The sequence below is a fragment of the Novosphingobium mangrovisedimenti genome (assembly GCF_025153475.1).
GTDB lineage: Bacteria > Pseudomonadota > Alphaproteobacteria > Sphingomonadales > Sphingomonadaceae > Novosphingobium > Novosphingobium mangrovi_A.
In genome coordinates this window covers 1-56115 of record NZ_JANZXA010000001.1, presented here as the reverse complement: position 1 = coordinate 56115, position 56115 = coordinate 1, and the positions used below count along the sequence as shown (strand labels likewise).

Sequence of the window (56115 nt, the reverse complement as noted above, 5' to 3'; positions counted from 1 at the left end):
TGCTCAACCGCTACGGCGTGACCGGCATCGATTCCATCGCGCAGTTCACGCCGGGCCTGCTCACGGGTGAATCCTCGGGTTCGATGGGCGGCTCGATTTCGTTGCGCGGCATCGGCTCGGGCGAGTCCATGGCCTTCATCGACCAGGCGGTTTCGGTCAACGTCGATGGCGTGCCGATTTCCAGTGCGCAGATCATGCGCGCGGCGCAGATGGACCTGCAGCAGATCGAAGTGCTGCGCGGGCCGCAGTCGCTGTTCTTCGGCAAGAACAGCCCGGGCGGCATCATCTCGGTGATCACGGCCGACCCCGGTGATACGCAGGAACTGATGGTCCGCACCGGCTACGAGTTCAAGTCGCGCCAGAAATACGTCGACATGACGGGTTCGGCACCGATCGCGGAAGGCATCGGCCTGCGGCTGGCGACCCACTGGTCCAAGGAAAAGGGCTACGTCCGGCTTGTCACGCCGAATGCGCCGGGCACGGACGCCCCGCCGCCGGGCGTGATCCCCACTGACCTGCACCGCTTTCCCAAGCGCGACGAGATCTTCGTGCGCGGCACGCTGGTGCTCCAGCCCACGGACAGGCTCAAGGTCCGCCTCAAGGGGACTTATACCGACACCGAAATCATCGGTGGCTCATCGTATTTCTCGGACATCGTCGCGTGCCCCTATGGCGTGGGCCAGCGTCCGTTCGAGGATGCCAGCAACTGCAAGAACGACGGCGTGGAATATACCGCGCAGTTCGATCCCTCGTTTCTCGCGCTCAGTCCCTATCTTTCCGGTGTCAACGGCGGCCGGATCAACAAGCAGTATCTGGTGACCAGCCAGATCGACTGGGAAATGACCGATGCGCTGAAGCTGACGAGCGTTTCCGGCTACTACGGTGTGCGCGAGGCCCTGACGTCGAACGGCGGCTACGGTCCCACCAGCAACAACGGCTTCGGGGTGCGCTTCACCAACGACCAGTATTCGCAGGAACTGCGGCTAGCGTCCGACTTCGGCGGCATGTTCGATTTCGTGGTGGGCGGCTTCTACGAGGACCGCAAGCTCTACACGCTGACGTTCATCGCGGTCCCGGTGATCAACTATCCGCTGCCGACCGAATCGACGCATCAGGACCAGAAATCGACTTCCGTGTTCGGGCAGTTGCTGTTCAACCCGACAGATCAGATCCAGATCACCGCGGGCGGACGCTATACCCATGAGGTCAAGGACCTGCTGGACTTCACGGTCACGCCTTACGGCGGCACGCCCTACGACGTGACGACGAACCCGCTCTATCCCTCGACGAAGCTGAAATTCAATGACTTCTCGCCAGAGGTGACGATCAAGTACAAGCCGGGCGAGGACGTCATGCTGTTCGCCTCCTACAAGGAGGGTTTCAAGTCCGGCGGCTTCGACGCGGGTTTCACCAACGGGGCCATCGTTCTCGATCCGGCCCGCGGGCAGGCTTTCGATCCCGAGGAAGTGAGTGGCTTCGAGGCCGGTCTCAAGTCGCGCTTCGCGGACCGGCAGGTGACCTTCAACCTGACCGGGTACTGGTACGACTACAAGGGGCTGCAGGTTTCCGTCTTCGACACCACCAGCCGTGCCTTCCGCCTGCAGAACGCGGCCAAGGCGCGGATCAGGGGGCTGGAGATGGAAACCAGCTTCAGTCCCCACGCGGTTCCGGGGTTCAGCCTGCATGCGGCGGCTGCGCTCAACGATTCGAAATTCCAGGACTATCTCGCCGACTGCTATGCCGGGCAGACGGTCTCGCTGGGCTGCAACAGGCAGTATGACGACGTGCTGATGCGCTTCACGGCGCAGGACCTTTCGGGTCGCCGCCTGCGCAAGGCGCCGGTCTTCACCGCACAGTTCGGCGGCTACTACGAATTCGGTCTGGGCGATGCGCTGATGATGAGCTTTTCGGCCGACGGCAGCTATTCGGGCAAGTACAACGTCGGCACCCAGTTGCAGCCGCTGGCGGTCCAGAAGTCCTTCGTGAAGCTGGATGCGACCTGGCGCATGTTCACTGCCGATCACAAGTGGGAACTGGCGGTGATCGGTCGCAACCTCACCAACAAGCGCAACCTGATCAACGGCATCGATCGCACCGGCACGGGCGGCGCCAAGGGGACCGACGGGGTCAGCTGCACCGCCATCGGTACGCCCACCGGGTGCGTGCCGCTGGCCGACATCATCGGTACTCCGGCATTGCCGCGCACGGTGGCGGTGCAGCTGACTTTCAGGTACTGACCGGAAACGAATTCCAGGCTTCGTCCTTCGGCGAAGCCCGGGCGCCTGCTCTCTTCTGGGGGGAAGAGAGCAGGCGTTTCCCTCTCCGGGCGAGCGTTTGCCGATGTCAGGCGTTCAGATCGACGTGGACCTTGGTTTCCGCATTCGGCCCGCGCAGCAGGTCCATCGTCGCCGGAAGTGCGCCGAGCGGGAGTGTCTGCGGAAGGGGGACTGCCACGGCTTCGGAAATCGCCACCAGTTCGAAGAAGCCGCCGAGCGCGGGTTAGACCGCCGTGCGCATGGCCGCCTATTCGGCAGGTCCGATGGCAAGGCGCACCGGTTCCAGCCCTTCGACCCTGCCTTCCAGCACGTCACCTTCCGCAACCGGCCCGACCCCTGCCGGCGTGCCGGTGTAGATCAGATCACCGGGGGCGAGGTGGTACATGCGGGAAAGGTCCGCGATCAGTTCGGGTACGGACCAGATCATCTCCGCGAGCGTCCCGTCCTGCTTGGTGGTTCCGTTCTGCGAAAGCGTGATGCGCTGGCCGCCGATCTCGCCGAATGCGGCAGCACGCGTGATCGGCGCGATCACGGCGGCGTTCTCGAAGTCCTTGCCGGTATCCCAGGGATAGCCCTTGTCGCGCGATGCGTTCTGCAGGTCGCGCCGGGTCATGTCGAAGCCACAGGCATAGCCCATGACGATGCCCATCGCCTCTTCGGCCGCGATCCTGAATGCCGGGGCGTCGATCGCGACAACGAATTCCATCTCGTAGTGGCAATTGGCCGTGCCCGGCGGATAGGGAATGGTGGCGCCCGACGGGCAGAGCGCCGTGGGCGTCTTGGTGAACCAGATCGGTGCCTCGCGGTTGGCGGCGAAGCCCATTTCGCGCGCGTGGGCCTCGTAGTTGCGGCCTACGCAGAACACGCGTCGCACCGGGAAGCGGGTCTCTTCGCCGATGATCGCGACGGAGGGTGTCTCGGGAAGTTCGAACAGCAGGCTCACAGGTGCTTTCTCCATGATTTGCGGTGTGCATAGGCCTGTGTGCCGCATTGGCAAAGCACTCTGTCCCGCGGGCGGGAAGTTCACCTTGCTCTCGCCTGCCGAGCGCCTACATTCACAAGGGTGACTGCCGAACAGTATCTTTCCGGAAGAATTCTGCTGGCCATGCCCGGCATGTTCGACCCGCGTTTCGAACGTTCCGTCAATGTCATGTGCGTGCATGACGAGCATGGCGCGCTGGGCATCGGCATAGGCGCAGTCCGCGAGGGTGTGCGTTTCCACGAGGTTCTCGAGGAACTGGGGATCGATCCGGGCGTTGCGCCCGATTGCGCGGTGCTCAACGGTGGCCCGGTCGAGCCTGGCCGCGGCTTCATCCTCCATTCCACCGACTGGGGCGGGGCGGACACCATCCAGGTCCAGCCGCTTTGCGCGCTTTCCGCCTCGATGGACATCCTGCGCGCGATTGCCGAAGGGCGTGGGCCGAAGGACTGGCTGATGGCGCTGGGCTATGCCGGCTGGGGCGCGGGTCAGCTCGAAGGTGAAATGCGCCACCACGGCTGGTACGCGGCCGAAGGGCACCCGGAAATTCTCTTCGATACCCCCGTCGATGCCCGCTGGATGGCCACCTGGCGGGCCGAGGGGATTGACCCGGCGCTGCTGTCCACCGAAACCGGGCGGGCCTGAATCTTCAGGCCACCATGTCGTGGATGCGGATGTCGAGATCCGCGATCATCGGCATGAGCCCCGCCAGCGAAGCCTGCAGGCTTTCGCTGGCGATGTGGCGGTCCATCGCTTCCTGATCGGCATAGGCTTCGACCACGCGGTAGGTGCCGGGTTCCTCGCGGCACTTGCCGGCGTGATAGAACACGATCGCCGGGTTCGCATCGCGCACCCGGGGCATGATCCCGGCAATCGCGGCTTCGTATTCGGCTTCCCGCCCGGCATGCAGGCGCACGGTGGCCACCACGAGGATCATGCGATCAGTACGTGCGTTCGAGAATCTTGTTATCGTTCGAGGCACCGCCTTCGAAGTAGCCCAGCCCGTAGTCGCCCTTGATCGTGGTGCGCTGCATGCGGCGCTTGTAGCGCGGGTCGTGGCCGCTCACGGCATGGAGCGCACGCCAGTTGTCCCAGATCAGCATATCGGTGGGCTTCCACGCGTGCCAGTAGGCCAGCTCCTTGCCCAGCGCGAAGATTTCGCGGCTGACGGCGTCGAGCAGGGCGCCGCCCTCGGGCGTTTCGTTGCCCTCTATGCCTTCGGCCATCCACGGCGAGACGTGCAGCACCTTCTCGCCCGTCTCGCGCGTCCAGACCGCCGGGTGGACCGAACGGGGCACGTCCTTGCTCGCTTCCATCACCGCATCGGCGCTCGGCCGCTCGGAATGAACGGTGTAGTCGGCGGGCCGGCCGAAGCGGAAGTTCTCCATGATCACGTTCATGCGATAGAGCACGTTGGCATGTTCGATCTTCTCGCGCAGTTCGGGCGAGAGCCGTTCGTAGAGCTCGATCCCGTCGAGGAAGCCGGTGAGGCCGCCTTCGGGCGGAATGTCGATCGCGCGCAGCACGCCGGCGCGGTTCAGCTCGTTGTTGTAGGCATGGTCGAAGTGCCAGGGCAGCCACGAGATCACGGTGCGCCCGTCCACGGTCATCGCGCCTTCCTCGTTCACCTGCGTGGCCATGTCGATCACGCCCGGCCAGGCATCGCCATCGACACGCGGGACGGCCTTGCTCGGGTGGTCCTTGAGCGGGCCGAAGATGTCGGACAGCGCGACGTGCATCTCGCCGCTGGGTTCGACGTCCTCGAACACGATCATGCCGTGGCGGGTGAACAGGTCGTTGACCTCGTCGCGGACGGCGGGGTCCCTGGTCTGTTCGAGCGTGATGCCGCGGATGCGGACACCGAAATCGCGGCCTTCGATCAGCGGCCGGACGTCGAGCTTGCCCATCGTTCCTCTCCTCGTTTCGTTGCCGCGACGCCCGTGTTCAGGTCGTCACCAGCCTTGCACCTTCCGGATTGGCATCTGGCGTGCCGTGCTGTGCGTGCCATGAGTCTGCCGCATCGTAGCAGGCCTCGACAATCCCCGAATAGGTACGCCGGAACGCGTCGCGCTGTTCGGGATGATCGAAGATGAAAGGACGATTGTTCCGGACGGCATCGAGCACCATCGGCGCCACGGCGTCGGGCGAAAAGAACGCCATCGACTTGGCGGTGGTCGAAGCCTCGCTGACGTGCAGTTCCGCAGTGCTCGGGCCGCCGAACTTCGCCGGGCGATAGCGGGCGTTGTTGTCCTTCATGCCGGTGGCGACACCGCCCGGGCAGTAGCTGGTGGTGAAGACGTTGTGCTCGCGAAGCTCCAGGGCGAGGTTCATCATCAGCCCGATGATCCCTGCCTTGGCGGCGGAGTAGGGCGCGTGGACGGGGATCCAGCCCGGCAGCAGCCCCGCCATGGATGCAGTGGCGCAGACGTGGCCTTCGCGGGCAGCGATCATGTCCGGCAGGAAGGCGCGGGTGGTGTTCATCACCCCGTGCAGGTTCACCTGCAGGATCCAGTCGACATCGTCGTCGCTCATGTCCATCAGCGGTTCGAACGAGGTCGCGCCGGCATTGGCGAACAGCAGGTGCACCGGGCCGAACGCGTCATGGACCGCATCGCGCATCGCCGCGATCGAAGGGCGTTCGCAGACATCGCATGCGACCGCCATCGCTTCGCCGCCCACGTCCCGGATGGCGCTGGCTACCCGTTCGGCGTTGTCCAGCATGATGTCGGTGACGGCCACTTTCGCGCCTTGCCGGGCCAGTTCCTTCGCCAGCCCCATGCCGATGCCACTGCCGCCCCCTGTGACGACGGCGGTGCGTCCTGCGATCTCGGTCATGCCTGCTCTTCTCCCGTATTGTTCTGTATCGTGAGCCTGTGGCGGCGGGGCCGGCCAACTTCCCTTTTTTCGATCTCTCTCCCGAAAGCCGGCCCCGCCGCCCCGCCGCTTTCGCGGCGGGTGGTCAGGTCATTATGCCATGACGGGCTCTTCTTCCTTGAGCTTCGGCATGACCTTGTCGGCAAAGAGCTTCATCTGGTTGTAGACTTCCTCGTAGGGCATGCCGCCGAAGCTGAAGTTGGCGATGATCTCGTAGTCACCGACCATGGCCTTGCGCTGCAGGTGCTTCTCGTAGAGCTCCTCGGGCGTGCCGATCAGATTGCCGCCGATGTAGTCCTTGTAGGCATTGTGCGCGCCGCCGCGTGCTTCGGCCGCCTCGCCCATGTAGGCGTAGGTCGCGTAGCTCGGCAGTTCCTTGAAGTGCGGGCTCATGAACTCGTAGTGGTTCGCGACCTGCAGGAACTGCGCCGAGAAGTACTTGTCGGTGTACTCGGTCACCTTGTCCTTGCCATCGAAGCAGACGATGAAGTCCGAAATGATGAAGGGCGGGGCGGCCTTGCCGTGCTTGGCCTTGAAGGTGTCGCGGTAGTTGTTGATCTCGGGTAGGGCCTTCGACCAGTCGCCCTGGCTGAAGCGCAGGGCCTTGAGGCCGTAATCGGCCGCCACTTCGGCGGAGGACGGCGACATCGAGACCATCACCGCGCGCTCACGGGTCCAGCCTTCGGGGCGAGGGCGGATTTCGGTCTCGGGGATCTGGAACCACTTGGTGTCCGCCTTGACCACCCCGGTTTCAAGGCCATCCAAGATGATCAGCGCGGCTTCGTCGAAGATCTCGCGGCTGTCGGCAAGGTCACGGCCGAACGACTTGAACTCGCGGCGAGCGGCGCCGCGGCCCATGCCCAGGACTGCGCGGCCCTCGCTCAGGCTGTCTAGCATGGCCATCTTCTCGACCACGCGCAGCGGGTCGTTCCACGGCAGGATGATCGCCGCCGGCATCAGCTTGATGGTCTTGGTCTTGGCTGCGACATAGCTCAGCGCCTGCAGCGGATCGGGGCAGGCGGCATAGTCGGTGAAGTGATGCTCGACGCAGGCCGCGAAGTCGAAGCCCATGGCCTCGGCTTCCACCATCAGCTGCGTTTCGCGGCGGAAGAATTCCATGTCGCTTTCGCCGCGAAGGTTCTGGTAGCCCAAATGTACGCCTACCTGCATTGATTCCTCTCCTCTTGAAGTCGTGTTATCGGGTTGAAACGGCTTCAGGCCGCCGCTTCGGCCATTCTTTCGGGCGCTGTCACGGGCTCTTCGCCATTCAGGGTGCAGCGATGGAATTCGCGCTTGCTGTTCGCTTCGAAGGGCATGGCGCGGTGCATGGCGCCGGTGTTGTCCCACATCGCCAGGTCGCCCAGTTGCCACTTGTGCCGATAGACGTACTTGTCCTGCGTCGCATGGATCATCAGCCGCTCCAGCAGGTCGTGGCTTTCGGCCGGGTGCATGCCCTCGACGTAGGCGGCGGACGTGCTGAGCACGAGCGACTTGCGGCCCGACTTGTGCTGCCACACGAGCGGATGCGAGCGCTGGGGATAGCTGTACCAGACCGCGAATTCCTCCGGCGTGCAGTCGCGCATGACGGGAAACAGGGCGGCCTGCATCGAGTGCACGACGCGCAGCGTTTCGAGCCGGGCCTGTTCGTCCGCCGGCAGGTCCTCGAAGGCGGCATACGTGCTGGCAAACATGGTGTCGCCGCCTTGCTCGGAGAGGCGATAGGGCGTGAACAGCGTCGCGAAGGGCGGGATTTCCTCGTAGGTGCCGTCCATGTGCCAGAGGTGGTTGCCGGGCAGGAAGCGGGCGTAGTCCGGGTTCACTTTCGGATCGAGGCTGACCTTGAGGACGCCTTCCTCGCCTTCGTTCAGCGTCTTGCCGTCGGTACCGCGCTTGGACGCGCCGATGCGCAAGTCGCCAAGGGTGCGTGCGACCGTGCGCAGTTCCTCGTCGCTGAGAAACAGGCCGCGCGCCACCAGCGCACCGCGTGCGACCAGCAGGGCGCGGATGTCATCCGCGTGCTCGCCGCTCAGCAGGGCGGCCTTGTCCAGCTTGAGTTCGGACCCGATCCTCGGCGTCAGGTCCACTGAAGGTATGGTCATCATTTCCACTCCCGGGAAGGCGCTGCGGTTGTTTCGTTGCCTGGGCCGCTTCCGCCTGAATGTCACCTGTATCGTTTTAATATCACTGATTCGCGCCTCCGTCACGCGAATATATGCCTGAAGATTATTTTTTAACACCTATATAGTTTTATATAGGTTTGCGGCCGGCCCGGTGACGCGATAGGGTGATCTTTCAGGGCAATGCGGAGCAATAAGGGAACGTCGCCGTGGCCGAACAAGAGCCGACTGAAATCGAGGAACCGGCACGGAGGAGACCGGGCCGGCCCTCGCTGAGCAACGAGGAGTTGCTCGACAAGGCGCTCGATCTGTTTCTGGAGAAGGGCTTCGCCGGTACCAGCATCGATGCGATCTGTGCCGCAGCCAGCATGGCCAAGCGCACGGTCTATGCGCGCTATGGCGACAAGGAAAGCCTGTTCAAGGCCGCGCTGACCCGCGCCATCGACGACTGGATCGTGCCGATCGAGCGCCTGCGCGAGCAGGAGAGCGAGGACTTGGAAACGAGCCTGATGCGAATCGGCGAGATCCTGGTGTCCAACGTGCTCGGCCCCGCCGGCCTGCGCCTGCTGCGCCTGACCAACTCGGAATCGGTGACCATGCCGGAGATCTCGCAGGAGAACGTGCGGCGCGGCACCGAGCCCACCTTGCGTTATCTGGCTGGCCTGTTCCGGCGCCGGCTGGGTGACGAGAACGGAGAATTTCCCGAAGCCGAAGAGGCCGCGCAGGCCTTTCTCAATATCGTGGTCGGTGGCCCCGCCAGCAATGCGGCGTGGGGCATGCAGATGGAGATGGAGTCGGTGAAGCGGCACACGCGCTATTGCGTGCGGCTGTTCCTGCATGGCGTGCTCGATGAAGCGGCGATGTCGGCCAGGAACGATACCGGGCAATTGCGTCGCCTGCTGCGCGATGCCGAGGACCGTCTGGGCGAAGCCCGGGCGCGGATCGACGAGGCGGTGCGGCTGGTGCGGGACTAGCCTACCGTGTCACATGCGCCATCAGGGCATCGTCGAGCGCCTTGGGGGTAAAGGGGCGGAGCCGGTCGAAGCGACCCGCCCGCACCAGCTTGGGCCAGTCGGGTTCGGCGATCATCGAGCGGCCGATGGCGACAAGGTCGAAGTCGCCGCGATCGAAGCGCCGCATCAGTTCGTCCAACCCCGCCAGGTCGAGCCCCGAGGTCTTTCCCTCGCCGAGGTTGACGAAGAAATCGCTGTCGAGGCCGACCGAGCCGATCGTGCAGGTGGGAACGCCGGTCACTTTCCTGACCCACCCGGCCAGATTGAGGTCGCAGCCGTCGTCGAAGGCCGGCTCCCAGAAACGGCGCTGCGAGCAGTCGATGAGGTCGACCCCGGCCTCGACCGCCGGGCCGAGCAGCTCTTCCAGTTCCTGCGGGGTCTCGGCAAGCCGGGCGTTGTAATCGACCATCTTCCATTGCGAGATGCGCAGGATCAGCGGCATGCCCGGCTCGAGTTCGGCGCGGCAGGCGCGGATCACGTCCGCCACGAACTGCCCCCGGGCACGCGGCGATCCGCCGTAGCCGTCGGTGCGGTGATTGAGCGCCTTCCACAGGAACTGGTCGATCAGGTAGCCGTGGCCGCCGTGCAGTTCGATGCCGTCGAAGCCCAGTTCCACCGCCTTGTGCGCGCCGCGGGCATAGGCGGCGATGACATCGTCGATCTCGGTCTGCGTCATCCCCTCGCAGACCTTGCTTGCCGGATCGATGTAGCCTGAGGGGCTGACCTGGCCGAGTTCGGGGCGGTAGGCGAGAGGGCCGCCGGTGAGCACGTCCGGGCCGGAATAGATCAGCCCCACGTGCCACAGTTCGGGTACGCAGATGCCACCACTGGCATGGACCCTGGCCGCGACGTTGCGCCATCCGGCGAAGGCGTCCTCGCCATGGAAGCGGCCGAGCAGGGGATTGTCGCCGGACGAGGGATGGTCGATGTAGACGCCTTCGGTGATCACGAGGCTGGCACCGCCCTCGGCGCGCCGGGCGTAGTATTGCGCCGCTTCCTCGCCGGGAACGCCGCCTTCGCAGACCTGCAGGCCCATCGGCGGGAAGACGATGCGGTTGGGCAGGGTGAACTTGCCGAGCCGGAACGGCGTGAACAGTGGGCTGAAATCGGTCAAGGACGCTCTCCCTCGTGCCGCGAGGTCCCTGGCGCGCGACACAGTCAGTTCTTTTCGGTCCGGCCCTTGCTCGCCAGCCACCCGAGATCTTCGGGGCGGTCCACGTCGAAATGTATGGCGGGATTTGTACACTCGTCAAATGCCACGTCGTCGCGGGCTTTCAGGAGGCGGCCCGCGCCTTCGTCGCCGGTGAGCGTCGCGATGTCGGCAAAGGCAGCGGCCGAAAGCAGGACCGGATGTCCTGGGCGGCCGTCCCGGCGAGGCAGCGCCGCGTAGGACGAACCGATCAGCCGGGCGAGGCGCGCGGCTTCTTCGTGCGGAACGGTGGGCATGTCGCCAAGGAAGACGAAGGCGCCATCGCTCCCCGCTGCCGCGGCGATCCCGGCCTTGAGCGATTCCGACAGCGCTGTGCTTTCCAGCCGGATCACGTCCACGGGCGGTGTGCCGGTCCAGGTGCCGGTGTCGAGACCGGGGCGGGTGACAACGATCACGCGATCGACCGGTGCGGCGCGCGCGGCGCGGATCGCATGGAAAAGCAGCGGCTCGCCTTCGAGGAAAGCGCCGAGCTTGTCGCTGCCGAAGCGCGTGGCGTGGCCCGCCGCGAGCACGATCGCGGCAAGCGTCATGCCCGCTCGCGTGCCGGATTGAGCGCCTGCATGATCTCGGCGATGATCCCGGTCGCCACTTCCCACGGGGACTTGCCGAGGCCGACGATGCCCGGGGACAGGTGCAGGCGGGACAATTCGTCCTTCGTCGCCCCCAGTGCTTCCAGTGCGGCCAGCCTGCCCCGGGCACGCGATTTGGCGCCGATCATGCCCACATAGCCGGCTCCGCCGCGCAGCGCCGCGAGGCAGCCGCCAAGGTCGTGCTCGTCCTCGTGCGTGGCGCCCAGATAGGCGGTCCAGCGGTCGACGCCGAGCCGGGCGATCGCGGCGGCGGGGGCTTCGCGCAGATACTGCGATACCGCGAAGGGCGCGGGTTGCTGCGGCCCCTGCGGGCGCACGAGAATTGTCTCGAATTGCCCCAGCGCGCCGAGCTGTGCCGCCGCCAAGGCGCCGGGATCGCCGCCCGAAACGATCAGGCGACGCGGCGGATCATAGCGTCTGGCGAGGTGGACGGGATCTTCGCGAACGCCGAGCAGCGGGCCAGCCCCTTCGCTGACCGCGCGTGTCAGGCCATCGCTGTTCCAGATGCAGGAGCGGCGTTCACGGGCATGGCGCAGCAGGTCGTGCACGGCCTCTTCATCGGGTTCGATGCGCTCGACCATTACAAACAGCGCACCGCCGCAGCGCAGGCGAATGTCGATCCACGGACTGCCGTTCCCGTAGTGCAGCGTGCGCGGCTGGCCATCATCGAGGACTTGTGCGGCGTGGCTGGCGACATCGCCTTCTATGCAGTCGCCGGAGAAATACCCGGTGGCCGCGATGTCGCCGTTCGGCTCGCGCGTGAACAGCATCTGGGCACCGGGGCCACGCGGCGCACTGCCTGCCACCTTGTAGAGCGTGGCGAGCGTTGCCTGTTTTCCGGCGGCTACCGCCTCGGCAAGCGCGGGACGAATGTCGTCCACCCAACCGAAAACCGGCCAGTCGCCATTCTCGATGGCCCCGGTCATAGGGTCGCGCTCGCGTTTGACGGCCGCATCACGGGAGTCCTGACTATCCAGTCTGAAAAATGCTGCATTGCCCGTTGCAGCTATGGTGTGGGGATGCGTTTTTCAATCTTGTCGCCGATGAGCGGCGCGATGACGAGGCGGTGGAGGATCGTGGCGACATCCTGCACCTTCAGGTCGTTCTTCTCGCCCAGCCACCAGGCGAGAATGTCGAACGTGGAACCGGTGCCGTGCACGACGCCGAGGTCGGACGGCAGCCAGTCGGGCGTGGTGCGCGCCTCCTCTACCAGGGCGCGGGCCTGGTCGATGAACTCGTTGCGCACGATCGCGGCGGCGCCGCCGGTGAGCAGGGCCGACCAGAGCCGTGCGTGCTCCGCGACGTAGCGGCACAGCGCGAGCGTCGATTCATAGCTGTTGGATTCGTAGAGAATCGGCGTGGTCATCGCGAGCAGGTGGGCGATCTCGTCGGTCGCGACGTCGCTCAGCAGCGCTTCCTTGTCTGGATAGTGTCGGAAGAACGTGGCATAGCCGGTGCCTGCGCGGGCCGTGATTTCGCGAATGGTGAGCTGGTCGAACGACCGTTCCTCCAGCAGCGCAAGAAGCGCGGAATTCAATGCCTTGCGTGAACGGATTTGCCGCGCGTCGGTCGGCATGGCGCGCTTTGTTGGTGTCAGGGGGCCCTCCATCCACGTTCCGTATCATCGTGTCGCATGAGTGTCGATTCCCGGACGCGAAAACGGGGTGTTCCGGGGAGAAGGATGGAGGGTATCAGCCCTCGCCGATGCGGTCGGCGAAAAGCAGGCGCCCGCCGGACAAGTGCAGCAGCGCTTCCCCGAAATTTTCCTCGCTCATGGCAAAGCAGCCTTCGCTGCGCCCGAGCTTGCCCCATTTGTCGATCATCGCCTTATCGACATACCAGGCCCGGTGCATGACGATTGCGCGGTCGAGCGCTGCTGAATTGTCGCTGTCGAGCCCGACGAGGCGGATCGAGGTGCCGTACTTGCCCTTGTACCACTCGCAGGTGAGATAGGCCCCGCGAGACGTTGCCTCCGAACCGGGCACGTTCGAGAAGTGCTGAAGCCAGCCGCTATGCCCCGGGTCGGAGCCCTTGCCGTGGGCCAGCAGGAAGGAGCGCACCGTTCCCGCCTCGAGATTGGCGAAATGGAGCCGCGGTTTCCACGACGGCTGGGCGAAGTCCGCAACGCCGACGATATCGGCCCGCCACAGCTTCCCATTGACCCGTTGCGCCTGACTGGCGGCGACATCGAGGATGCGCCGTTCATAAGGGGTGAGCGGTGAGGCGCTGGCCCCAGTGGCGATGGTTTCGCTCGCAAGCGCGCGAACGGGAAGGCTCACGCCAATGCCTGCGGCCAATCCGCCCTTCAGAACTGTCCTGCGTTCCAGCGACCACTTCATGACGGCGAAAATACCACATGGTTCCGCGCCAGACCAGCGGCCGCCGGCCAATGGTCTCAGGCCGGGGGCGGCTGGTCGCAGGAAGGTCCTGAACCCGGGGGGTCAGGACAGTGCCATGAAATCCAACGGAATCTCAGGCAACGATCTTGAGCGGCTTGCGCTGATGCTGGCGGATCCAGTCTTCCAGCACCGGCGCGATGCGGTTGCGCCACTTGCTGCCGTTGAAGATGCCGTAGTGGCCCGCGCCTTCGGCCATGTAGTACTTCTTGCGCTCGTCGGGCAGGTTGTGGGCGAGGTGCAAGGCAGCCTTGGTCTGGCCGAGACCTGAAATGTCGTCCTTTTCGCCTTCCACCGCGAGCAGGGCGGTGTCGTGGATTCCGGCAAGGTCGATCACTTCGCCACGATGGACGAATTCGCCCTTGGGCAGCGAGTGGCGCTGGAACACGTGCTCGACCGTCTGCAGGTAGAAGTCGGCGGTCATGTCGCACACGCTGCGGTATTCGTCGTAGAACGCCTTGGTCGCCGCCGCGTTTTCATCGGCGCCTTCGACGAGGTGCATGAACATGCCGTAGTGGCTCATCATGTGGCTGCCGAGGTTCATCGCCATGAAGCCGGCGAGCTGCAGGAACCCGGGATAGACCTTGCGGCCCGCGCCCGGGTAGGTCAGCGGCACGGTGGCGACGACGTTGTTCTCGAACCACGACAGCGGCTGGTTCATGGCGACGTCGTTGACGCTGGTGGGCGCCTCGCGCGTGTCGATCGGGCCGCCCATCATGGTCAGCGTGGCCGGGCGGCACGGGTCCTCGTGCTTGCCCATCACGGCGGCTGCCGCGAAGGCCGGGACAGAGGGCTGACACACCGCCAGCACGTGCGCGCCGGGGCCGATGTGATGGAGGAAATCGATCAGGTAGTCGATGTAGTCGTCGAGATCGAAGTGGCCGGCATCGGCCGGAACCATCTTCGCGTCGGCCCAGTCGGTGATGTAGACTTCGCAGGTCTGGAGCATGCGCGCCACGGTGCCGCGCAGCAGGGTGGCGTAGTGGCCGCTCATCGGCGCGACGACCAGCAACTTCGGCGCATCGGCGGGCAGGCCGGCATGATCGAAGCGCAACAGGTTGCCGAAAGGCCGGTGGAGCACGATCGACTCGGTCACGCCGTGGACCTTGCCGCCGACATTCACTTCCTCGATGTCGAATTCGGGCTTGCCGCGCGACATGGTGGCGTGCGCGAAGACGTCGAGGGCCGAGGCCATGATCGGTCCGAAGCCGAAATACCCCATGGGAAGTTTCGGATTTGTCAGAATTTCTGCACCGACCGAAGCCCAGGCAGCGGCACCGCTGAGCATGGTGCGCTGCAGTTCATATGCATTGTAAAGCACTACGAATCTCCTGGCCGCAGGGGCGGCCGTGTGAAATCTATGGTCCTACATTTGGGCCCTGGACGCCAATTGTGCAACGCGGCATTTCCAAATTGTCCTTGCGATTGGCCCGGAGAATCGCATCAAGCGCGCTGTGCCCGCCGATTGGAGGCTTGCCCTTTTCCTCGGCGTCCGGAGGTAGTAAGGGCGCCGGCATGGACGCCCAATCAGGCTCGGCCACACCGCCCGCGAATGCAAACGATGCCAGCGAGGCTCCCGCGGCGCGCCGCAAGAGCCTTGGGCCCTTGCGCATGGTCTGGCGCGAGCTGTTCAATTATCCGGGGCGGGCGATAACGGCAGGCTGCGCGCTCGTTACCACGGCGACGTCCACGCTCGCGATTCCTTATGGTTTCAGGCAGATCATCGATCAGGGCTTTGCCGAGGGGGCGGACCCGAGCGCGATCCGTTCGTGGTTCCTCATGCTGCTTGGCGTCGTCATCGTGCTGGCAGTGGCGACGGCTATCCGCTTCTACTCGGTGTCGTGGCTGGGCGAGCGCGTCGTTGCCGATATTCGCCTTCGGGTGCAGAGCCATCTGCTCTCGCTCGCGCCCAGTTTCTTCGAGGAAAACAGCCCCAAGGAAATCGCCTCGCGCATGACCGCGGATACCGCGATCATCGAGACGGTGGTGGGGACGACCGTTTCCGTCGCGTTGCGCAATGCGATCATGGCGGTGGGCGGGGTGATCTACCTCTTCGCGCTGGCGCCGATGCTGACGGCAGGATTGATTGTGGCTATTCCCGTGGTGATCTTGCCGATCGCCGCTTTCGGGCGCCGCCTGCGCGCGGTTTCGCGCACCAGCCAAGACCGCGTTGCCGACATCGGCGCGCTGACGGCGGAAGTGCTGGGCGGGCTCAGGGTGGTCCAGGCCTTCAATCAGGAAGACCGCGAACTTCAGCGCTTTTCCGAAGCCGTCGAGCGGACCTTCGCGACGGGCAAGCGCCGCATCACCATCCGCGCGATCATGACCGCGGTGATCATGTTCCTGATCTTCGGTTCGATCACCGTGATCATGTGGCGTGGCGCGATCGGCGTTGCCGAAGGGGCCATCACCGGTGGTACCATCGCGGCTTTCGTGGTGACTGCGGGCATTGTCGCGGGCGCGTTCGGCTCGCTGACCGAAGTCTATGGCGATCTCGTGCGCGGTGCGGGCGCGGCGAGCCGGCTGGCCGAACTGCTTGGCGAACGGCCGCAGATTGCGGCACCGGCGCGCCCGCAGGCGCTGCCCCGGCCCGCACGCGGCAAGATCGCCTTCGAGCGCGTGACCTTCCGCTATCCCGCACGCCCCGAGGTCGCCGCGCTTGCCGATTTCAGCCTGACGGTCGAGCCGGGCGAGACGGTGGCGATCGTTGGCCCGTCGGGCGCGGGCAAGTCGACGCTGTTCCAGCTTGCCGAGCGTTTCTACGATCCGCAGAGCGGGGTCATCAAGGTGGACGGGGTGCCGCTTACTTCGGCCGATCCCGCGGAAGTGCGCGAGCGCATCGCGCTGGTGCCGCAGGAAGGCGTGCTCTTTGCCGCCAGCGCCCGCGACAACCTGCGCTATGGCCGCTGGCAGGCGGATGATGCCGCGATCTGGGATGCGGCGCGCGCGGCCAATGCGGAGACCTTCCTGCGCGACCTGCCCGAGGGGCTTGATACGTTCCTGGGCGAGGACGGCGCGCGCCTGTCGGGTGGCCAGCGCCAGCGCATCGCGATTGCGCGCGCATTGCTGCGCGATGCACCGATCCTGCTGCTCGACGAGGCGACCAGCGCGCTCGATGCCGAAAGCGAGCGGCTGGTGCAGGATGCGCTCGAAACGCTGATGGCGAACCGCACGACGCTGGTCATCGCCCATCGCCTTGCGACCGTGCGCAAGGCCGACCGCATCGTCGTGATGGAAAGCGGACGCATCGTCGAGCAGGGCACGCACGAAAGCCTGTCCAGCGCCGGGGGGCTCTATGCGCGGTTGGCGTCGCTACAGTTCGACGAACGGCTGATGTCGCTCGGCTAACGACATTTCCGCGCTGGCATTGCTTTGTCGGGCAATTATGTTGCGCTGTTATGACCGGCCATTCCGGGGCCGGTTGTTTGGTGTTCCCAATCACGGGGTCGTACATGCGCAAATTCCTGGGGCGTGCTCTCGCTGTTTCGTCGAGCGTTTCCGCCATTGTCTTCTCGCTTTCCGCCAATCCCGCTGCCGCCGATGACGGCGCGCTGGCTCCGTCGAGCGACTGGGGTGCCTTCGGCGTCCAGACGCAGTGGATGGATACCGGCACCAAGCCCGGCGACGATTTCGACGAATACGTCAACGGCAAGTGGCTTGCCTCGGTGGAGCTTCCCGCCGATCGCACGTCCTGGGGCTCGTTCATCGAACTGCGCGAACTGTCGGAGCAGCGCCTCCATGCGATCATGGACGGCCTGCTGGCTTCCAGCCCGGCTCCGGGCACCGACGCGGCACGCGTTGCGGCGGCCTACAAGGCCTTCATGGATACCGATGCGATCGACAAGGCCGGACTTGCCCCGGTCCGGCCCTACCTCGACAAGATTTTCGCGGCCAGGGCGCCGGTCGACATCGTTCGCCTGTTCGGCGAACCAGGTTTCGCCTCGCCGGTCGTGCTGTGGGTCGATGCCGATTCGAAGCGGAGCGATACCTATGCCCTGCACGCCAACATCGGCGGTCTCGGCCTGCCCGACCGCAACTATTACCTGAAACAGGACGAGCGTTCGAAGGACATTCGCGCCAAGTATCTGTCCTACCTCGGCTTCCTGCTGGGCAAGGCCGGCTATGCCGATCCGGACAGCGCCGCAAGGGCCGTGCTGTCGCTCGAGACCCGCATTGCCCAGGCCGACTGGGACCGCGCCGGCGCGCGCAACCCCGATCTGACCTACAACAAGCTGTCGGTCGCCGATTTCGAAGGGCTCGGCTCGCCGGGGCTGGTCAAGACGTTCCTCGACACCGTGGGCGCCGCCAAGGCGGACTACGTCATCGTTGGCGAGATGCCGCCCACGCCCGAAGAGCTGAAAGAGGCGAACATCGATGCGGCCACGGCCGAAACCCTGTTCGGCGGTGGCATGCCTGTCGTCGCCAAGTTGCTCGATACGGTGCCGGTGGCGACCTGGCAGGCCTATCTCGCGGCCCGCTTCCTGAGCGATCACGCCGCGGTCCTGCCCAGCGACATCGATACGACCTCTTTCGATTTCTACGGCAAGGGCCTGTCCGGCCAGCCCGAGCAGCGCGCCCGCTGGAAGCGCGGCATCAGCGCGGTGGAAAGCGGGGCGGGCGAACTTCTCGGAAAGATCTACGCCGAGAAATACTATCCGCCCGAGCAGAAGGCCGCGATGACCCAGCTGGTCGCCAACCTTCGCAAGGCCATGGCGGAGAACCTCAAGGACCTCAAATGGATGGGGCCCGAGACGCGCGAGGAAGCCAAGGCTAAGCTCGACGCCTTCACGCCCAAGATCGGTGCGCCCAACACGTTCAAGGAATACGAGGGGCTGACCTTCTCGCCCACCGATCCGCTCGGCAACATGATCGGTGCCGGCGCCTGGCAGACGAACTTCGACATGAACCGCATCGGCAAGACGGTCGATCGCGGCGAGTGGGGCATGCTGCCGGAAACGGTGAATGCCTATTACAACTCGACGATGAACGAGATCGTCTTCCCGGCCGCGATCCTGCAGCCGCCGTTCTTCAACCTCACGGCGGACCCGGCGGTCAATTACGGCGGTATCGGCGCCGTGATCGGGCACGAGATGAGCCATGGTTTCGACGATCAGGGTTCGAAGTCGGACGGCACCGGCAACTTGCGCAACTGGTGGACTCCGGCCGACAAGGCCGCCTTCGAGAAGCTGCAGGACAAGCTGGGCGCGCAGTACGATGCCTTCTGCCCGTTCGATGACGGCAAGACCTGCGTCAATGGCAAGCTGACCATGGGCGAGAACATCGGCGATCTTGGGGGCCTCAGCCTGGCCTATCGTGCCTACAGGCTCTCGCTGGACGGCAAGGAGGCGCCGGTGATCGGCGGCTTCACGGGCGACCAGCGCTTCTTCATGGCCTGGGCGCAAGTCTGGCGCAGCAAGGTTCGCGAGGCGCAGGCGCGCAAGTACCTCATCATCGATCCGCACTCGCCGCCGCACTACCGGATCGACGGCATCGTCCGGAACTTCGATGAATGGTACAAGGCGTTCGACGTCAAGCCGGGCGACAAGCTCTACCTGCCGCCCGCCCAACGCGTGCGGATCTGGTAATCCTGTAACGGACGCCCATACCGTCAACCCGGGCCGGCCCCGGGATGGCGGCATGGGCTTTTCTACCCTGCATTTTTCGCAGTGCAGCACGCACCGGGTTGACTTGGCTGGCATGTCGGGCATGACCTGCCGCCGATGGACCTGACCTTTACCGCGATCCTCCTCGGCATTGTCGAGGGCCTCACCGAGTTCCTGCCGGTCTCATCGACCGGGCACCTCATCCTCGCAACCGAACTGTTCGGCTACAACGCATCCCAGTGGGCGACGTTCAACATCGTCATCCAGCTGGGTGCGATCCTGGCCGTGATCGTGCAGTTCTGGCGCACGTTCTGGGCGGTCGGCACCGGGCTGCTGAAGCTCAACCCCACGTCGATCCGGTTCGTGCGCAACGTGCTGCTGGCGTTTCTGCCTTCGGCCGTGATCGGCCTTGCGCTCAAGGACTACATCGATGTGCTGCTCGGCCAGCCTTCGGTCGTGGCGTGGGCGCTGATCGTGGGCGGCATAGCCATTCTCGGGATCGAGAAAGTCGCAAAGCAGGGGCCGCTGACCGGGGTCGCCGAACTGCCGGCCCGCCAGTGCATCGGCGTGGGCATTGCACAGTGCCTGGCCATGGTCCCGGGCGTCAGCCGTTCGGGCGCGACGATCATGGGGGCGCTGGCGATGGGCGTCGAGCGGCGCACCGCGGCCGAATTCAGCTTTTTCCTGGCCGTGCCGACGATGATGGGCGCCACCACGCTGGAACTGTGGGGCGCGCGCGAACAGCTTGCCGCGGGTGTCGGCCCCGTTGGCTGGAACGAGATCGCCATCGGTTTCGTTGTGTCTTTTGTCGTGGCCCTGGTCGTCATCAAGGCGTTCATGGCCTTCGTCAGCCGCTCCGGCTTTGCGCCCTTCGCCTGGTACCGCATTGTCGCCGGTGTGCTGGCGCTGTTCCTGCTCTCGCGAGTCTGAAGCATGGGAAACGGTCTGGGACGCAAGGAATACGAGGACCTGCTCGAACCGATGCAGGAAGAGCTGGCTGGCATGGCGCGCTGGGCCAAGGAGACCGGCGCGCGCATTCTGGTGTTGTTCGAAGGCCGCGACACGGCCGGCAAGGGCGGCGCGATCCACGCTATTTCCGAGCATCTCAATACGCGCCAGTGCCGCACGGTGGCGCTTCCTGCGCCCAGCGAGCGCGAGCAGGGGCAATGGTACTTCCAGCGTTACGTGCCCCATCTTCCCGCAGCGGGGGAGATCGTGCTGTTCGACCGCTCCTGGTACAATCGGGCGGGCGTCGAGAAGGTCATGGGCTACGCGACCGAGCCGCAGGTGCAGGCCTTCCTGCGCCATACGCCGGTCTTCGAAAAGCTGCTGACCGACGATGGCATCCTGCTGTTCAAGTACTGGCTGACCTGCGACCAGGACAAGCAGGAGGAACGCCTCCACGAGCGGCTCGACGATCCGCTGAAGCGCTGGAAGCTCTCGCCGGTCGATCTGGCCGCGCGCGAGAAGTACAAGGACTACACCAAGGCGCGCGAGGCCATGCTGGAGGCAACCCATACCCGCAATGCGCCGTGGACCCTCGTCGACTTCGACGACCAGAAGCAGGGTCGTCTCACTCTGATTCGCGATCTGCTCGATCGCTTGCCGGACACGCGAATCGATCCTCCCGAACTGGAAATGGCGCCGCTCGAGGATGGACCGAAGAAAGAGAAATTCGGCGTTCTCAAGCCGATCAAGCCGTTTCCGATCCCCTGAGCGCGCGCCTTGCGCTTGACTTTGCGGCCCTGCTGACGCATGGGCCGCAGCCTTGAAGGGCGGCGCGCTGTTGCCGCCCGATGTTTTTCAACGGATATGCCGGCCTGCCAGGGCGGCTGAAACGAGAGATTACAGGAACCCGCCATGGCGAAGCCCGCAACTGTCAAGATTCGTCTGGTCTCGACCGCCGACACCGGATTTTTCTACGTCACCAAGAAGAACCCCCGGAACACGACCGAGAAGATGAGCTTCCGCAAGTACGACCCCGTCGCGCGCAAGCACGTCGAGTTCAAGGAAGCCAAGATCAAGTAAGGGTTCACGGTCGGTTCAAGGCTGTGTACCTAGACGCGCAGCCATGAAGAACATGACCAAGACCTTTCGCAACTGCGCTGGCGCGGCCGCTTTGGCCGCGCTTTGTGTTCCTGCCCTGTTGCCGTCTGCTCCGGCGATCGCCGCGCCCCCTGCCGCTTCGAAGCAGCTCGACGAGGCGGTCGCGGCGCTGCGCGGGATCTCGACGATGCGGGCCGACTTTGTCCAGACCGACCGCAAGGGCCAGAGCGTGCGCGGCACGCTGACGCTCAAGCGTCCGGGGCGCATCCGCTTCCAGTATGAGAAAAGCGCCCAGATGCTCATCGTCAGCGATGGCAAGGCGCTCACGCTGATCGATTACGCGGTCGATCAGGTTCAGCGCTGGCCGATCAAGAACAGCCCGCTGGGGGCACTGCTCGATCCCCACCGCGACGTTGCGAAGTACGGAACGGTCCTGCCGACGGGAAATCCCAATGTCGTGAGTGTCGAGGTGCGCGATACCTCGCATCCCGAATATGGCGTGATCACGCTGATCTTCACCCGCAAGGCTTCCGCTCCGGGCGGACTGGAACTGACCTACTGGGTGGCGCTCGACTCGCAGAACCAGCGGACCACCATTGCGCTGTCGAATCAGCGCTACGGCGTGCCTGTCAGCGACCGGGATTTCCGTTGGAACGACCCGCGCCGCAAGTCTCGTCTACAGAAGTGACCGGTCCATCGCAGGTTGTGCTCGGGCAGCGACAAATTGCGACAGTTTCCTGAATTCCGTTCACTTGCCAGCAAGGCAACTGATCCTAAATTGAACTTGTCAGTACGGCTTGAGGCGGGTTTCCCCCCTGTTGCCCACGCCTCCTGAACCGGCCGTACTGAACTAGCGTGACGAACGCTTACAGGAACCCTCGAGCCTCTGCCCCCGGCTCGAGGGTTTTCTGATTCTCTGGGCCTGAGGCTTCGTTCAGTGCAAGGCGCATTGCAGGGCTCATTGCGACGCTTCTCGCATGGCCCTCTGGCAATTCGTGGATGCCATGCCTAAAGCCAGCCGCATGAAGATCGCTACCTGGAACATCAATTCCGTTCGCCTGCGCATCGATCAGGTCGAGCGTTTCCTGACCGAACATGCGCCGGACGTCCTGTGCCTGCAGGAGATCAAGGTTGCCGAGCACCTCTTCCCGCACGAGATGTTCGAGCGGCTGGGGTACACGCACCGCGCGATCCACGGGCAGAAGGGCTATCACGGTGTCGCTACCGTCTCGAAAGTGCCCTTCACCGAGTACAGCCGCCACGACTGGCAGGACAACGGCGAGGCCCGCCATGTCGGCGTCGAACTGCAAGGGGCGGGCAAGGGGATGATCCTCGAGAACGTCTATATCCCCGCGGGCGGCGATGTGGCCGATCGCGAGGTCAATCCCAAGTTCGGGCAGAAGCTGGACTTCCTCGAGCGCATGACGCGGTGGGGGGAAAAGGTCGACCGCCCCACGCTGATCGTGGGGGACTTCAACATCGCCCCGCTCGATTGCGACGTCTACGATCACAAGGCTCTGATCAAGGTCGTCAGCCACACCCCGATCGAGGTGGAAACGCTGAACCGTTTCAAGGATTCGCACGATTGGGTGGATCTGGGCCGCAGGTTCATCCCGGCGCCCGAGCGCAACTATTCCTGGTGGTCCTACCGCAGCTACTGGCGGCAGAAGGACCAGGGGCGCCGGCTCGACCACATGTGGGCCTCCCCCGATCTGGCGGAAAAGGCGACGGCGCACCGCTTCGTCGAGGAAACGCGGCGGTGGGAGCAGCCCAGCGACCACGTGCCGTTGATTACGGAGTTCGACCTCTGAGCGTAGGCCTGCCTTCTCCCGGTGCACGTCGGGTCGCGCTGGCGCTCGATGCGCTGCGCCACGGCTGGCCGGTCCGTGTGGGGGAGGGCGATGTGCTGCTGCCTGCCGAGACCGGCTTCGCGCCGGGTGTCGCGGCCCCGCGCATGCTGATCTCGGCTGCTCGTGCGGTCACGCTCAAGCTGGCCAACCAGCGCGAGGCTGCCGTGCCCGAGGCGCCAGTGCTGATCCGTGCGGCCGAGCCGTTCGATCTGGAGACCGCGCGCGCCGTTGCCGATCCCGCGCTCGATCTGGCACACCCGATGAAGGGGCCCTTCGCCGCCGAGCCTATCGAGGATAGGGAGGTCGCGGGCACGGCCATGGAACTGGCGCGGCTTGCAGGCATCCTTCCGGCCTTCCTCGCCGCGCCCGCGCTCGAGGGCGACGCGCAGCAGGTTTCGCCTGCCGATCTGGCCGAGTGGAAGGACACCCGGCGCCTGCAGATCGCCTCGCGCGCGCGGCTGCCCGTCGCGGCTGCCGAAGATGCCGAGATCGTCGCCTTCCGCGCGCTCGACGACCTGCGCGAGCATGTCGCGCTCGTCATCGGCAAGCAGAATGGCGACAGGCCGCCGCTGGTGCGGCTCCATTCCGAATGCCTGACCGGAGACATCCTCGGCAGTCTGAAATGCGATTGCGGGCCGCAGCTCGATGCCGCGCTGCGTGCCATGGCCGAGGAGGCCAGGCAGGGTGGCTGGGGCGTGCTGCTCTATCTGCGACAGGAAGGGCGGGGCATCGGCCTCGTCAACAAGCTGCGCGCCTATCGGCTGCAGGACATCGGCTACGATACGGTGGACGCGAACAACCGCCTCGGCCTGCCGACCGAGGCGCGCGACTTTCCGGTGGCGGCACGCATGCTCGACCTGCTCGGCGTCCGTGCCATCCGGCTGATGACCAACAACCCGGCAAAGGTCGAGGCGCTGCAGGCAGTGGGTGTGGACGTCGTCGAGCGCGTGCCGCACCAGCTTCCGCCCAATCCGCACAATGCGCGCTATCTGGAAACCAAGCGCGACCGGACCGGGCATCTTCTCTAGAAATCAGGCGTCAGGCCTTATTTCCAGGCGAACAGAAGTCGGCCTTCGCCCAGGTTCGCGAGCACTTCGTTGATGTCCCTGGTCGGGACCGAGAAGCAGCCCAGGCTGCGTCCGACCCGTCCATGCTGCCTGGCGCCGGTCGGGCTGACGTAGGAAGCGCCGTGGATGACGATGGCACGGCTGGCGGCCTGCGAGTTTTCCGGGTCGAGGCCCTTGATCCTGCGTGAGCGGCCGTGCTTGCCGTAGTAGGTCTCGCCGATCACGAAGCTGCCCTTGCTCGACGCGTTCGACCCCGGCTGGTTCGAGAAGTGCTGCAGCCATCCGCTGTTCTGCGGGTCGGATCCCCGGCCATGCGCGACGAAGTAGCTTGCCGCTACCCGCCCACCGGGGATGTCGATCAGGTGGAAGCGTGGCTGTCCGGAGGACACGCCGAAATCGACGATGCCCATCACGTCGCGATGGATGATGGAAGAGCCGTGTGCGTCAAGAGCTGCCTTGGCGCGCCCAAGCAATGCTGGCGGTGCGCTTGCGCGAACCGAAGCGAATGCACGTGGTGCAACCAGACCTGCAGACCCCACCGCAACAGCACCGAGAAAATGGCGCCTGTTGAAATTCATGGTATGCGATCCCGAATTGTGTTTGATGAGATTATGGTGAAGATGAAGGCCGTTTTCAACGTTTCCAGTGTCGCAAGCGCGCCCTGGAGTGTTCTGTTTCTGTTGGGTGCACTGGTTTCTTGTGGTGCTACAAATACTTCCAGCACTGCGGAAGAAAGCGCGACTGTCGTTCCGCAAGTGCCTGCGGAGGGCTGGAATTCGGCCGAACTGGACGAACTTCTTCGCTGGGCGCATGCCGCGCCGGAAGATGCCTTGCCCGAGCCCGACATCGGGGAACTCGATGCCTCCATAGCGAACGGCGATCAGGCCGCGATCGACAGCGCCGCCACCGCGCTCGCGCTCGAACTTGCACACATGCACCTGCTGGGCGTTGCCACGACCGCCCAGCGTACCGGCTGGCGGATCGAGGACAGCGACGCGTCGATCGATCTGGCTTCCCGGCTGACGAAGGCCGTCGCGGATGGCGGCATCGATGCCTTTTTCACGGCGCTGCGCCCCTCGAACCCGGATTATGCCGCTCTGCGTCAGGCCTATGCCACGGAGACCGATCCGGCGCGGCGCGAGACGATTGCCCGCAACATGGAACGCTGGCGCTGGCTGCCGCAGTCGCTCGGATCGTCCTATGTCCTGGTCAATACCGCGACGTTCGAGGCCCGGCTGTGGCGCGACGGCAAGATGGTCGGAAGCTGGCCGGTGATTGTCGGCAAGCGTTCCACGCCGAGCCCGGTCTTCTCGACGACGATAACGGGCGTGGTCTTCAATCCCTGGTGGGAGATCCCGGCCAGCATCGTGCGGGAGAAGAAAGGCCGGTTCCCGGCGCGGCTGGGCTACGTGCGCACGCCGGAAGGGCGTTATCGCCAGAAGCCGGGGCCGAACAACGCGCTGGGGCAGATGAAGCTGGTGATGCCCAACCCGTTCCGTGTCTACATGCACGACACGCCCTCGAAGTCCCTGTTCGAGAAGGACGTCAGGGCCTTCAGCCACGGCTGCATCCGTGTCGGCGGCGCGCTCGACTATGCGACGACGCTGCTGGACGGGAAGGAAAGTCGCGAGCAGGTCGATGCCATCGTTGCCAGCCGCAAGACGACCACCGTCAGCCTGCCCAGGCCGGTGCCGGTCTACATCACCTATTTCACCGCAGGCCTGCTGGGCGACGGGTCCTTCGTGGTCATGCCGGACATCTACGACCGGGATGCGCGGATCGGACCGCTTGCGCAGGCTTCCGAGTCAGAGTGCAGCGCTTCGGGGTGAGGCGACGGCGCAAGGCGGCCTAGCGCTTTTCATAGCGCACCAGCCCGGGGCCGAGTGCATTCTCGCCAAGGCGCACCGCATCGCCCGACCAGTCGGCGACGAAGGCGCTGCGGCGGTCCAGCCCGGGTGCGAAACGGGCATTGTTCCCTTCCACCACGAGGCCGCCCGAGGGGTGGTTGCGGTGTTCGGCGGCGACGGCGATGAACGCGGAGTAGTTCTCCTTGTCGCGGCCCTGGACGAACCAGTTGCCGGCGATGCGACCGGTGGCGCCATCGGAAAGGTCGATCATGTAGTTGGTGGCGCGGCCGCGCGAATCGTCGAAGCTGCAATTGAGGATGGCGACGCGCGCGGCGCGGGTCTTGACGTAGTGGCCGCCGGTACCCGCCTCGAAACGGCTGCGCGTCACGGTCAGCGCGCCGTAGTTGCCGATGTAGATCGAATGCGCGCAGCCCGAACCCTCGCAAGTGCCCAGCCGCGTGAAGGTGGACTTGTCGATGGCGATCGTGCTGGCAGGGTCGTTGCCGGTGAGGATGCCCTGCTCGCTGTCGCGGAACCAGGCTTGCGCGATGGCGAGGTTGCCGTGCTCCAGACGGATGCCGGCGCCGTTCTTGTCGGGCACGCGGATGTTGGCGAAGACGAGGCCCTGCACCCGGGCGCTGCGACCGCGCAGGACCAGCGCGCCCTTGTTCTCGCAGGCAACGCCGTCGAGCACCGATCGGCCGGGAATCGCGGCTTCGTAGGTCACATCGCCTCCGGTCTGGACCGCGCAGTCGGCGAAGCGCATCGACGCGAAGCGGATCGTGCCGCGTCCATTGCCGATCGCGTCCACCGCGTCCTGCAGGCGGGCATAGCCGCGCCCGGTTTCGACGACGGTGTACGGCATGGGGCCTGAAGGGCTCCGGGCCATCGGGTGCATCGCCGGAAGGGCGGTGAAGAGGAGTGCTGCGCAGGTGAGCGCGAGTCGGTCGAAGCGGGTCATGCGCGGCACGTTAACGTGCGCGCCTCGCCAAGGCGTAAACGCGCGGCGCTGCGGTCCGAAACGCGTCAGTCTTGCGATGTGCTCAGTTGCAGCTGGCGTACGTGCTCGGCGAATTCGCTCATGCTCATGCGCTGGCGGAACACCAGCCCGTAGAACGGTTCGCGCCGCCAGCGTACCGTAGCGTCGAATTCAGGCAGGATGTCGCTCTCAAGCCGGAAGGACTGGCCAAGGGCAAGCCGTTGCGGTGCCTCGATCTTAGCCCCTTGTTGCGAGAGGTCGCAGATCGTGGCCCGGAAAGTGCTGCCGGCACAGCTCAATATCGCCGGATAGGCCAGCTCGATCCGCAGCGGACGCTTGGGGTGCGGCCCGGCTTCGGCGATGAAGCGCTCCACATCGATGGCATCGACGAAACGGAAGCCCGCTTCGCCTTCCTTTTCCCAGATCTTCGCGATTGAAAAGCGTTCGCCCGTCGCGATTTCCAACCACAGGTCCTCGACGTCCACCAGCGGGTGAAAGAGGCGCAGCTTTACGCCGCTCTCGGAAACGTCGCGGACGATGCAAAGGAATTCCCCTCTCGCCCCGACCAGCTTGGCGCTGCGCAGAAGGAGCGCGACGCGAGGCTGCGCGCGCTTGTCATCAAAGTTCTCAGCATTGTCCCAGTCAGGGCTGGGTACAAATCCCTGATGATCCATTTCGAGCGCGCCCCCTTAATTTGTATGTGTGCTCGGAACTTAGATGCCTTTGAAACCCAAAATTAACGCAACATCTCACGATGGAAATAAACCATCCCAGTGTTACCCTAATAAAATGTAAATTTTGTAATATTTTCGTCAACGACGCCTCGCGCCCGGTGGACGATCGGGGGCATGCAGCTTCCTTGTGGCATGTCCAGACCTTGGCTGTGCGCGGCGCGGGTCATGCAGGCGTCCTGCATGACGGATACTGTCACGAATTCACGACTGTTCTAGCCCGGTACTCCTGGTAGTAAGTCGCTTGCCATGAGGGGAAAAAACGTACTTGAGGATGTGCTGGCCGGTGACTGCACGATACGACCGGTCGAGGACGAAATCTGGTCGGTCCTGCCGGCGGGTACTCCTTCGCAACCTTATGACGGGCGAGCCAAGGTGTATGATTGGCTGATCGGCAATCGCGTGTACAATCGTCTGGCATGGGGCACGTCGCCTGAGGCCTATACCGCATTTGCCGGGGAAGCGGCCCGCTCGGGATCGGGGACCTTGCTCGACGCCGGTTGCGGCACGCTGGTTTCCACCGCTGCGGTGCACGCAGGCAGTCGCAGGCCCACCGTTCTGGTCGACCTGTCGACGGACATGCTCAAGGTTGCGAGAGACAGGCTGGTCAGGCTGCACGGCCGCATGCCCGATCACGTGGTGCTGTTGCAGGCGGATTTGCAGGCCCTGCCGTTTCGGGACGGCGCCTTCGGTGCCGTGCTCTCTCCGGGCATGCTCCACCTGTTCGGGGACGTGGAGGCGATCACGCGGGAACTGGCGCGGGTCGCGGTGCCGGATGCGGCAATCTTCGCCACCAGCCTTGTCGCCGAACGGTGGCTGGCAAGGCGTTATCTCGCGGCCTTGCACCGTGCCGGGGAAGTGGCCCGGCCAAGGCCCTTCGCCGAACTTGTGTCGCGGCTGAACACGCCGGATTCAGGGCTCGCGGTGCCGGTGGAAGCGCGGATCGATGGCAGCATGGCGTTCGTGACGGCGCGCAAGGCATAGCGCCTGCTCGAGGGCCGGTTGCGGCTCAGTCCCTTTTGCCCCACCACCACTTCCAGCGGCCGCGCGTGCGACTGGCGACGATAAGCAGAACAGGCCGGTCAGCAGCATGAGCACCGCCAACGCGGCGATCCTGTCCACGCCGTGTCCGTTCTTCACGAGCACGCCGATCTCCTGTCGCTCGTCCCAGACGTGTCGAAGGACGATGCGCGGGAGTCTGGCCCCTGATCCGGCTTGGGCCGGGCCGCCCCGGAGTCAAATGGACTTGAAACCGGAGCGATTCGGTCTTAAAAGGATCCTCGCGGGCCGGGCCCCTCTGGCGCGGCGCATTTTCTGGACGGGATTCCTGTCAGGACGTGCGCGGCGTGATGTCGGACCGCATCGGGTGAGACCGATGCAGGATCCGGAAGGAAGCCGTCCGAGGATCCCCCCAAAGCTCCGGCTTTTCCGGGCCTTTGCATCGGCTCTCCCGATCGAACCCAATACGTTCGATAGGGAAGTTGAAAATGACAGAACGCATGTTCCGACTGCTTGAGCGCCATCAGAAGCTCGATCTCTTGCTTGCAAGGGCGAGGGCACGGCGCTTTGCCGATCCGGCCGAAATTGCCGGACTCAGGAAACGGAAGACACGACTCAGGAACAGGCTGGCGCGGCTGTTCGCCCCCCCGACCGCCTGCGCGGCAAGCCTGTAACCTACGCGCCGGCGCGCAGTCCCCTATCGCGCGCCGGCGCACCCTTCCGTTTCTTCAATCCGGAAAACAGCACTCATGGAATTCCTGTTCGCCGACTGGCTGGGTACGCCGGTCTGGTTCTGGCTGGCCTTCGTGGCCGTCGTCCTCGTTCTCACCGCCTTCGACCTCGGCGTCCTGCACAAGGACGACCGGGAAATGGGCATTGCCGAATCGCTGAAGCTTTCGGTCTTCTATATAGCCGTCGCCATGCTCTTCGGCGGCTGGGTATGGTGGGCCAAGGGCAGCGGGCCCGGCATCGAATACTTCACCGGCTATTTCATCGAGAAGGCGCTTTCGATCGACAACGTCTTCGTGATCTCGATGATCTTCGGCTTCTTCGCGATTGCACCCAAATACCAGTACCGCGCGCTCCTGTGGGGCATTCTGGCGGTGATCGTGCTGCGCGGGATCATGATCGCGGGCGGTGCGGCGCTGGTCGCGCAGGCCGAATGGATCATGTACGTGTTCGCGGCCTTCCTGATCTTCACCGGCGTGAAGATGCTGGCCGCCGGCGACCACGAGCCCGACATCGGCAAGAATCCGGTGATCCGCTGGATTTCCCGCCACATGCGCGTGACGAAGGTCCATCACGACCAGCACTTCTTCGTGAAGGAGAAAGATGCCTCCGGGCGGCTGGTCTGGGCGGCGACGCCATTGTTCCTGGCGCTGGTAGTGATCAACCTTGCCGACATCGTCTTCGCCGTGGACTCGGTGCCGGCGATCTTCTCGATCACGCGGGACACCTTCATCGTCTATACGTCGAACATCATGGCGATCCTGGGGCTGCGCGCGCTCTATTTCGCGCTGGCGGCGATGGTCTACCGGTTCCACTATCTCAAGTATGCGCTGGCGCTGGTTCTGGTGTTCATCGGCGGCAAGATCCTGATCGCGGACTTCGCATTGGGTGGCGCCAAGTTCCCGCCGCTCATCAGCCTCGGCGTTACCCTGGTGCTGATTGCGGGCGGCGTCGGCTGGTCCTTGTGGAAGACGCGCGGAGAACGGCCGGCCGAAGTCTAGGCCGGCCCGTGCCGGGGGCCGGGGCAGGGCCTGGAAACTTTGCTGATGCACACTTTGCTGATGCGCAAGGCGCCTGCTGCGGCTAGGGCGCGGCCATGGCCCATGCCCCCGCCGCCCCGCACAGCCCCGGTCACGAATGGACCGCGCGCCATCTTGCCGCGCTGCTCATGGCGAATTTCGCGCTGGCGCTGGGGCCCTGGCTGGTGCGGTTGGCCGATACCGGGCCGGTTGCGGCCGGGTTCTGGCGGCTGGGCCTGGCCCTGCCGGTGTTGCTGCTGCTGTCCTCGCGCGAACCGATCGAGCAGCGCAGCGTGCGCGGAGCCGCGCTGGCGCTGGTGCTGGGTGGCGGCGTGTTCTTCGCGCTCGACCTTGCCAGCTGGCACGTCGGCATCGAGACGACCAAACTCGGCAACGCCTCGCTGTTCGGCAATGGCGGCAGCGTGATCCTGATGGCCTGGGGCCTGATCGCGGCGCGCCGCTCGCCCCGGATGCTGGAACTCACCGCGATTGCCTCTGCGCTGGGCGGCGCGGCGCTGCTGATGGGCGGATCGCTGGAGATCAGCCGGGCGAACCTGATCGGCGACCTGTTCTGCGCGCTCGCCGGGTTCTTCTATGCCTTCTACATCCTGATGCTGAATTCGGCGCGGGCCAAGCTGGGGCAATTCTCGGTCCTCGCTGTCTCGGTCTGTGCCAGCGCGCCGGTCATGCTGGGCATTGCGGCGCTGCGCGGCGAGACGATCATGCCGCAGGACTGGACGCCGCTCATCGCGCTTGCTTTTTCAAGCCAGCTGGTGGGGCAGGGGCTGCTGATCTACTCGCTGCGTCATTTCCCGCCGCTGATGATCGGCCTGGCGCTGCTGACCCAGCCGGCGGTCTCCTCGACGATGGGCTGGCTGGCCTTCGGCGAGACGCTGACCCCGCTCGACGTGCTGGGCATGGTGCTGCTCGCCGCCGCGCTGGTGATGGCGCGGCTGGGCGACAGGGGCTGAGCCGATGGCGCGCCTGATCCTGTTCAACAAGCCCTTCGAGGTGCTCTCGCAGTTCACCGACGCGAAATCGCCGAGCCCGCGCGCGACGCTTTCGGACTTCATCGACGTGCCCGGCGTCTATCCCGCCGGCCGGCTCGATCGTGACAGCGAGGGGCTGTTGCTCCTCACCGACGACGGCCGTTTGCAGGCGCGCATCGCCGATCCGAAGTTCAAGCTGCCCAAGACCTATCTTGTGCAGGTGGAGGGCGAGCCCGACGAAGCCGCACTCGCTGCCCTACGCAAGGGCGTCATGCTGAAAGACGGCATGACCCGCCCCGCCGAGGTGAGCCGCATCGATCCGCCGGACCTATGGCCGCGCAACCCGCCGGTGCGTTTCCGCAAGTCGGTGCCCGATTGCTGGATCGAACTGACCATCCGAGAGGGCCGCAACCGCCAGGTCCGCCGCATGACCGCCGCCGTTGGCCATCCGACCTTGCGGCTGGTCCGCTGGCGCATCGGTGACTGGGCGCTCGACGGTATCGCGCCGGGGGAATGGCGGGAAATTGCCGTGACAGGCCGCCTCTCCTGATTCGGCGATTCGGCCGCCTGGCCGTCGGTTCGCCACCAGATTGCTGTTCTGGGGCTGGAGAGGAAAAATCGGGCAGTTGCAGTGTGGTTTTTGGAAATGCCTTCCAATAAAATGCTTTAGTATTCTATGGCGGCATTATGGAAACTTAAGTGTTTCAATAATGTGAACTTTTATTGACGGTTATAATTCTGATAACCATCAAATTTACTTCTGTCACATCGGTATACGATGCCTCTCAGGGGACGCCGGCCGGTCCGGTAGCGTTGGCAGGAGGGATCGATGAATGAAGGAATTGGCGATACCGGGCTTTCGCCCTGGGGAATGTTCCTGGGAGCGGATCCCATCGTCCAGATCGTGATGGGGGCACTCGTGTTCGCATCGCTGGTGACCTGGACGATCCTGTTCGCAAAGGGCTTCGCGATGCGCCGCGAGGTGAAGCGGCTGAGGGATTCGGTCGGCATGTTGCGGACCGCGCCCCGCCTGCAAAGCGTTCCCGAGGAACTCCCGTCGCAGGCGGTGCGCAATCTGGTGGCCGATGCGCGCGATGAACTGGCGGCTTCGGTGAAGGCGGACATCCTCGATCAGGCAGAGGCGCGCGTCGCGGTAGGGCTGGAACGCATCGTTGCCGCCAATTCGCGCCAGGTCGGCTTTGGAGTCGGTACGGTCGCGACGATCGGTTCGACGGCGCCGTTCGTCGGCCTGTTCGGCACTGTGTGGGGCATCATGAACAGCTTCGTCGGCATCGCCAAGACCCACACCACCAACCTCGCGGTCGTCGCGCCGGGCATTGCCGAGGCGCTGCTGGCCACCGCCTGCGGCCTTGTCGCCGCGATCCCGGCCGTGATCATTTACAACCACCTCACGCGTGACGTGGGCCGCTACAAGGCGATGGTGGGCGATGCCAGCGCTATGGTCATCCGCCTGACCTCGCGGGAACTGGAACTGCTGGCCCGCGAACGCCGCCCGGGCGCCCCGAATGGTTCGGGTGAAGCGGGGCTCATCACCGGCGGGGACGCGGATCGCGTACCCGCTTTCCAGGACTGAGGGGGCAAACATCATGGCCATGAGCCTGGGCGGTGGCGACACCGACGATTTCGCCGAAATGCATGAGATCAACGTGACGCCGTTCATCGACGTCATGCTGGTGCTGCTGATCATCTTCATGGTTGCCGCGCCGCTCTCGACCGTCGACATCAAGGTCGACTTGCCGACAGCCGCGGCGCCGCCGCAGAACCGGCCGGAAAAGCCGGTCTACGTCACGCTGTCGCGCGATCTGGTGGTGAGCGTGGGCGATACCGCGACGACGTCCGCCACGTTCGGCAAAGTCCTTTACGACGCCACCAGCGGCAAGACCGATACCCGTATCTTCGTGCGGGGAGACAAGTCGGTGGCTTACGGCGATCTCATGAACCTGCTCGACATCCTGCGCACGGCGGGCTTCCGGCGCGTGGCGCTGGTCAGCCTGGAAAAGGTGGCGAACTGACCGTGTGGAGGGGACAGGCAAGGAGGAGGCGGGCATGACGAATGCGGCTGTGGGCGTGCCGTCAGGCTGGGCCAGCTCTGCAACGCCGGACTGGCATCGCAGCGAATGGAGTGCGGGCGTGCTGGGCGCGACCGTTCTCCATGCCGGGCTTGCGCTGGCCGTGGTTGCCGTCGCGGCGGTCGCCCGGGACCAGTTTCTCGAACGCCCGGAAATGGCCGTCGAACTGGACATGGGGGCCGTGGCGCCGCCGCCGCTGCTGGAACGGACCGAAGGTGCGGGTGGTGGTGGTGCCGGGGGCGCGATAGCCTCGCCCGAACCGCTCAAGGCGCCCGCCGCACCGCTGCCGCCCGTGGTGCCGCCCGAGTTCATCGAGCCGGTGGAAGGCGCGCCGGTAGTGCGCACCGAAGGCCCGCCGCCGGTCGGCTATGGCGCAGGTTTCGGTGGTGGCATGGGTGGCGGTATCGGTGGTGGTATCGGGAAAGGCGTCGGGACGGGAACGGCCACCGGGGTGGATATCCCCAAACCGAAGCCGCCCGAAACGGCGGCGCCGGTGCAGGCCGGCGCGCACTACGATCAGGTGTCGACCGCGGTCTATTCCAGGCTGATCCGCTATCCGCAAAGCGCGCTGGATGACGGGTTGGAAGGCGTGGGCGCCCTGAACGTCGTCGTGACCGGCGACGGCAAAGTGCTGAGCTGGGGCATCCAGCAATCGACCGGTCACACCGTGCTGGACAAGGAAATCAGCCGCGTCGCGCGCAAGGTCCAGTCACTTGACCCGATTCCCGGCCTGCCCGCAGGCAAGCGGGCGATCGTCCATGTGAAGATCTTTTTTCATATCGTGAGCTGAAGGGCAGGGGGCGCTTACCGAGCGCCCAGATCCCCCTTGCCCACGGTCCCGCTCGCCATTTCCAGCATCTTGTCGAGGCTCTTCTTCGCGGCGAGGCGCAGGTCCTCGTCGATCTCGATGCGCGGCTGCAGGTCGCGCAGGGCGAGGTAGAGCTTCTCCAGCGTGTTGAGCGCCATGTAGGGGCAGATGTTGCAGTTGCAGTTGCCGTCCGCGCCTGGCGCGCCGATGAAGGTCTTGTTCGGCAGCGCCAGTTCCATCTGGTGGATGATGTGCGGCTCGGTGGCGACGATCAGCGTGTCGCCCGGCATTTCCTTCGCATAGTTCAGGATGCCGCTGGTTGAGCCGACGTAGTCCGCGTGGTCGACGATGGTCGGCGGGCATTCGGGGTGCGCGGCGATCGGGGCGCCGGGGTGCTTGGCCTTGAGCTTGAGCAGCTCGGTCTCGCTGAAGGCCTCGTGGACGATGCACACGCCGGGCCAGAGCAGCATCTCGCGGTTGAACTTGCGGCTGAGGTAGCCGCCCAGGTGCCGGTCGGGGCCGAAGATGATCTTCTGGTCCTTGGGGATCTGCTGCAAGATTGTTTCGGCGCTGGAGCTGGTGACGATCACGTCGGACAGCGCCTTAACCTCGGTCGAGCAGTTGATGTAGGTGAGCGCGATGTGATCGGGGTGCGCCTCGCGGAAAGCCTTGAACTTTTCGGGCGGGCACGAATCCTCGAGGCTGCAGCCGGCTTCCATGTCGGGCAGGACGACGATCTTGTTCGGGCTGAGGATCTTGGCGGTATCGGCCATGAACTTCACGCCGCAAAAGGCGATCACTTCGGCATCGGTGTCCGCCGCCTTGCGGCTGAGTTCGAGGCTGTCGCCCACGAAGTCGGCAAGGTCCTGAATCTCGGGCTTCTGGTAGTAGTGCGCGAGGATGACCGCGTTGCGTTCCTTGCGCAGCCGCTCGATTTCGGCGCGCACGTCGATACCGGAAAGATCGGCGGGCATAACGGTCATGGTGTTTCCTCTTGTCCTGCGCTCCCGGTCTCCTTTGCCGGAAGAGCGGCCTATCTAGGGATCGCGGGCGCAGGACCCAAGGGGAAATTGCGTGTCAGGCGGCGATTACGCGGTCCGTGTAGGCGATCCACCAGGGCATGACGGCCACCAGTTCCACCAGCACGTGGGCAAGCGCCACGGCGATGAAGGCTGCCATGGTCGCCGGGTGAATGCGGCCGAGTTCCCTGCGGTCGTGGCGCATGATCAGGCCGACGACGCCGAGCTGGATCACCATCGAGAGCCATTCGCCCCACGGCATGAGCAAGGGCATCGGCAGCACGCGTCCCAGCGCCGGTTCCATCAGTATCACGGCCGCGCCGATCATCAGGCGCTTGTGCCAGTCCGCTTGCCCGCGCCGGATGACGGCCATGGCGACGACGGCGGCGAAGATCACGATACTGATGTGAATGAGGGCCAGGAAATAGGCGGGCGTAAAGAACGGCGGGAAGAATCTCCCACGCAGTGCCGCGAGGCAGGTGAGGCTTGCCAGCACGACGATCAGTGGCACCAGTACCGCGCTCGCCCAGCCCATCCGGCGATGCAGCGCCAGTCCGCCGCGTCCGGCAAGGACCGACTGTGTCACCAGCAGGCCGAGCCATGCCACCATTGCCATGCCGTGCAGGTGCATGACGATCGGCGCGTGGACATAATCGACCATGCCACGCAGCCCGAACTGTATAAATGCGATGACAATAAAGGCCGAGATGCCGATCGCCATCTTCGCCCAGAACGACAGACGCCCGGCGTCTGCCCTCGCTACAGTTGCCATGACCTCTCTCCACCCTTGTTTGGGGCGAGAGATTAGGTCGATATGTAAAATAATAAAGGGCCTGTTGAAAGCGTCTAGTTTGCGCCGTGAATGGCCCACTCGTCTTCACGCAAATATGCCATGCCGCGTCTTTCGAGGTCGATCAGGTGCGCATGCACGGAACGCCCGGCCGCCGGCCAGAGCCTTTTGTCCACGCCCTTGTACATATGGGGCACCATGTCGGCGATGCGCGTGCGTCCGGCCTCGATCTGGCGCAGGATCTGCCTTTCGCGCTGGCGCCGGTGCCCGATCATGCCGCGCACGAGCTGGCGCGGATTCGTCACTTCGGGGCCATGGGCGGGATAATAGACGGTGTCCTGCTCGCGCTCGTAGAGCTTCTGCAGGCTGTCCAGATAGGCGGTCATGTCGCCGTCGGGCGGGGAGACCACGCTCGTCGACCAGCCCATGACGTGATCGCCGGTGAACAGCGCGCCGGTTTCCTCCAGCGCGAAGCATACGTGGTTGGAGGTGTGGCCCGGCGTGGCTAGAGCGCGCAGGGTCCAGCCTTCGCCGGTGATCGCCTCGCCGTCGGCCAGTACCCGGTCCGGGATATAGGTGGGATCGAAGGCGGCGTCGGCGCGCGGGCCGTCGTCGTCGAGCGTCAGCGGTGCGCAACCGATGATCGGCGCCCGGGTGCGGGCGGCCAGCGGAGAGGCGGCGGGCGAATGGTCGCGGTGGGTATGCGTGCAGCAGATCGCGGCGACTTCGGCATCGCCGATGGCCTGTATCAGCGCATCGAGGTGTTCCACCTCGTCGGGGCCGGGGTCGATCACCGCGACGCTGGACCCTTCGCCGACGATGTAGGTCTGGGTGCCGGTATAGGTGAACGGCGAGGGATTGCGCGCGAGCACGCGGCGCACCAGCGGGCCGATCCGCTCTGCGACGGTATAGGGTCTCTTGATGTCCCGATCAGTAGCCATGGGCGCGATATGGGCGCTGGCACGGCGCCTGTCGACCCATGCGTGGCGGGAGGCTAAGGCAGGGGCATCCGCGCGAAACGCACGGCGATGAAACCGGACGGGGGATGGGCGATGCAGGTCGAAGGCGAAGCGATCCTGGTAATCGATGCGGGAACCACTTCGAATCGGGCGATGGTCTTTGCGCCGGACGGGACAGTGCGTGCCATGGCGCAGCGGGCGCTGACGCAGCACTATCCGCGCGCGGGCTGGGTCGAGCACGATGCCGAGGAGATCTGGCAGGGCGTGCTGGCCTGCGCCCGGCAGGCGGTGACGCAGGCGGGCGGGGTGGACCGGATCGCTGCGATCGGCATCGCCAACCAGCGCGAGACGGTCGTCGCATGGGACAAGGCGAGCGGCGCGCCGCTCACCCGCGCGATCGTCTGGCAGGACCGTCGCACCGCATCCGTCTGCGAGGCGCTGCGCGAGGCCGGGCACGAGGCGGGCGTGCAGGCGGCGACGGGGTTGATTCTCGATCCCTATTTTTCAGCAACCAAGATGGGCTGGATGCACGACGCCGTTCCCGAAGTGCGCGCGGCAAGCGAGAGCGGGCGGCTGGCGCTCGGCACGGTCGAATCCTGGCTGTTGTATCGCCTTACGGGCGGCGCCCACATGACCGATGCCAGCAATGCCTCGCGCACCAGTCTGCTCGGACTGGCCGGGCGTGGCTGGGACGAGGGGCTGTGCGACCTGTTCGGCGTGCCGCGCGCCGCGTTGCCGGAAATCTGCGATTGCGCGGGAGCGATCGGGACGGCGTTGCCCGAATGGCTGGGCGCGTCGGTCGCGGTGGCGGGCATGGCCGGAGACCAGCAGGCGGCGACCATCGGTCAGGGCTGCCTTGCCGTCGGCGAAACCAAGGCGACTTATGGCACCGGTGCTTTCGTGCTGGCGAACATGGGGGCGCAAGTGCCGTCCTCGGCGCACCGGCTGCTGGCGACGGTGCTGTGTCAGACCGGCGGGGAGCGGACTTATGCGCTCGAAGGATCGGTGTTCGTTGCCGGCAGCCTCGTGCAGTGGCTGCGCGACAGTCTGGGCCTGATCGATGCGGCTTCCGAGACCGAGGCGCTGGCCCGCTCGGTGCAGGACAGCGGCGGAGTGGTTATCGTGCCCGCGCTGGCGGGGCTGGGGGCACCGCACTGGCGGGCGGATGCGCGGGCATCGATCTCCGGGCTGACTTTTGCCAGCACCCGAGCGCACCTCGTGCGCGCGGCACTCGAGGCCATGGCGATGCAGACGCGCGACCTTGCCGAGGCTTTCGCTGCCGATGGTGCCACATGGACCACGCTCAGGATCGATGGCGGCATGAGCGCCAACGACTGGATCGCGCAGGACCTGGCCGACGTGCTCGCGCTGCCGGTCGAGCGGCCGGCCTCCGTCGAGACGACCGCGCTGGGCGCGGCCATGCTTGCCGGGCTGGGGGCGGGGCTCTTCGCTTCGCTGGAAGCGGCGGCAGCGGCGATGGGCGGCACGCGCCGGACTTTCACGCCGTCGATGTCCGAGGCGGTGCGCGGCGAGCGGATCGAGAACTGGGCAAGGGCGCTGGCGGCGGTCTGAAACGGACCGGTTGTTAACGATGAATCGGCGTCAGCTCGCCAGCCGGCGTTCGAGGCGTTCACGTAGGCGCTCCAGCGCGCTGGGCTGGCTGTGGTCGCTCAGCCGCCAGTTGCTGTCGAGGCGCAGCAGGCGATCGTAGAAACAGCGGGTGGTTTGCACGAGTTCGACGATCTTCGGATCGAGCAGGGCCAGCTGCTCGGGCTCCGACCGACGCATGTCGGGGGCCAGTCTGCCATGGCGACGAAGCTGCAACTGGCTGATTTCCCCAAGAAAATAGGCACGATGATTGAGCAGCCAGGCAATCGCGTGCATCATTCGGGTGGTCGTGCGCAGTCCCTCGCTCGAAAGCGCGACGCGCGTCAGATCCTCGTCCAGGCTGGCCCGTTCGAGGCGGCCGGACAGCGTGAAGGCGCCACGAACCTCGTCCGAGAGGACGAGAGCTTCACTGTAGAGCGCTTCTATGATGCGCGGGTTTATGGCGACCGGTTCGGACATTTGCCGTTCATATTTCTCACTCGCGACTCGGCGGCAAGCATCCAATGGTAAAAATGCGCTGCAAAGTTTCCCGCTGTCCCCGTTCGGAACGGTTCATAGTGAACACAAGTTAACCGTGGGATGGAGGGGCGGGGACGCCAAAAGTGGCGGGATCGTAGGGATCAGGCGATGATGTCGGGGATCAGATAGTCCTCGATCTGGGTAATCTGGTCCTTCAGCTTCAGCTTGCGCTTTTTCAGGCGGGCGATCTGCATCTGATCGCTCGATCCGGACGCCAGCAAGGCATCGATTGCAGCATCGAGGTCGCGATGCTCGATTCTCAGGATTTCGAGGCGCTTGCGCATTTCCTCTTCGGTCACGCCGGAATTCCTTGTCTGGTTTTCGTCGCCGCGAGGCATGCAAGGCCTCCGTCCTGCCGAACGCAAGATTCACGCAATTCACCGATATGTAGCATTCAGCCTCTTCGCAAGATGGCCTGAATGTGGTTCGATGATTTCGCGCCGGATCTAGAGAAGCCGAGTCGCCAATCCGGGCCCTCGGCGTCCGGTCATGATGACAGGTTCGGCCGGAAGAGGAGGAACCATCCATGGATAGTTCGCACGTCAGCGCCCTGCAGCTCAAGCATGCCGGTATCGAACGGCAAATCCACCAGGAATTGAGCCGCCCGATGCCTGATGCCGCGGTGATCCAGGCCCTCAAGAAGCGAAAGCTGAGACTCAAGGAAGAGATCGTGCGGTTCTGACCGCCGATCGACCTTCCATTTGAGCGAAATCGTCCGAACGCGCTGATTTCTCGGCCCCGCTGCGTTCCCAAAGGTCTCGCTTTGGGTTACGTGCAAAAGTCATGACCAGCGGAGCCGTAGAAGCAGCAAGAAACATCCTCACGGGCCTCCACGAGGTGATGGCTTCGCGCAGCCATGCGCAAGCGAAGCTGAACAACGTGGTGGAAGTGATCGGCGGATGCCTCGATAGCGAGGTCTGCTCGATCTACCTCCTGCGCGAGGGGATGCTGGAACTGTTCGCGACACGCGGCCTGGCACAGGAAGCTGTGCATGTCACCCGCATGGCGGTGGGGGAGGGTCTCGTTGGCATGATCGCCGATAAGATCGAGACCCTCAACCTCGCCGAGGCGGCCGCGCATCCCGACTTCTCCTATCGTCCGGAAACGGGTGAGGAAAAGTTCCACTCGTTCGCCGGCGTCCCGATCGTGCGGCGCGAGCGTGCCGTGGGCGTGCTCAGCGTCCAGCATGTCGACCCGCGTCGGTACGAGGAAGTCGAGATCGAGGCGCTGCAGACAGTGGCCATGGTGCTCTCCGAGCTGATCGTGAATGCGGACCTGATCGACGAAGAAGGGGCGTGGTCCCTGAGCGCGGCCCAGACCGGGCCCGAGCAGTTGCATGGCCTCAGCCTCGTCAAGGGCCTCGCCAGCGGGGTGGCGGTGTTCCACCAGCCGCGCGTGACGATCGAGCATGTCGTTGCCGAGGACACAGAGGCGGAGCGCCAGCGCGTCATCCTCGCCTTCGACAAGATGCGCGAGCAGATCGACCGCATGGCGAGCCAGGCCGAATTCGGCGTGGGGGGCGAGCACGAGGAGGTACTCGAGACCTACCGCATGTTCGCCTACGACGAGGGCTGGACCCGCCGCATCAACGAGGCGATCGATTCCGGCCTGACCGCCGAGGCCGCGATCGAGCGCGTGCAGCAGCGTACCCGCATGCGCATGCGCCAGATCGACGACCCGCTGCTGGCAGACCGCATGCATGATCTGGAAGACCTTGCGAACCGCCTGCTGCGGATCGTCTCGGGCCAGATCGGCACGGCCGCGTCGATGGGCCTGCGCACGGATGCGATCCTCATTGCGCGCAATCTGGGCCCGGCCGAACTGCTCGAATACGACCGCCGCCGCCTCAAGGGTGTGATCCTCGAGGAGGGGTCGCTTACCAGCCACGTCACAATCGTCGCGCGGGCGATGGGGGTTCCGGTGCTCGGCCGCGTGCGGGGGCTGCGCGGCGTGGTGCGCGAGGGCGACCAGTTGCTGCTCGACGCAGAGCAGGGCACGGCAACCGTGCGTCCTTCGGCCGGGATTACCGAGGCTTTCGAGGCGCGCTTCGCGAAGAACCGCGAACGGCAGGCGGCCTATGCCGCGCTGCGCGACGTGCAGCCGACCTCGCTAGACGGCAAGCGCGTCCAGGTGATGATCAACGCGGGGCTGCGCGACGACATCGCCAACCTCAGCCTGACCGGCGCGGACGGCATCGGCCTGTTCCGCACCGAGTTCCAGTTCCTCGTCTCGGCCACGCTGCCCCAGCGCGAGCGGCAGACCCGGCTCTATCGCGACGTAATGGATGCCGCCGGGGACAAGCCGGTGGTGTTCCGCACGGTCGACATCGGCGGCGACAAGACCCTGCCCTATCTGCGGCACGACGACGGCGAGGGCGAGGAGAACCCGGCGATGGGCTGGCGCGCGCTGCGCGTGGCACTGGAACGCGATGGCCTGCTCAAGGCGCAGGCGCGCGCGCTGCTGGAAGCGGGCGCGGGGCGCACGCTCAACGTCATGTTCCCGATGGTGGCCGAGCCTTGGGAGTTCGATGCGGCCAAGGCGGTTTTCGACGGGCAGCTGGCCTATCTCAAGCAGCGCAAGAGGCTCTTGCCCGAAGCGATCCGCTACGGGGTCATGCTCGAAGTGCCGGCGCTGGCCGACCAGCTCGACTTGCTGGGGCCGAAGATCTCGTTCCTGTCGATCGGCACCAACGACCTGACCCAGTTCCTGTTCGCGGCGGATCGTTCCAATCCCAAGCTCGCCGAGCGCTACGACTGGTTGAGTCCCGCGATCCTGCGCTTTATCCGGCGCTCGGTTCGCAGTCTCGACGGCTTCAACGTCGATATCGGCGTGTGCGGCGAGATGGGCGGACGCCGGCTGGAGGCTCTGGCGCTGATGGGCCTGGGCATCAACCGCATGTCGATCACGCCCGCATCGGTCGGTCCGATCAAGGAACTGGTCGGGAAGGTCCATCTGGGCGAGATCGGGGCGGCCATGGAGGGATGGCTGGCATCGCCACCGGCGGACCTGCGCGCGGCGATCTCGGAGTGGGCGGCGGAGCGGGGAATTCACGCCGATTGACGCATTTCGGTCGCTTTCCACCGTTATGTTGCACGCCTGATCGTGTCGCCCCCAACATATCCCACAGATTTCCCCTCATGCGATTGACTTTGGGCGGTCGTGGGTTTTGGTTGCAAGGTGCTTGTACGGCTGAAATTTACTAGAGACTTTCCGGGCGCTGAATGGACAATGACAATACAGACGGGCAGGGGCAGCAGAGCCTCCCATTGACCGCCGGCAGCCAGCTGCGCTCGGCGCGCGAAGCCGCCGGTCTGAGTGTCAGCGATATTGCCTCCCGGACAAAGATCGCAGAACGCCATCTCGTCGCCATCGAGGAGGATCGCTTCGGCGACCTCGCGGCCCGGACATATGCCGTCGGCTTCGCGCGCGCCTATGCACGCGTGCTCGGCCTCGACGAGGCCGACATCGCCGGCGCCGTGCATAGCCAGATCGACCGGGAAGAGATCGGTCATCACCAGCCGCTGCCAAGCTTCGAGCCGGGCGATCCCGCGCGCGTGCCGCCGTTGCGGCTGGCGTGGCTGGGCGCGGCCGGTGCGGTTCTCGTCATCGCCCTGGTGCTGCTGTTCTGGAACAGCTTCCTCTCGCCTGAGGGCAAGCTGCCCGACCTGCTATCCTCGGAAGCGCCGACCCCGGTGGCGAGCGCTTCGACAGCGCCTGTGCCGTCCGTGACGGAAGCTTCGGACGGCGCGGTGGTGCTCACGTCGACTGCCGACGGCATCTGGCTGCGGGTCACCGATGCGAGCGGCACGCGTCTCTTCGAACGTGAACTGGACAAGGGTGAGAGCTGGACGGTGCCCGCCGATGCGCAGGGACCGAAACTGCGCACGGGCCGCCCGGATGCACTGCAGGTGGCTGTCGGCGGCAAGGCCGTGGCGCCGCTGTCCACCCGTCCGGAGACGATCTCGGGCGTGTCGCTTGTCGCGCGGGACCTTCTGGCCCGCGACAATCCGGCTCCCGTGCCTTCGGCGCGGGTGTCCGGACCCAGCGCGGCCAGGCCCGCGACGATGCCGAGCCGGGCCCCCGTTGCGGCGCCGGCACCGTCTCCGACACCTTCGGCCACGCGCCGTACGCCCCAGCCCGCCGCCTCGGCACCAACGCCCGCGCCGACCGCGACCCGCACGACCGCGCCGCGCATGACAAGCGTGCCGCTGGTGCAGCCGCTCGCGGTCCCGAGCCCGAAGCCGAGCGCGAAACCAGCCGCAAGGCCTGGCTCCGCCGACACCGGCGCGGCTTCCGCACCTGCGGCGAGCGCCAGTCCGGCGGCCGTCCCGCCCCAGGCGCCGGGCACGCCGGCGCCGGTTTCCACGGATTCCGAGTAGGCGGCCTCGACAGGCCTGGATACTTGCGGCAACAACTGAGGCGAATTCTCCTTGGTTAATTCCCCGTTCCATCCGTCTCCGCCAGTCAGGGACCGGGAAGGCGCGGGGAACGTTCTGATATGGAGTTGAATTGGCGATGAAAGCTTCCCTTGAGGTTTCGCGGTTCGCGCGCCTGCTGGCGACGACCGCCGCAGCGTCGGTCCTGATGGCCGGGGCGATGCCCGCATCGGCGCAGGACAATGTCGACGTGCGCCTGAAGAAGGTGGAAGCCGAAGTGCGTGCGTTGCAGCGCAAGGTTTTCCCGGGCCCCGACGGCAAGTTCTTCGAGCCCGAGATCACGCCGACGCCCGCGCCCGCCAAGGCGCCGGGGCAGCCGGTGACCACGCCCGTCAGCGACCTGCTGACGCGCATGGATGCGGTCGAGGCGCAGATGGCGCGGCTCACATCGCAGATCGAGCAGAACACCAACCGCATCAACCAGCTCGAGATAAAGCTTGCGGGTGGAGTGCAGCCGGCGGCTGCGGCCCCTGCAGCCGCGCCGGTTCCTGCCGGGCCGGCTGCCGATGCGGCGCAGTCCAACCTCGATGCCATGACGGGTGGCGCCTCCACCAAGCCTGTGACGCCGGCCCCCGTGCAGGCGAAGCCGGCACCGCCGCCCTCGGCGCGGGTCGAGGCCGTGAAGGCCATCGTCAAGCCGCAGACCGGCGATCCGGCAGACGACGAATACGTCTATGGTTTCCGCCTGTGGGAAGCCAAGTTCTATCCCGAGGCGGAGCAGCAGCTGAAGCTGTTCCTCGAAAAGTACCCCAAGCATCGCCGCGCGAGCTGGGGCCGCAATCTGCTGGGCCGCGCCTATTTCGACGACGGCAATCCGGGCGAGGCGGCCAAGTGGTTCCTGCAGAACTACCAGACCGACAAGCGCGGCGAGCGTGCGCCCGACAGCCTGCTCTATCTCGCCGTCACGATGAAGCAGATGAAGGATACCAAGCGCGCCTGCATCGCGCTCGCCGAGTTCAGCGAGACGTATGCATCCGAGGCGGCCGGCCGTCTGCAGGGCCTCTACGATTCCACGCGCAATGGGCTCGCCTGCAGCTGAGGGCAGCCTGAGCGCGCAAGCGTGCGAGCGCTTCCGCACCGGGCTGGCGGCGATCTGGCCCGAAGGCATCGACGAGCCTGAAGCGAAGCTTGGGCTTGCCGTGTCGGGCGGGCCGGACAGCCTTGCCCTGCTGCTGCTTGGCCATGCCGCGCTGCCCGGGCGGGTCGAGGCGGCCACGGTCGATCATGGCTTGCGCGCCGAAGCGGCGGACGAGGCGGCGGAAGTCGCGCGTGTCTGTGCCGGGCTGGGCGTGCCGCATGCGACGCTGCCGGTCGTTGTATCGGAAGGCAATGTCCAGGCCGAAGCACGGCTGGCACGCTATGCGGCGATGGCCGACTGGGTCGAGGAGCGGGGTCTTGCCGCGCTCGCGACCGCGCATCAGGCGGACGATCAGGCCGAGACCCTGCTGATGCGCCTCAACCGGGCCAGCGGCGTAGCGGGGCTCGCCGGTGCCCGGGCGCGGGGCAGGGTGCCCGGGACGCCGATCCCGCTGCTGCGTCCGGTACTCGACTGGCGCCGGGCCGAACTGGGCGAGGTGGTCCGCGGGGCCGGTCTTGTCGCGGCGGAGGACCCCAGCAATGCCGACGACCGTTTCGACCGCGTGCGTATCCGCAAGGCGCTTGCCGATGCTGACTGGCTCGATGTGGCGGCTGTCGCCCGCAGTGCCGCGCATATCGCCGAAGCCGATCTGGCGCTTGAATGGATGGCCGATCTGGAATGGCGCTCGTGCGTGAAGAAGGAGCCGATGGGCCTCAGATACAGGCCGCAGGCACCGCGCGCGGTGGCCCTGCGCGTGGTGGGGCGGATCGTGCGCGAGCTGGATGGCGAAGCGCCGCGCGGCGGTGCCGTGGCGCGGCTTTTCGATGCGCTCGTCGAGGGGCAGCCGGCCTCGATCGGCAATCTGGTGGCACGGCCCAATGCGGGCGGGTGGAGTTTCGCGAAAGCCCCGGTCAGGGCCGCGAAGCGCAAGGGCTGAGGATCAGCTTCCGGCCAGGCTGTCGCCCAGGTCCACCTGCTTGCCGCGGGTGATGTAGACCTTGTCGCCCAGGTGCGTCAGCGAAAAGAGCCTGGCGGCGAAGGGGTCCGGCATGCCGATGCAGCCGTGGCTGGCATAGCCCTTTTCCACCTTGGAACCGTGCAGGGTGATGCCGTCGTCGGTGAGCCGCTGCATGTAGGGCATCGGTGCGCCGGTGTAGATGTTGGACACGTGGTCGATGTCCTTCTGGGTGATCGGGAACACGCCGAGCGGGGTGGGCTTGTCGCCAGTGCCGAGCAGGACGGCGGTGGCGCCGATCTCGTAGCCGTTCCTGAAGACCGAGAGCACGCGGGCGTCGAGATCGACGGTAATCACGATCGGGCCGTCGGGCACGTTCTTGTCGTCCCAGTGCCATTCGCCGTACTTGATCGGGCCGTCGATCGGCAGGATGCGCTTGATGACGAAAGGCTCGTCCTTGGCCGCTATGGCGGGCTTGGCCGAGGGTACGGGCGCCGGTGCCCTGGGGGCTGCCTTGGCCGCAGCGACTTCCGCTTCGGCGAGCGAGGCGGGCTCGGGTCTGGATGGCGCGGCCGCCGTCACCAGCACGCCGATGATCGCGGCAAGGGCGACGAAGCCCGAAGCGAGAAAGATGCGTCCGTCCACGTGACCTGTCCTTGACGAAACCGAAGCGAAACTGCGGCGAATCTGCCGGAATGGCTGGTGGTGATCTTCGCTTATGGCGTGGTAAAGCGCCAGCCCTCTCGGGCCGGCGTCCCGCAGCAGGACTGGAGAGGCGCAAAAGTTAACGCGCGATCAGGCCGCGTTGGCCCCGGCATGGCGGGCGCGCAGGGCCTTCTTGTCGGGCTTGCCGACGGGGGTTTGCGGGATGGCATCGACGAACTCGACCGACTTGGGCGCCTGGTAGTTGCCCTTGCGCGCCGCGACCGGGCCGCACAGGTCCTCTTCGCTCGCGCTCATGCCCGGCTTGAGGACGATGACGGCATGAACCGCCTCGCCCCATTTCTCGTGCGGCACGCCGATCACCGCGACTTCGGCGACGGCGGGATGCTCGGCGATCACGTTCTCGATGTCGCGCGGGTAGATGTTGAAGCCGCCCGAGATGATCATGTCCTTCGTGCGATCGACGATGTGCAGGAACCCGTCGGCATCGCGCACCGCAACGTCGCCGGTGTGCAGCCAGCCGCCCTTGAAGGCTTCGGCGGTGAGCTCCGCATCGCGGTATCCGTCCATTACCAGCGGGCCCTGCACGACGATCTCGCCGGGCTCGCCGTCGGGCACCGGATGGCCCTCGCTGTCGTGCAGTTCGAGCCGGATCCACGGGCTGGGCAGCCCGCAGGAGGCAAGGCGGTTCAGGTCCTTGGGATCGTGATCGCGCTTGCGCATGTAGGTGAGCACCATCGGCGCTTCGGCCTGTCCGTAGAACTGCGCGAAGATCGGGCCGAACTTTTCGATCGCTTCCTTGAGCCGCGTCGGGATGATCGCCGATGCGCCGTAGAACACAGTCTCGAGGCTGGAGAGATCGAATTCGTCGAGGCGCGGGTGGTCGAGCAGCGCGTAGATCATCGTCGGCACCAGCATCATGCAGTTGATGCGGTGCGCCTCGATCATCTCCATGACCTGCACCGGATCGAAGCGCGGCAGGATCAGGAAAGTGCCGCCGCGCAGCAGTGCGGGCATGAACATCGCCCCGCCGGCATGGGTGAGCGGGGCGCAGGAGAGGATGTCGGGCTGCTCGGGCCATTCCCAGACCGCCTGCATGTAGAGCCCGGTAAGGAAGCCCGAGCGCTGGCAGCTGGGGATCGCCTTGGGCTTGCCGGTGGTGCCGCCCGAATAGCCCAGCCGTGTGATGTCGTGCCCGTCGACCAGCGGCGGGATGAGCTTGTGCGGCGTGAAGCCGGCGGCCAGTTCGTGGATGTCCTGGGCTAGGTCGCTGCGGCCGATGGCGAGCAGGCGGACGCCGGGCATCTCGCGCTGGATTTCGGCGGCGCGGCCTTCGAAGCGTTCGGCATCGAAGAGCATGACCTTCACCCCGGCATCGCGGATCACGTTGAGCTGGTCCGACAGGGCGGAGAGCGGATGGATCGGCACATAGAGCGCGGCGAGCAGCTGCAGGGCGTGCGTCAGGTGCAGGCACGCGGGAATGTTGGGGGCGATCAGCGAGACACGATCGCCCGCCTCGACGCCCACGGCCTGCAGTGCCTGCAGGAAGCGGCTGGTCTCGTCGCGCACGTCGTCCACCGAGAGCGTGGGGCCGTCGAGCTGCTTGAGCAGCGGACGGCTGCCGCCCGTGTTGAGCGCGTTGGCGAGGACGTCCGCATTGAAGAGCTGCCGGTGGATTGCCGCGCCCGGCATCGTGCTGGTCATGGGACTTTCCTCTCCGCTTCGATTCCTCGATTAGACAAATGTCTAGAAATGGAGGGCGGGCGGAGTCAATCGTTCGCGCGCGGCGCGCGCTGGCCGTGTCGGAAGTCCGGTGAAATCAGCTCTGGCCCGAGGGGCGCTTTGCCAGCCCTTCGCGCAGGATCGAACTCGCCAGCTCGGCGATGTCCTCGACCGAGCTGTCTTCCGACCAGACTGCATAGCGCAGGCCCAGGAAGACGTTCATGCCCATGATGGCCCAGGCATGGGCTTCTCCCAGTCCTTCGCGCAGTTCGCCCTTGCGCGTGCCCCCGGCAAGGCGTTCCTGAATGCGGTGGGCGGTGTTCTCGTAGTGCTGGCGGAAGCTATCGGGATCGACGAATTCGCACTCGTCGATGATGCGATAGATTTCCTTGTGCTCCCGCGCGAACTGCAGGAAGCCGGTCAGTGCCGCCTTTTCCACGTCCAGTGCCGGCAGGTCACTCTGCAAGGTGTTCTTCGCGGCTTCGCGCACCTTCCCGCTCAGGTCGTCGACGAGCGCACGGAAGATTTCGTCCTTCGAATCGAAGTAGGTGTAGAAACTGCCGAGCGCCGTTCCGGCCCGGCGGGTGATGCCGGTTATCGAGGCCTCGTGAAAACCCCTTTCGCCGAATTCGATTGCGGCTGCGTCGAGCAGCTTGCGCAAGGTCCTGCGGCCGCGCTCGGTGCGGGGGACCTTCGAGGAAGGTCTGGATTCGCTCGGGTCGGGTGTGGTCACAAGGGCACAGCTATACGCAGAATGTCGGCATGGCAAACTTTCAAAGTTGAAATATGATTCAAGTATCAATAAGAAGGCCCCAACAAGAAGGTTCATTGGGAGACCTGAGTGATGCGTAAGGCGTGTTTTCTCGCGATTGGTTCGAGCGTGCTGGCCATGGCCGGCGGACTGCTGGGGGCGGCCCCGGCACTGGCGCAGGACGCGCCCCCGGCGGCGGAGGCGCCCGAAGAGAGTGGTGGCGACATCATCGTGACGGCCCGCCGGCGCGAGGAGCGCCTGGTCGACGTGCCGATCGCGGTCACCACGTTCAGTGGAGATCAGCTCGCCAAGTCGGGCGCGCTCGACGTTACCGATCTGGCCCAGACCACGCCGAACGTGACGCTGGAGCCCTCGCGCGGCACCAACTCGACGCTGTCCGCCTTCATTCGCGGCATCGGCCAGCAGGACCCGGTCTCGGGCTTCGAGCAGGGCGTGGGCATCTACCTCGACGATGTCTATCTCAACCGCCCGCAGGCCGCGGTGCTCGACATCTACGACGTCCAGCGCATCGAAGTGCTGCGCGGGCCGCAGGGCACGCTCTATGGCCGCAATACCATCGGCGGCGCGGTCAAGTACGTCACCAAGCCGCTGGCGCAGGATCCGTACCTCAAGATTCGCGGGACTTACGGTACCTATGATCAGGCCGATCTCGTAGTGACCGCCTCGGCCCCGATCAGCGATCTCGTGCGCGTCGGCGGTTCGGTCGCGCGGCTCTCGCGCGGCGGCTTCGGCAAGAACCTGACGACCGGCGAGGAGAACTACAACAAGGACATCTGGGCCGCGCGCGGCACGGTGGAACTGGGCGGTTACGGCGCACCGGTGACGATCCGCATTTCGGGCGATTACACGCACGACAAGTCCGCCGCACGTGGCGGCCACCGCCTGATCCCCGGCTATACCTCGGGCGCGCCGGTGCTGAACGATGTCTATGACACGCGTGGCGGGCTGATTGATCCCAAGCAGGACGTCGAGGCCTACGGCTTCTCGATTAATGCCACGGCGGAACTGACCGATACGGTCACGCTGCGTTCGATCAGCGCCTGGCGCAAGGACCACTCGGCCTCGCCGATCGACTTCGACGCGCTTCCCGCCGTCGACCTCGACGTGCCTGCCTATTACCGCAACGAACAGGCCAGCCAGGAATTCCAGCTGCTCTACGACGATGGCGGGATGTTCCAGGGCCTGCTTGGCGCCTACTACCTCACCGCCAAGGCCGATACGCAGTTCGACGTGCGCCTGTTCACGACCTTCGATGGTTTCACCGCGTTCACGCAGGCCAACGTCGATACCGAGACCTTCGCGGTGTTCGGTGACTTCACGTTCGATTTCACTGACCAGCTAAGCCTCGCGCTGGGTGGCCGCTATACCTGGGACCAGCGCAAGGCCGACATCCTGCGTCAGAACTATCTGGGTGGCGGTTCGCCGGTCTTCGGCGGTCTGGGTGTGCCCTTTGGCGCGCCCAGCACCGACTTCTCGGGCAAGGCGACCTTCAAGAAGTTCACGCCGCGCGCTTCGCTCAGCTTCAAGCCGACGCCGGAGCACAATATCTACGCAAGCTTCTCGCAGGGCTTCAAGGGCGGCGGCTTCGACCCGCGCGGCGTCGGCGTCAATGCGCCCACGACCAATCCTTCGGGCGTGCCCAGCGATGCCGAGATCGCTAGCTACCTGAGCTTCAGGCCGGAATCGGTCGACAGCTACGAGATCGGCTACAAGGGCAATCTGTTCGGCGGTGCGCTCTACGTCGCGGTCGCGGCCTTCCACATGGACTACAAGGACGTGCAGATCCCCGGGTCGGCGGGCTGCACGGTGAATGGCATTGCCACCTTCTGCGGCGTCATCACCAATGCCGGCAAGGCCAGGATCGACGGCTTCGAAGTGGAAACCAACGCGCGCCTCGGCGAGGATCTGGCGTCTTCGGGTGACAAGCTGAGCTTCATCGGCTCGCTGGGCTACGTCAACGCACGCTTCAAGGAATACATCACCAACTCGGCGGCCGGCCCGATCGACGTGGCTGACCAGCGCGAAGTGCAGAACACGCCGAAGTGGACCGGCAGCGCCACGCTGGCCTACGATACGCCGGTGGGCGAGGGCGATCTCTCGTTCAGCACCACGGTGTCCTACCGCTCCAAGACCTACCAGTTCGAAGTGCCGAACCCCTACATCGACCAGAAGGGCTATGCTCTCGTCGATGCCAGCCTCGTCTACACCGCGCCGAACAAGCGCTGGAGCCTGGGCATCCACGGCAAGAACCTGTTCGACAAGCAGTACAAGACCTCCGGCTATTCGTTCGTGGCCGACGACGGCGCCGGCGGGCTGGTGCCCACGCTGGGCACCGAAGGCACGCTGACGGCCTTCTACGGCAATCCGCGCCAGGTCTTCGCAACGGCGACATTGGAGTTCTGAGTCGGAACCATCCGGCCCGACAGGCGGGCCTTCTCCCCCCTCCCTCACGGGGAGGCCCGCCTGCCGACACTTTCTGAAAGGATACCCGGTCATGGATTACCGCGACCATCGCTACCGCAGCGCCTGCGGGCGGCTGGAGCTGGCCGCGCGAGACTATCCCGCGGCCGACCCGTCCGCGCCGGTGCTGCTGATGATGCATGGCCTCACGCGCAACAGCGCCGATTTCGAACCGCTCGCCGCGCATCTGGCCGGGCGCTACCGGCTGATCGTGCCCGACCAGCGCGGGCGCGGCCTGTCGCAGTGGGACCCCGATCCCTCGCAGTACCGTCCGGACGTCTATGCGCAGGACATGCTGGTTCTGCTCGACGGCCTCGGCATCGCACGGGTGGGCATGATCGGCACGTCGATGGGCGGGCTCATGGCCATGGTCATGAACGGCATGCGGCCGGGACTGGCGCAGGCGGTGGCGCTCAACGATGTCGGTCCCGAACTCGATCCGGCTGGCCTAGCCCGTATCCAGGGTTATGTCGGACCTTCGGGACCAATGGCGAACTGGACCGAGGCGGCGGCGCGGTGCCGGGCGATCAACGCATCCGCCTTTCCCGACTACGGAAGCACCGACTGGAAGGCCTTCGCCCGCCGGACCTGTAGCGAGAACCCGGACGGCAGCGTGTCCTTCGCCTATGATCCCGCCATTGCGGAAAGCACGACCGGAGACGATCCGTCCACCGTGCCGCCCGATCTATGGCCGCTGTGGGACCTGCTCGATGCGGTGCCGGTGCTGGTGGTGCGCGGGCAGCTTTCCGATCTTCTGAGCCGCCAGACCGAACGGGCCATGGCGCAGCGCCATTCCGGGCCTTATGTCAGCGTCGAAGTGCCGCGCGTCGGCCACGCCCCCATTCTCGACGAGCCGGCCGCGCTGGGCGCGATTGAGGCCTTCTGCAAGGACTACGTGACCTGACATGACGACCACCGGCAGTGCCCCCGTTCCCGCGCATCGCGGCTCCAGCCCGCGGCTGGTTCTGGCGATGCTGCTGTTGGTCTACATCTTCAATTTCGTCGATCGCCAGATCCTTGCGATCCTGGCTGCGCCGATTCAGGCCGATCTTGGCCTGAACGACGCGCAGATGGGTATGCTGGGCGGTCTGGCCTTCGCCATTCTCTATTCGACGCTGGGCGTGCCGCTCGCCTCGCTGGCGGATCGCACCAGCCGCTCATGGGTCATTACCGGCTCGCTGGTGGTGTGGAGCCTGTTCACCGGGCTGTGCGGGCTGGCGCAGGGGTTCTGGCACATCTTCCTCGCGCGCCTTGGCGTCGGCGTGGGCGAGGCGGGGGGCGTGGCACCGTCCTATGCGGTGATCGGCGATCACTTCCCTAGCGAGCGCCGCGCTTTTGCCCTCTCGATCTATTCGCTGGGCATCCCGCTCGGCTCGGCGCTGGGTGTGCTGGCGGGAGGATATGTCGCGGCGCGGGTGGACTGGCGCGCGGCCTTCATCGTCGTGGGCTTTGCCGGGTTGCTGATCGCGCCGTTGTTCCGCATGGTCGTGCGCGACAAGCCCAAGCCGCCGGCCAGCGCCGACGCGCCGCCTGCGGTCAGGCTTGGTGCGGTGGCGGCGATCCTCGCGCGCAAGAAGGCGTTCTGGCTGCTCAGCTTCGGCGCGGCGTCCAGTTCGATGCTGGGCTATGGCCTTGCCTTCTGGCTGCCAAGCCTGCTCCAGCGCAGCTTCGGGCTCGATCTGGTGCAGACTTCGTGGTTCATCGGCGCGGTGCTGCTGCTTGGCGGTACCGTGGGCGTACTGATGGGCGGCGCGCTGGCAGACCGTCTCGGCACCGGCGACCGCGCGTTCTACGGCTGGGTTCCGGCAATCGCTTACGTGATGGCAGTGCCCCTGTTCGCGGGGGGCATCTGGACGTCGAGCGTGCCGCTGGCCTTCCTGCTGTTCCTCGTACCGCAGGCGCTGGCCTATGTCTGGCTCGGCCCGGTGACGAGCGCGGTGCAGCACCTCGTCGAACCGTCCGCGCGCGCGACGGCGTCGGCGCTGTTCCTGCTGATCAACAACCTCATCGGCCTTGGCGGCGGGATCTATGCGCTGGGCCAGCTCTCGACCGCGCTGACCCCGCTCTACGGCAGCGAGGCGCTGCGCTACTCGATGCTGTTCGGGCTGGGGCTCTATTTCCTCGCGGCGCTGCTGATGGCGCTGGCCGGACCCGCACTGCGCTGCGAATGGGTGGCCGAGGCCTGAGCGGGACACGGTGCAGGCCTCGTAACGGGACCTTCGGCTTCAGGGTGGTGCGGCACCCGTGTCAGGGCGCGATGGCCCCAACCCAGCCATTGGCGATCCAGCGCGCCAGCATGGCTCCGGCGAAGGAGAGCGCCCGTTCCTCTCCCATGGCGGCAATCAGGATGTCGCAGGCGGCGTCATAGCTTGCGTCTTCGATCATCGCCTCCAGCGTCCGGGCTTCGGCGGCATCGATCATCGTGAAGGTAGCGCGCAGCCCTTCGCGCCAGACCACGCAACCTTGTGCTTCGGACAGGGGCGGCAGGGCGCGCGCCGCGCGAAGATCCGCCTCGTCGCCAAGCAGGTGCCATAGCTCCATGCAGTCATGGCCCACCTGCCGCACGGCAAGGCCGGGAACGAACCGGAGGCGCAGGTCCTGCCAGGCCTCGTCGCCGAACGATGCTGTGGCCGCGACCAGCCCGGAGCCGTCGAGCGGGCGGGTGTCGCGCGTGGTGAAGGCGGTCTGCATGGCCCATTCGATCCATGCCAGTTCGGCGACTTCGGGGTCGCGGGGGAACAGCGTCTCGACCGTCAGGGCAAAGCCACGTCCGGCGTCGTCGAGTGTCCAGCTCGTGGGCGGGTATGTGATCAGGTGATGCGCGGCGGCGGCCCGGAAGGCTTCGTCGCCGACGAGCCGCGCGGTGCGGGGATAAGTCTCCTCCAGTGCCGCGATGAGCCGTGCGCGATAGGCATTGCGATAGACTTCGTAGCCCTTGCGCTGGCGCTCCTGCCAGGTTTCGGGCAGCGGCGCGTCGTCCGACATCAGGGCGAGGATGAACTGGCTCTGCCGGGCCGCGAGACTCATGCGGCGACTTCCCGGCTTGCGGTCGCGGCGATGCGGCGGGCCGTGTCCAGTTCGTCGAGCAGCTCGGCCAGTGGCGGGATCGCGTCGTCGCGCTCGATCATGACGGCGACGGGGCCGGTGCGGGCGAGGGCGTGGCCGAGCAGGTCCCAGACACCGTCGCACACCGCGCGGTCATGCGTGTCGATCGCGATTTCGCCCGGCGTGTGCCCGGCAAGGTGGATCTGACGCACGCGCTCGAGAGGCAGGCCTTCGAGATAGTCCGCAGGCGAAAATTCATGGTTGTGGGCGCTGACATGGACATTGTTCACGTCGAGCAGCAGGTAGCAACCGGTCCTGCGCGCGACTTCGGCCAGAAATTCCCATTCGGTCATCTCGTCTTCGGGAAAGCAGAGATAGCTTGAGGGGTTTTCCAGCAGCAGCGGACGGCGCAGATGGTCCTGCGCGATCATGATATTGGCGCAGATCACGTCCAGCGCTTCCGCCGTGTAGGGCAGGGGCAGGAGATCGTGGCTGTTGTGCGCGCTGCTTCGCGTCCAGCACAGGTGATCGGAGATCCAGCGCGGCTCGATCCGCTCGGCGAGCTGCCGCAGCCGGTCGAGATAGTCCCGGTCCACGCCATGCGCCGATCCGGGCGAGAGCGATACGCCGTGCAGCATGACCTCGTGCTTCTGCCGGACGGCATCGAGCACGGCGAGCGGCTTGCCGCCGTCGACCATGAAGTTTTCCGAGATCACCTCGACGAAATCGAGGTCGACGTCCTCTTCGAGGAAATGGTGGTAGTGGGGGCGCCGAAGCCCCAGGCCGAACCCGGCAAAGCGTTTGATGCTCGTCATTTTCCGGCTCCCGGAGCGTGCCGCGCGATGGACGGGAAATGGCGGCCCGGCCCCTGACGGGGGCGGGGGACGATCAGGTACCGGGCCGCCACGGCAGGTCGATCAGCCGATGTCGCCGATCGTGCCCCCTTTGGTCAGGCAGGCGCCTGCCGCCATGGCCTTGAAGCCGTGTCCCTTGCAGGCATTCATGCCCTTGCACTCATGCTGGGTGGTCTTGCAGTCGGCCTGTCCCTTGCAGGCGTTCACGCCGTAGCAGTGGACAGTGTCGTCGGTGCCGAGCGCAGCGCCGGTGCTGCCGGCCGGGGGCGTCGCGGCGAAGGCAACGGCTGACGAAAGCGCAAGGCTGGCGGCAGTGGCCGCGAACGCGGTCTTACGGGAAATCGACATCGGTGAACTCCTGAAAGTGTTTCTTGCCTTCAAGGCACCGGGTCATTCGCGGTGGCGCGGCCAGCGGTTACAGCGCGCGAATTTTTTTCGGCCTGTAACTTCACAGGCTGACCACCCGAATGTCTCCGTGTCGCTCGGCACGATCCGAGCTGCAGATCAGGAGACGAGAATGCAGACCCCTTCGATTGCTGCCCTTGCCGGTCTTGCCCTGACGGGCGCCCTTGCCGCGAGTCTGGCCGCGCAGCCTGCCGCAGCGGCCGGAAAGGCCATGGAAAAATGTTACGGCGTCGCCGAGGCCGGCAAGAACGATTGCGCCGCAGGGCCCGGCACGAGCTGCGCGGGTACGTCCGTTCGCGACTATCAGGGCGATGCCTGGAAGCTGGTCGAGAAGGGCTCCTGCACGTCGATCAGGACGCCCAAGGGCCCCGGTTCGCTGCAGCCGGTCAAGCGCTGACACCCGGGGGAGTGGACAGGCCGATGCACAGGGTGCTCACAGAGTGGGACAGGATGACCGGACTGCTGCGCGGCCGGTGTGCCGAGAGCCTTGCCTTGTTGATTTCCGCTGAGAGTTGACCCGGGAGAGGCATAAATTTCCGCTGAGAAGTGACCCATGTTCTGACCTTTCCCCTGGCTGTTGCGTCGGGGGACATTGGAGTGATCGACATGGCGTTATTG

The 56115-nt window shown here is 65.6% G+C and carries 56 protein-coding genes (1 of these 56 only partly in view); 30 read left to right on the top strand and 26 right to left on the bottom strand.

What is annotated here, in order from left to right; genetic code table 11:
- On the top strand, positions 1-2237 hold the 3' portion of the coding sequence (locus tag NZK81_RS00280) for a TonB-dependent receptor (RefSeq protein WP_260043016.1). 217 nt of this gene lie to the left of the window's left edge; only the last 2237 of its 2454 coding nucleotides appear in the window; its start codon lies off the left edge, out of view; the stop codon is at positions 2235-2237.
- 286 nt (positions 2238-2523) lie between these two features.
- On the opposite strand, the gene NZK81_RS00275 is transcribed toward NZK81_RS00280, so the two are convergent.
- The gene (locus tag NZK81_RS00275) at positions 2524-3219 is read right to left on the bottom strand and encodes a fumarylacetoacetate hydrolase family protein (protein WP_260043014.1); all 696 of its coding nucleotides are present in this window, start codon (positions 3217-3219) and stop codon (positions 2524-2526) included.
- Between the two features lie 120 nt (positions 3220-3339).
- Here NZK81_RS00275 and NZK81_RS00270 point away from each other — a divergent pair, with 120 nt between their 5' ends.
- Positions 3340-3900 carry a YqgE/AlgH family protein gene (locus NZK81_RS00270; protein ID WP_419181630.1) on the top strand — a complete coding sequence of 187 codons (561 nt, stop codon included), beginning with the start codon at positions 3340-3342 and terminating at the stop codon, positions 3898-3900.
- A 4-nt stretch (positions 3901-3904) separates the two neighbouring features.
- Here the strand turns inward: NZK81_RS00270 and NZK81_RS00265 are convergent, their stop codons facing one another.
- From NZK81_RS00265 to NZK81_RS00245, 5 genes are all read right to left on the bottom strand, one after another.
- Positions 3905-4192 (bottom strand): putative quinol monooxygenase, encoded by a 288-nt coding sequence (locus NZK81_RS00265; RefSeq protein ID WP_260043012.1) that lies wholly within the window; start codon positions 4190-4192, stop codon positions 3905-3907.
- A gap of 4 nt (positions 4193-4196) precedes the next feature.
- A complete protein-coding gene (locus NZK81_RS00260; RefSeq protein WP_260043010.1) occupies positions 4197-5162 on the bottom strand; it encodes a TauD/TfdA dioxygenase family protein in 966 nt (321 codons plus the stop codon).
- A 37-nt stretch (positions 5163-5199) separates the two neighbouring features.
- Positions 5200-6090 (bottom strand): SDR family NAD(P)-dependent oxidoreductase, encoded by an 891-nt coding sequence (locus tag NZK81_RS00255; protein WP_260043009.1) that lies wholly within the window; start codon positions 6088-6090, stop codon positions 5200-5202.
- 132 nt (positions 6091-6222) lie between these two features.
- Entirely contained in the window at positions 6223-7299 is a 1077-nt protein-coding gene (locus tag NZK81_RS00250) for an LLM class flavin-dependent oxidoreductase (RefSeq protein ID WP_260043008.1), read from the bottom strand.
- Between the two features lie 44 nt (positions 7300-7343).
- Complete coding sequence (locus NZK81_RS00245) at positions 7344-8228, bottom strand: TauD/TfdA dioxygenase family protein (protein WP_260043007.1); 885 nt, start codon at positions 8226-8228, stop codon at positions 7344-7346.
- 227 nt (positions 8229-8455) lie between these two features.
- Between NZK81_RS00245 and NZK81_RS00240 the strand changes: the two genes are divergently transcribed.
- Positions 8456-9220: a TetR/AcrR family transcriptional regulator gene (locus tag NZK81_RS00240; protein WP_260043006.1), complete on the top strand. Its 765-nt coding sequence runs from the start codon at positions 8456-8458 to the stop codon at positions 9218-9220.
- 1 nt (position 9221) lies between these two features.
- Here NZK81_RS00240 and NZK81_RS00235 read toward each other — a convergent pair whose 3' ends face one another.
- The 6 genes from NZK81_RS00235 to NZK81_RS00210 form a co-directional block, all read right to left on the bottom strand.
- A complete protein-coding gene (locus NZK81_RS00235; RefSeq protein ID WP_260043005.1) occupies positions 9222-10373 on the bottom strand; it encodes an NADH:flavin oxidoreductase in 1152 nt (383 codons plus the stop codon).
- A 44-nt stretch (positions 10374-10417) separates the two neighbouring features.
- A complete protein-coding gene (locus NZK81_RS00230; protein WP_260043004.1) occupies positions 10418-10999 on the bottom strand; it encodes a nucleotidyltransferase family protein in 582 nt (193 codons plus the stop codon).
- Positions 10996-11985, bottom strand: a complete 990-nt coding sequence (locus NZK81_RS00225; protein ID WP_260043003.1) for an XdhC family protein — start codon at positions 11983-11985, stop codon at positions 10996-10998. Before NZK81_RS00225 ends, NZK81_RS00230 begins: the two co-directional genes overlap by 4 nt.
- A gap of 80 nt (positions 11986-12065) precedes the next feature.
- Entirely contained in the window at positions 12066-12668 is a 603-nt protein-coding gene (locus NZK81_RS00220) for a TetR/AcrR family transcriptional regulator (RefSeq protein ID WP_260043002.1), read from the bottom strand.
- An 82-nt stretch (positions 12669-12750) separates the two neighbouring features.
- On the bottom strand, positions 12751-13338 hold the full coding sequence (locus NZK81_RS00215; protein WP_260043000.1) for a murein L,D-transpeptidase catalytic domain family protein: 588 nt from the start codon (positions 13336-13338) through the stop codon (positions 12751-12753).
- A 193-nt stretch (positions 13339-13531) separates the two neighbouring features.
- Positions 13532-14776 (bottom strand): polyhydroxyalkanoate depolymerase, encoded by a 1245-nt coding sequence (locus NZK81_RS00210; protein WP_260042998.1) that lies wholly within the window; start codon positions 14774-14776, stop codon positions 13532-13534.
- A gap of 194 nt (positions 14777-14970) precedes the next feature.
- On the opposite strand from NZK81_RS00210, the gene NZK81_RS00205 reads away from it, so the two are divergent.
- From NZK81_RS00205 to ribA, 8 genes are all read left to right on the top strand, one after another.
- Positions 14971-16803, top strand: a complete 1833-nt coding sequence (locus tag NZK81_RS00205) for an ABC transporter transmembrane domain-containing protein (protein WP_260042996.1) — start codon at positions 14971-14973, stop codon at positions 16801-16803.
- A gap of 104 nt (positions 16804-16907) precedes the next feature.
- The gene (locus NZK81_RS00200) at positions 16908-19040 is read left to right on the top strand and encodes a M13 family metallopeptidase (RefSeq protein ID WP_260042995.1); all 2133 of its coding nucleotides are present in this window, start codon (positions 16908-16910) and stop codon (positions 19038-19040) included.
- Positions 19041-19175: 135 nt separating this feature from the next.
- On the top strand, positions 19176-19988 hold the full coding sequence (locus tag NZK81_RS00195) for an undecaprenyl-diphosphate phosphatase (RefSeq protein ID WP_260042994.1): 813 nt from the start codon (positions 19176-19178) through the stop codon (positions 19986-19988).
- A gap of 3 nt (positions 19989-19991) precedes the next feature.
- Entirely contained in the window at positions 19992-20774 is a 783-nt protein-coding gene (gene ppk2 / locus NZK81_RS00190; RefSeq protein ID WP_260042993.1) for a polyphosphate kinase 2, read from the top strand.
- Positions 20775-20918: 144 nt separating this feature from the next.
- Positions 20919-21086 (top strand): 50S ribosomal protein L33, encoded by a 168-nt coding sequence (gene rpmG, locus NZK81_RS00185; protein WP_013832249.1) that lies wholly within the window; start codon positions 20919-20921, stop codon positions 21084-21086.
- 43 nt (positions 21087-21129) lie between these two features.
- Positions 21130-21792 carry a LolA family protein gene (locus NZK81_RS00180; RefSeq protein ID WP_260042989.1) on the top strand — a complete coding sequence of 221 codons (663 nt, stop codon included), beginning with the start codon at positions 21130-21132 and terminating at the stop codon, positions 21790-21792.
- Positions 21793-22126: 334 nt separating this feature from the next.
- Positions 22127-22915 carry an exodeoxyribonuclease III gene (xth, locus tag NZK81_RS00175; protein WP_260042988.1) on the top strand — a complete coding sequence of 263 codons (789 nt, stop codon included), beginning with the start codon at positions 22127-22129 and terminating at the stop codon, positions 22913-22915.
- On the top strand, positions 22864-23982 hold the full coding sequence (gene ribA, locus NZK81_RS00170; RefSeq protein WP_260042987.1) for a GTP cyclohydrolase II: 1119 nt from the start codon (positions 22864-22866) through the stop codon (positions 23980-23982). The genes xth and ribA overlap by 52 nt, the downstream gene beginning before the upstream one ends.
- A 17-nt stretch (positions 23983-23999) precedes the next feature.
- Here the strand turns inward: ribA and NZK81_RS00165 are convergent, their stop codons facing one another.
- Positions 24000-24494 carry a murein L,D-transpeptidase catalytic domain family protein gene (locus NZK81_RS00165; RefSeq protein WP_311202063.1) on the bottom strand — a complete coding sequence of 165 codons (495 nt, stop codon included), beginning with the start codon at positions 24492-24494 and terminating at the stop codon, positions 24000-24002.
- Positions 24495-24641: 147 nt separating this feature from the next.
- On the opposite strand from NZK81_RS00165, the gene NZK81_RS00160 reads away from it, so the two are divergent.
- The gene (locus NZK81_RS00160; RefSeq protein WP_260042984.1) at positions 24642-25850 is read left to right on the top strand and encodes a L,D-transpeptidase family protein; all 1209 of its coding nucleotides are present in this window, start codon (positions 24642-24644) and stop codon (positions 25848-25850) included.
- Positions 25851-25869: 19 nt separating this feature from the next.
- On the opposite strand, the gene NZK81_RS00155 is transcribed toward NZK81_RS00160, so the two are convergent.
- Together NZK81_RS00155 and NZK81_RS00150 are read right to left on the bottom strand one after the other, a co-directional pair.
- On the bottom strand, positions 25870-26829 hold the full coding sequence (locus NZK81_RS00155) for a right-handed parallel beta-helix repeat-containing protein (protein WP_260043902.1): 960 nt from the start codon (positions 26827-26829) through the stop codon (positions 25870-25872).
- Positions 26830-26894: 65 nt separating this feature from the next.
- The gene (locus tag NZK81_RS00150) at positions 26895-27521 is read right to left on the bottom strand and encodes a PilZ domain-containing protein (RefSeq protein ID WP_260042983.1); all 627 of its coding nucleotides are present in this window, start codon (positions 27519-27521) and stop codon (positions 26895-26897) included.
- A gap of 432 nt (positions 27522-27953) precedes the next feature.
- Here NZK81_RS00150 and NZK81_RS00145 point away from each other — a divergent pair, with 432 nt between their 5' ends.
- From NZK81_RS00145 to NZK81_RS00110, 8 genes are all read left to right on the top strand, one after another.
- On the top strand, positions 27954-28562 hold the full coding sequence (locus NZK81_RS00145; protein ID WP_260042981.1) for a class I SAM-dependent methyltransferase: 609 nt from the start codon (positions 27954-27956) through the stop codon (positions 28560-28562).
- Between the two features lie 503 nt (positions 28563-29065).
- Positions 29066-29251 carry a DUF465 domain-containing protein gene (locus tag NZK81_RS21665; RefSeq protein WP_328517070.1) on the top strand — a complete coding sequence of 62 codons (186 nt, stop codon included), beginning with the start codon at positions 29066-29068 and terminating at the stop codon, positions 29249-29251.
- A gap of 75 nt (positions 29252-29326) precedes the next feature.
- Positions 29327-30307, top strand: a complete 981-nt coding sequence (locus tag NZK81_RS00135) for a TerC family protein (protein ID WP_260042980.1) — start codon at positions 29327-29329, stop codon at positions 30305-30307.
- A 95-nt stretch (positions 30308-30402) separates the two neighbouring features.
- Positions 30403-31296: a DMT family transporter gene (locus NZK81_RS00130; RefSeq protein ID WP_260042979.1), complete on the top strand. Its 894-nt coding sequence runs from the start codon at positions 30403-30405 to the stop codon at positions 31294-31296.
- A 4-nt stretch (positions 31297-31300) separates the two neighbouring features.
- On the top strand, positions 31301-31864 hold the full coding sequence (locus NZK81_RS00125; RefSeq protein ID WP_260042978.1) for a pseudouridine synthase: 564 nt from the start codon (positions 31301-31303) through the stop codon (positions 31862-31864).
- 279 nt (positions 31865-32143) lie between these two features.
- Positions 32144-32908, top strand: coding sequence for a tonB-system energizer ExbB (exbB, locus tag NZK81_RS00120; protein ID WP_260042977.1), 765 nt, complete (start codon positions 32144-32146; stop codon positions 32906-32908).
- Between the two features lie 13 nt (positions 32909-32921).
- Complete coding sequence (gene exbD / locus NZK81_RS00115; protein ID WP_260042976.1) at positions 32922-33347, top strand: TonB system transport protein ExbD; 426 nt, start codon at positions 32922-32924, stop codon at positions 33345-33347.
- A 34-nt stretch (positions 33348-33381) separates the two neighbouring features.
- Positions 33382-34194 (top strand): energy transducer TonB, encoded by an 813-nt coding sequence (locus NZK81_RS00110; protein ID WP_260042975.1) that lies wholly within the window; start codon positions 33382-33384, stop codon positions 34192-34194.
- 14 nt (positions 34195-34208) lie between these two features.
- Here the strand turns inward: NZK81_RS00110 and nadA are convergent, their stop codons facing one another.
- The 3 genes from nadA to NZK81_RS00095 all read right to left on the bottom strand — a co-directional run bounded on the left by nadA (position 34209) and on the right by NZK81_RS00095 (position 36962).
- Positions 34209-35195, bottom strand: coding sequence for a quinolinate synthase NadA (gene nadA / locus NZK81_RS00105; RefSeq protein WP_260042974.1), 987 nt, complete (start codon positions 35193-35195; stop codon positions 34209-34211).
- Positions 35196-35289: 94 nt separating this feature from the next.
- Positions 35290-36003, bottom strand: a complete 714-nt coding sequence (locus tag NZK81_RS00100) for a hypothetical protein (protein WP_260042973.1) — start codon at positions 36001-36003, stop codon at positions 35290-35292.
- A gap of 74 nt (positions 36004-36077) precedes the next feature.
- Positions 36078-36962, bottom strand: a complete 885-nt coding sequence (locus NZK81_RS00095) for an MBL fold metallo-hydrolase (protein WP_260042971.1) — start codon at positions 36960-36962, stop codon at positions 36078-36080.
- 87 nt (positions 36963-37049) lie between these two features.
- On the opposite strand from NZK81_RS00095, the gene glpK reads away from it, so the two are divergent.
- Positions 37050-38552 carry a glycerol kinase GlpK gene (glpK, locus tag NZK81_RS00090; protein WP_260042969.1) on the top strand — a complete coding sequence of 501 codons (1503 nt, stop codon included), beginning with the start codon at positions 37050-37052 and terminating at the stop codon, positions 38550-38552.
- A gap of 30 nt (positions 38553-38582) precedes the next feature.
- On the opposite strand, the gene NZK81_RS00085 is transcribed toward glpK, so the two are convergent.
- Positions 38583-39047 (bottom strand): DUF1465 family protein, encoded by a 465-nt coding sequence (locus NZK81_RS00085; RefSeq protein WP_260042967.1) that lies wholly within the window; start codon positions 39045-39047, stop codon positions 38583-38585.
- A 161-nt stretch (positions 39048-39208) separates the two neighbouring features.
- A complete protein-coding gene (locus tag NZK81_RS00080; protein ID WP_260042965.1) occupies positions 39209-39406 on the bottom strand; it encodes a YdcH family protein in 198 nt (65 codons plus the stop codon).
- 227 nt (positions 39407-39633) lie between these two features.
- On the opposite strand from NZK81_RS00080, the gene NZK81_RS00075 reads away from it, so the two are divergent.
- The 5 genes from NZK81_RS00075 to tilS all read left to right on the top strand — a co-directional run bounded on the left by NZK81_RS00075 (position 39634) and on the right by tilS (position 45558).
- Positions 39634-39789, top strand: coding sequence for a YdcH family protein (locus NZK81_RS00075; RefSeq protein ID WP_260042963.1), 156 nt, complete (start codon positions 39634-39636; stop codon positions 39787-39789).
- 101 nt (positions 39790-39890) lie between these two features.
- Positions 39891-42167 (top strand): phosphoenolpyruvate--protein phosphotransferase, encoded by a 2277-nt coding sequence (ptsP, locus tag NZK81_RS00070; RefSeq protein WP_260042961.1) that lies wholly within the window; start codon positions 39891-39893, stop codon positions 42165-42167.
- A gap of 206 nt (positions 42168-42373) precedes the next feature.
- Positions 42374-43486 carry a helix-turn-helix domain-containing protein gene (locus NZK81_RS00065; protein ID WP_260042958.1) on the top strand — a complete coding sequence of 371 codons (1113 nt, stop codon included), beginning with the start codon at positions 42374-42376 and terminating at the stop codon, positions 43484-43486.
- A gap of 136 nt (positions 43487-43622) precedes the next feature.
- Positions 43623-44582 (top strand): tetratricopeptide repeat protein, encoded by a 960-nt coding sequence (locus NZK81_RS00060; protein ID WP_260042957.1) that lies wholly within the window; start codon positions 43623-43625, stop codon positions 44580-44582.
- Complete coding sequence (gene tilS / locus NZK81_RS00055) at positions 44563-45558, top strand: tRNA lysidine(34) synthetase TilS (RefSeq protein WP_260042955.1); 996 nt, start codon at positions 44563-44565, stop codon at positions 45556-45558. Before NZK81_RS00060 ends, tilS begins: the two co-directional genes overlap by 20 nt.
- Before the next feature lie 3 nt (positions 45559-45561).
- Here the strand turns inward: tilS and NZK81_RS00050 are convergent, their stop codons facing one another.
- The 3 genes from NZK81_RS00050 to NZK81_RS00040 all read right to left on the bottom strand — a co-directional run bounded on the left by NZK81_RS00050 (position 45562) and on the right by NZK81_RS00040 (position 48694).
- Positions 45562-46221: a L,D-transpeptidase family protein gene (locus tag NZK81_RS00050; RefSeq protein WP_260042954.1), complete on the bottom strand. Its 660-nt coding sequence runs from the start codon at positions 46219-46221 to the stop codon at positions 45562-45564.
- Positions 46222-46371: 150 nt separating this feature from the next.
- On the bottom strand, positions 46372-47943 hold the full coding sequence (locus NZK81_RS00045) for an AMP-binding protein (RefSeq protein WP_260042952.1): 1572 nt from the start codon (positions 47941-47943) through the stop codon (positions 46372-46374).
- Positions 47944-48058: 115 nt separating this feature from the next.
- A complete protein-coding gene (locus tag NZK81_RS00040) occupies positions 48059-48694 on the bottom strand; it encodes a TetR/AcrR family transcriptional regulator (RefSeq protein ID WP_260042951.1) in 636 nt (211 codons plus the stop codon).
- 111 nt (positions 48695-48805) lie between these two features.
- Between NZK81_RS00040 and NZK81_RS00035 the strand changes: the two genes are divergently transcribed.
- From NZK81_RS00035 to NZK81_RS00025, 3 genes are all read left to right on the top strand, one after another.
- A complete protein-coding gene (locus NZK81_RS00035) occupies positions 48806-51136 on the top strand; it encodes a TonB-dependent receptor (protein WP_260043898.1) in 2331 nt (776 codons plus the stop codon).
- A gap of 91 nt (positions 51137-51227) precedes the next feature.
- Entirely contained in the window at positions 51228-52097 is an 870-nt protein-coding gene (locus tag NZK81_RS00030) for an alpha/beta fold hydrolase (protein ID WP_260042950.1), read from the top strand.
- A gap of 1 nt (position 52098) precedes the next feature.
- Positions 52099-53379 (top strand): spinster family MFS transporter, encoded by a 1281-nt coding sequence (locus NZK81_RS00025; protein ID WP_260042949.1) that lies wholly within the window; start codon positions 52099-52101, stop codon positions 53377-53379.
- A 61-nt stretch (positions 53380-53440) separates the two neighbouring features.
- Here the strand turns inward: NZK81_RS00025 and NZK81_RS00020 are convergent, their stop codons facing one another.
- The 3 genes from NZK81_RS00020 to bufA2 form a co-directional block, all read right to left on the bottom strand.
- A complete protein-coding gene (locus tag NZK81_RS00020; RefSeq protein WP_260042946.1) occupies positions 53441-54220 on the bottom strand; it encodes an HvfC/BufC N-terminal domain-containing protein in 780 nt (259 codons plus the stop codon).
- On the bottom strand, positions 54217-55053 hold the full coding sequence (gene bufB, locus NZK81_RS00015; protein WP_260042944.1) for an MNIO family bufferin maturase: 837 nt from the start codon (positions 55051-55053) through the stop codon (positions 54217-54219). Before bufB ends, NZK81_RS00020 begins: the two co-directional genes overlap by 4 nt.
- A gap of 102 nt (positions 55054-55155) precedes the next feature.
- Complete coding sequence (gene bufA2 / locus NZK81_RS00010) at positions 55156-55440, bottom strand: BufA2 family periplasmic bufferin-type metallophore (RefSeq protein ID WP_260042942.1); 285 nt, start codon at positions 55438-55440, stop codon at positions 55156-55158.
- 169 nt (positions 55441-55609) lie between these two features.
- Here bufA2 and NZK81_RS00005 point away from each other — a divergent pair, with 169 nt between their 5' ends.
- The gene (locus NZK81_RS00005; RefSeq protein WP_260042940.1) at positions 55610-55894 is read left to right on the top strand and encodes a BufA1 family periplasmic bufferin-type metallophore; all 285 of its coding nucleotides are present in this window, start codon (positions 55610-55612) and stop codon (positions 55892-55894) included.
- The last annotated feature ends 221 nt before the right edge of the window (positions 55895-56115 follow it).

Coding starts and splice junctions, on each gene's coding strand:
- NZK81_RS00265 (WP_260043012.1), bottom strand. CDS start 4,192: ATGATCCTCGTGGTGGCCACCGTGCGCCTGCATGCCGGGCGGGAAGCC.
- NZK81_RS00260 (WP_260043010.1), bottom strand. CDS start 5,162: ATGGGCAAGCTCGACGTCCGGCCGCTGATCGAAGGCCGCGATTTCGGT.
- NZK81_RS00255 (WP_260043009.1), bottom strand. CDS start 6,090: ATGACCGAGATCGCAGGACGCACCGCCGTCGTCACAGGGGGCGGCAGT.
- NZK81_RS00250 (WP_260043008.1), bottom strand. CDS start 7,299: ATGCAGGTAGGCGTACATTTGGGCTACCAGAACCTTCGCGGCGAAAGC.
- NZK81_RS00245 (WP_260043007.1), bottom strand. CDS start 8,228: ATGACCATACCTTCAGTGGACCTGACGCCGAGGATCGGGTCCGAACTC.
- NZK81_RS00230 (WP_260043004.1), bottom strand. CDS start 10,999: ATGACGCTTGCCGCGATCGTGCTCGCGGCGGGCCACGCCACGCGCTTC.
- NZK81_RS00225 (WP_260043003.1), bottom strand. CDS start 11,985: ATGACCGGGGCCATCGAGAATGGCGACTGGCCGGTTTTCGGTTGGGTG.
- NZK81_RS00220 (WP_260043002.1), bottom strand. CDS start 12,668: ATGGAGGGCCCCCTGACACCAACAAAGCGCGCCATGCCGACCGACGCG.
- NZK81_RS00205 (WP_260042996.1), top strand. CDS start 14,971: ATGGACGCCCAATCAGGCTCGGCCACACCGCCCGCGAATGCAAACGAT.
- NZK81_RS00200 (WP_260042995.1), top strand. CDS start 16,908: ATGCGCAAATTCCTGGGGCGTGCTCTCGCTGTTTCGTCGAGCGTTTCC.
- NZK81_RS00195 (WP_260042994.1), top strand. CDS start 19,176: ATGGACCTGACCTTTACCGCGATCCTCCTCGGCATTGTCGAGGGCCTC.
- ppk2 (WP_260042993.1), top strand. CDS start 19,992: ATGGGAAACGGTCTGGGACGCAAGGAATACGAGGACCTGCTCGAACCG.
- rpmG (WP_013832249.1), top strand. CDS start 20,919: ATGGCGAAGCCCGCAACTGTCAAGATTCGTCTGGTCTCGACCGCCGAC.
- NZK81_RS00180 (WP_260042989.1), top strand. CDS start 21,130: ATGAAGAACATGACCAAGACCTTTCGCAACTGCGCTGGCGCGGCCGCT.
- xth (WP_260042988.1), top strand. CDS start 22,127: ATGAAGATCGCTACCTGGAACATCAATTCCGTTCGCCTGCGCATCGAT.
- NZK81_RS00160 (WP_260042984.1), top strand. CDS start 24,642: ATGAAGGCCGTTTTCAACGTTTCCAGTGTCGCAAGCGCGCCCTGGAGT.
- NZK81_RS00155 (WP_260043902.1), bottom strand. CDS start 26,829: ATGACCCGCTTCGACCGACTCGCGCTCACCTGCGCAGCACTCCTCTTC.
- NZK81_RS00150 (WP_260042983.1), bottom strand. CDS start 27,521: ATGGATCATCAGGGATTTGTACCCAGCCCTGACTGGGACAATGCTGAG.
- NZK81_RS21665 (WP_328517070.1), top strand. CDS start 29,066: ATGACAGAACGCATGTTCCGACTGCTTGAGCGCCATCAGAAGCTCGAT.
- NZK81_RS00135 (WP_260042980.1), top strand. CDS start 29,327: ATGGAATTCCTGTTCGCCGACTGGCTGGGTACGCCGGTCTGGTTCTGG.
- NZK81_RS00130 (WP_260042979.1), top strand. CDS start 30,403: ATGGCCCATGCCCCCGCCGCCCCGCACAGCCCCGGTCACGAATGGACC.
- NZK81_RS00125 (WP_260042978.1), top strand. CDS start 31,301: ATGGCGCGCCTGATCCTGTTCAACAAGCCCTTCGAGGTGCTCTCGCAG.
- exbB (WP_260042977.1), top strand. CDS start 32,144: ATGAATGAAGGAATTGGCGATACCGGGCTTTCGCCCTGGGGAATGTTC.
- exbD (WP_260042976.1), top strand. CDS start 32,922: ATGGCCATGAGCCTGGGCGGTGGCGACACCGACGATTTCGCCGAAATG.
- NZK81_RS00110 (WP_260042975.1), top strand. CDS start 33,382: ATGACGAATGCGGCTGTGGGCGTGCCGTCAGGCTGGGCCAGCTCTGCA.
- nadA (WP_260042974.1), bottom strand. CDS start 35,195: ATGACCGTTATGCCCGCCGATCTTTCCGGTATCGACGTGCGCGCCGAA.
- NZK81_RS00100 (WP_260042973.1), bottom strand. CDS start 36,003: ATGGCAACTGTAGCGAGGGCAGACGCCGGGCGTCTGTCGTTCTGGGCG.
- NZK81_RS00095 (WP_260042971.1), bottom strand. CDS start 36,962: ATGGCTACTGATCGGGACATCAAGAGACCCTATACCGTCGCAGAGCGG.
- glpK (WP_260042969.1), top strand. CDS start 37,050: ATGAAACCGGACGGGGGATGGGCGATGCAGGTCGAAGGCGAAGCGATC.
- NZK81_RS00085 (WP_260042967.1), bottom strand. CDS start 39,047: ATGTCCGAACCGGTCGCCATAAACCCGCGCATCATAGAAGCGCTCTAC.
- NZK81_RS00075 (WP_260042963.1), top strand. CDS start 39,634: ATGGATAGTTCGCACGTCAGCGCCCTGCAGCTCAAGCATGCCGGTATC.
- ptsP (WP_260042961.1), top strand. CDS start 39,891: ATGACCAGCGGAGCCGTAGAAGCAGCAAGAAACATCCTCACGGGCCTC.
- NZK81_RS00060 (WP_260042957.1), top strand. CDS start 43,623: ATGAAAGCTTCCCTTGAGGTTTCGCGGTTCGCGCGCCTGCTGGCGACG.
- tilS (WP_260042955.1), top strand. CDS start 44,563: ATGGGCTCGCCTGCAGCTGAGGGCAGCCTGAGCGCGCAAGCGTGCGAG.
- NZK81_RS00045 (WP_260042952.1), bottom strand. CDS start 47,943: ATGACCAGCACGATGCCGGGCGCGGCAATCCACCGGCAGCTCTTCAAT.
- NZK81_RS00035 (WP_260043898.1), top strand. CDS start 48,806: ATGCGTAAGGCGTGTTTTCTCGCGATTGGTTCGAGCGTGCTGGCCATG.
- NZK81_RS00030 (WP_260042950.1), top strand. CDS start 51,228: ATGGATTACCGCGACCATCGCTACCGCAGCGCCTGCGGGCGGCTGGAG.
- NZK81_RS00025 (WP_260042949.1), top strand. CDS start 52,099: ATGACGACCACCGGCAGTGCCCCCGTTCCCGCGCATCGCGGCTCCAGC.
- NZK81_RS00020 (WP_260042946.1), bottom strand. CDS start 54,220: ATGAGTCTCGCGGCCCGGCAGAGCCAGTTCATCCTCGCCCTGATGTCG.
- bufB (WP_260042944.1), bottom strand. CDS start 55,053: ATGACGAGCATCAAACGCTTTGCCGGGTTCGGCCTGGGGCTTCGGCGC.
- bufA2 (WP_260042942.1), bottom strand. CDS start 55,440: ATGTCGATTTCCCGTAAGACCGCGTTCGCGGCCACTGCCGCCAGCCTT.
- NZK81_RS00005 (WP_260042940.1), top strand. CDS start 55,610: ATGCAGACCCCTTCGATTGCTGCCCTTGCCGGTCTTGCCCTGACGGGC.